Source organism: Streptosporangium roseum DSM 43021 (assembly GCF_000024865.1).
In the GTDB taxonomy this organism is placed as follows: Bacteria; Actinomycetota; Actinomycetes; order Streptosporangiales; family Streptosporangiaceae; genus Streptosporangium; species Streptosporangium roseum.
The window spans coordinates 1,534,799-1,592,469 of sequence record NC_013595.1 but is presented as its reverse complement, the minus strand read 5'-3'; the positions used below and the strand labels follow the sequence as shown (position 1 = coordinate 1,592,469).

Sequence of the window (57,671 nt, the reverse complement as noted above, 5' to 3'; positions counted from 1 at the left end):
GATCCAGCGGGCCGGCCGGGGCATCCGGCTCACCGAGACGGGCCGCCTGCTGGCGGAGCGGGCCACCGAGATCGTCGGCCGCATCGACTCCGCGTCCGCCGAGCTCTCCGCCCACGTGGGCCTGCGCGCGGGCCGCGCCAGGCTGGCCGCCTTCCCCTCGGCCCTGGGCACGTTCGTGCCGGAGGCCGCCGCCCTGCTCGCCAGGGACCACCCCGGCCTGGAGCTGCGCCTGACCGAGACCGAGCCACCCGAGGCCCTGCGGATGCTCCGCGCGGGCTACGTGGACGTGGCGGTCATCTTCCGCTACGACGACACCGCCCCGGAGGACGACGGCATCCGGCTGGTCCACCTGCTGGACGACCCCAGTTTCCTGGTCACCTCCGGCCGGACCGGAGACCTGTTCTCGCACCGCGACAGCCGCTGGATCGGCGGCTGCGACCGGTGCCGCAGCCACCTGCTCGACCTGTGCGCCAAGGCGGGCTTCGAGCCGGAGATCGCCTTCACGACCGACGACATCGTCGCCGTCCAGGCCCTGGTGGCGGCCGGGATCGGGGTGACGGCCCTGCCCGCCCTCGCGCTGCAGGCGCACCGCCACCCGAAGGTCAACGCGATCGAGCTGCCCGGCTCGACCCGGCACGTCTACGCCGCCACCTACGGCGAGCCACCCGTCCCTCCGGCGACCACCGCCCTGCTGACCGCCCTGGTCTCCGCGATCCGCCCGTAACAGGCCGCCCGTGAAGGAGCTGCCCGCGGCAGGCCGCTCGCGACAGGCCGCCCGTGGAAGAGCCGCCCTCGGAAGATCACCCGTACCCGCCCTCCCATGGCAGGCCGCTCGTGGCCGTTCCACCCGTACCTGACCCGCCCGTGGCAGGCCACCCGTCGCAGACCGCTCGTGGCCGTTCCACCCGTGGCAGGGGCGCGCGGGCGGGACCGGCACTGGCTACGCTCAAACGGTGCCTACACCGATCATCACTGCCCGCGACATCGAGGTGGATCTCGGCGGCAACCCTGTTCTGCGAGACGTCGGCCTGACGGCCGTACCCGGCGAGATCGTCGCCGTGATCGGCGCGAACGGCGCGGGGAAGTCGACGCTGCTGCGCTGCCTGGCCGGGCTGCAGTCCCCTCTCTCGGGAGAGCTCGACGTGCTGGGGGGCCCGCCGAGGGACGACGCCGCCTTCTGGCGTGACGTCGTCCTCGTGGGAGACGAACCGGCGTGGTACCCGGGACTGACGGTCCGCGAGCACCTGGAGCTGATGCGCGCCGTCCACACGCCGCCCCGCCTGGAGGTCGACGCGGCGCTGGAACTGTTCGATCTGGAGCGGCGGGCGGACGCCTCGCCGCTGACCCTCTCCACCGGCCAGCGGCAGCGGCTCTCGCTGGCGAACGCCCTGCTCCGGCCGAGCCGGCTGCTCCTGCTCGACGAGCCCGAACGCGGGCTCGACTCCACCTTCCGGCAGCACCTGGCGACGATCCTGAGGGAGTACGCGACCGCCGGCGGCACAGTGATCATGGCCACCCACGACCTCCGGCTCGCCGAGGCCACCCTGGCCCGCCAGGTCGTGCTGACGGACGGGCATGCGGCGGACGGGCCCTCCGGGAACGAGCCCCCGGCGGACGGGCACCCGAGGAGCGGACACTCAGGAGACGGGCACCTGGAGAACGAGCACCCCCGGAACGGGCATCCGGGGAACGGGCATCCGCGAGACGGGCAGCCGGGGGGCAGGGCGTGAGCGGCGTCTCGGAGGTCCGCGCGTTCATCCGGTCGCGCCGCCGTACCCGCGCGAGCTGGCTGGACCGCTACACCGCCCTGTTCGGGCTGGCGATAGGGGCAGCGGTGCTGGCCCAGCCTGCCTCCTCCGCGCTGGCGGCCGTCGCCCGGCAGGCCGATCCGTCGCGGATGGGGGCCGGAGTGGCTCTCGTCGCCCTGGTCTACGCGGGCCTGCTCGCCGTCGCCCGCGCGGTGGGCCCGGTCGCGGTGCCGGCCTCCGACGCCGCCTGGCTGGTGCTGTCCCCGCTCGACCGCCGCGGCGTGCTGGGACGGACCGCGAGGCTTCTCCTCGTGATCTCCGTGCTGGCCGGGACCGCGCTCGGGGTGGGCCTGCTCGCCGTGCTGGGCGCGCCCGACCAGCTGGCGGTGCGGCTGGTCGCCGCCGTGGTCCTGGGCGTGTCGGCGGCGGCCGGCGGCATGGCGCTGGCCGTGCTCTCGCAGTCGTCGCAGACCTGGAACTCATGGCTGCAGGTGGCTCTCGTCGCGATCACGGTGCTCGCGGGGGTCGCGGCGCTGTCGGCGTCGGGGCCCGCGCGCCGGATCCTCCCCTCCGTCGCGTCCGCGCCCGTGACGCTCGGCGCGGCCCTGGCGGGTGTGGCCGCGGTGGCGGCCGCCCTGCTCGTACGGCGGGCGTGGTCGTCCCTGGCCCGGATCCCGGCGCGGAGCCTGCTGGCCGCCTCCACCCGCGCCGGTCACGTGGCCGGCGCGGCCGTCGGCATGGACCCCGGCGCCCTGACCTGGATCGCCGAGGACAACCACTGGCGAGGGCGTGCCCTGCGCTCGCGGCCGTGGCCGCCGCTGCCCGCCCCGCTGGCCCTGGCCTGGCAGGACTGGCGCCGCCTGGGCCGGCGCCCTGGACGGCCGGCCGTCCTGCTCGGAGCCGCCGCGCTCCCCTCGCTGGCCGCCCAGGCCTCCGGGGGCGTCACCGCGATCACGGTGGGCGCCCTGCTCGCCGGCGCGCTGGCCGCCGCGGTGGCGGGCACCTCGGGTGCGCGCCGCGACAGGGACAATCCGAGTCTCGCGCGCCTGCTCGGCGTCGACGCCCGCGCCGCCCTCGCCGCGCGGGCGCTGCTGCCGGCGCTGCTGAGCGCCGTCTGGCTCTCCCTGGCCCTGACCGGTCTGGTCCTGGCCGGCACGCTCGCGGAGGGCCCGTGGTGGCTCTTCGGGCCGCCGGCCGCTCCCGTCCTGGCCGCCGCGGGCCTGCGGATGGCGCGGCGGAGCCCCGTCGACCACGCGATGCCGATCATCGAGACGCCGGCCGGAGCGGTGCCCACCGGCCCGGTGCTGTGGGGGTTGACCGGCGTCGACCTGGCGGTGCTGGGCTGCCTTCCGCTGGCGCTGGCGCTGGCCGCCCAGCCGTCCGCGCTCGGCGGCTTCCTGGCCGCCCAGGCACTGGCCGGAGTCGTGGTCCTCTCGTCGTACCTGCTCCGCGCGGCGAAGGGCCGCTGAGGAGGCCCGCGGAAAAGCCCGGGCGATCAGAGAGCGGGCGAGTCTAAGATCCTGATATGCCCGATCTGACAACGCTCGCCCTCTTCGCTGCCGCGCCCCTGGCCCTGCTGCTCGTGCCGGGTCCCGCGGTGCTCTACATCGTGACCCGCAGCGTCGCCCAGGGCCGCGGCGCGGGGATGGTGTCGGTGCTGGGCATCCACCTCGGCTCCGTGGTCCATGTGGCCGCCGCCGCCCTCGGTGTCAGCGCCCTGCTGGCCGCCTCGGCGACCGCGTTCGCCGTGGTCAAGTATCTGGGCGCGGCCTACCTGGTCTGGCTGGGCATCCGGAAGCTGATGTCCCGCCCGGACGACGCCGAGGCGGCCGGGCCGCCGGTCGCGAGCCGGTCCCGGATGTTCTGGGAGGGCTTCGTGGTCAACGTGCTCAACCCGAAGACCGCGATCTTCTTCCTGGCCTTCCTGCCCCAGTTCACCGACCCCTCCCGGGGTCCGATCGCCCCGCAGATCCTGCTGCTCGGCGTGATCTGGATCACGCTCGGCATGGCCAGTGACGGTGCCTTCGCCCTGCTCGCCTCGGCCATGGCGGGCCGCCTGCGCCGCTCCGCCCGCGCCCGCCGCCGCCTGGACGTCACCAGCGGCGTGGTCTACATCGGCCTGGGCGCCGTGGCCGCGTTCACCGGTGAGAACGCCGCGGCCGCCAGAGCCTAGGCCCCCGTCTCCCCGGGGAGACTCCGCCCGGATCTCCATCGCGGGAGGTCCGCCGGGCGCGAGTCTCGCCTGCTCGCCGGGGGACCTCCCCAGCCCCGGTCCGGACACCCCCGCGGCGTCAGGGGAACCGGTAGACGGTCGTGGAGGCGAACTCCTCGCCGGGGCGCAGCACCGTGGACGGGAAGTGCTCCCGGTTGGGCGAGTCGGGGAAGTGCTGGGTCTCCAGGCAGAGCCCGGCGTGCCTGCCGTACGCGGTGGCGACGCCGTCCAGGAGGTTGCCCGAGTAGAACTGGACGCCCGGCTCGGTGGTGGAGACCTCCATGACGCGGCCGCCGGCCGGTTCGACGACCTCGATGCCGCCGCGCAGGACGTAGCAGTGGTCGTAGCCGCCGCCCAGCCGCGGGTCCGCGATCCGCGCGCCGATCTCGTGGGGCGTCGTGAAGTCGAACGGGGTGCCCGCCACCGGGGCGAGCTCCCCGGTCGGGATCTGCGAGGAGTCCACCGGCAGGTAGCGGTCGGCGTCGATGCGGACAACGTGCTTGAGGACGTCGCCGCTCCCGGCGAGGTTGAAGTAGGAGTGGTTGGTCAGGTTGAGCACGGTCGGCGCGTCGGTGGTCGCGCGGTAGTCCAGCCGGAGCGCGTCCTCGGTCAGCGTGTAGGTGAGCGAGACGGTCAGGGTGCCCGGGTAGCCCTCCTCCCCGTCGGCGCTGACGTACTCCAGCGTCACCGCCGTGCCGGAGACCTCCGCCACCCGCCACACGCGACTGGAGAACCCGCCCGGCCCGCCGTGCAGGCTGTTGGGCCCGTTGTTCACCGGCAGCCTGTGGGTGACGCCGTCGAGGGTGAACCGCCCGCCCGCGATGCGGTTGCCGTACCTGCCGACGACCGCGCCGAAGTAGCGGCTGCGCGTCAGGTAGTCCTCCAGGGTGTCGCAGCCGAGCACCACGTTGACCCCGGAGACCTCCAGGGACTGCAGGATCGCGCCGTAGCCGAGCACCGAGGCGCGCATCCGCCCGGCGGCCAGCACGTGCCGCTCGACCTTCTCCCCCGACGGGGTGGTTCCGAAGTTCACGATCGCGCCTCTCCGGTGGATTCCCGGACGACCAGGCCGGTCTCCAGGGTGATCAGGGTGGGGGTGGCGCCGTCGTCGACGGACTGCAGCAGCAGGTCCACGGCCATCCGGCCGGCGGCGGCCGTGGGCATGGCCACGGTGGTCAGCTTCGGCCGGTTCAGCCGGCCGGACACGATGTCGTCGACGCCGACCACGCTGATGTCGCCGGGGACCCGCACGCCACGCTCGTAGAGCCCCTCGATGAGCCCGATCGCGACCAGGTCGTTGTAGGCGAGCACGCCGGTGGCGCCGGAGGCGATCACCTCGGCGGCGACGGCGAGGCCGCCCTGCTCGGTGGGGGCGTTGGGGCCGAGGATGACCAGGTCGACGCCGTCCATCGCGGCGGCGGCCTCGCGCATCTCCCCGCTGGTCCACGAGCCGCCCGGCCCGGAGAGCAGGGCGATCCTGCGGTGGCCCAGCCGGGTCAGGTGCTCGATCGCGAGCCGGGCGCCCTGGCCGACGTCCATCAGTATGGTCGGCATGCCCTTCACCCGCCGGTTCACCACGACGAACGGCACGTCGGCGCGGAGCCGTTCGATGGCCCGGTTGGACAGCCGCGGGCTGCACAGCAGCACGCCGTCGACCTGCTTGGTGAGGGTCTGGATCAGCTCCTCCTCCACCTGCGGGTCCTCGTCGGTGTCGGCCACGAAGACGTGGTAGTCGCGCGCCCTGGCGTGCGCCTGGGCGGCCTTGATGAGCGGCGGGAAGAAGGGGTTGGAGATGTCGGCGACGATCAGGCCGAGATTGTGGGTCCGGCCCGTGGTGAGCGCGCGGGCGGCGCGGTTGGGGCGGTAGCCGAGGTTCTCGGCGACGGCGAGGACACGGGTGCGCGTCTCGGCGTTCACCAGATGAGGCGCCGAGAAGGTGCGGGACACGGTGGAGACATGGACTCCCGATGCCTGCGCCACGTCTCTGATCGTCGCTGCCACTGTGCTCCTTTGTCGCGCTCTGCTGCACATTAGTGCAAACGGTTGCATCCCTGTCAACGCCGCATGATCCAGCCGTCCGGAGCACCGTAGGACCGGTTGCGGTGCCGTGCAGCCTGTCAACGCCGACAAATCCGCTGATAAGCGGGGGTTTACCAAATTGAGCCCTTGACGTTGCATTCCGATGTCCGCAATGTTTCATGCAACCGGTTGCAGCCTCTGGCGCCGAAAGTCCCTCACGCCGAATCGGAAGGAGTTGCCGGCCATGGCAATCACTACGGCGGATCCCCGGATACGCCGCCGACCAGGCCGCGCGGCCCGAACGCCCTACCTGCTGATCGCCCCCGCCGTGACCGGGATGCTCGGCTTCCTCGTCTACCCGATGGCCAGCGTCGTCTACTACAGCCTGCAGCACTACAACGTCACCAAGCCCTGGGACAACGGCTTCGCCGGGCTGGACAACTTCCGCAGGCTGCTGCTGGAGGACCCGCTGTTCTGGCAGAGCCTCGGTTTCAGCCTCAAGTGGGTCGGCGTCGAGGTGGTCCTGCAGCTGCTGTTCGGCCTGGCCCTGGCCCTGATCGTGAACGAGAGCTTCGTCGGCCGCGGGCTGTCACGGGCGCTGGTGTTCTCTCCCTGGGCGGTGTCCGGGGTGCTGACCACCGGCATCTGGGTGCTGCTGTACAACCCGACGACCGGCGTCTCGCGCTACCTCGCCGACCTGGGGATCATGCAGTACGGCGCCGCCCCGCTGGCCAACCCCGACACCGTCTTCTGGGCGGCCGTGCTCGCCGAGCTCTGGCGCGGGGTGCCGTTCTTCGCCATCCTGCTCCTGGCCGACCTGCAGAGCATCCCCGGCGAGCTCTACGAGGCGGCCTCGGTGGACGGCGCCTCGCGCCGGCGGCGGTTCTTCCACATCACCCTCCCCCACCTCAAGGACGCGATCATCCTGTCCACGCTGCTGCGCTGCGTGTGGGAGTTCAACAACGTCGACCTGCTCTACACCCTGACCGGCGGCGGACCGGCCCACGCGACGACCACGCTGCCGCTGTACGTGGCGGGCAAGGCCGTGCAGTCCCACGACTTCGGGTACGGCTCGGCGCTGACGACCGCCGCCTTCCTGATCCTCACCTTCTTCTCCATCGCCTATCTGCGGCTGAGCAAGTTCGGAGCGAAGACATGACAGTCCAGACGGTCCATCGGCCGCGGCTGGCCGCGTCCGCACCGGAGCCCCGGCTCAGAGGTGGCGAGAGGAACAAGGTCAGCCGCTGGCAGATCTGGGTCCCGCTCGGGCTCTACCTGCTGTTCACGCTCGTCCCCTTCTACTGGATGCTGGTGTTCGCGTTCCGGCCCCGGGGTTCGAGCTCGCTGCTGCCCTGGCCGATCACGTTCGACAACTTCGCGACGGTCTGGAACGAGCTCGGCTTCGCGATGTTCTTCAAGAACAGCCTGATGGTCGGCGCCGCCTCCCTGATCATGACCACGGTCATCGCGCTGGCCGGCGGCTACGCCCTGGCCCGCTACGAGTTCCGCGGCAAGCGGCTGTTCATGCTCGGCATGCTCTGCACCCAGTTCATCCCCGGCGCCATGATGCTGATCCCGCTGTTCGAGATCTTCCGGACCCTCGGCCTGGTCAACTCGCTGTGGAGTCTGGTGATCGCCGAGACGGTCTTCCAGCTCCCGCTCTCCCTCATCCTGATCAGCGGCTTCATCAAGAACGTGCCGGTGGAGCTGGAGCAGGCCGCCTGGGTGGACGGCTGCGGCCGGCTGCGCGCCTTCTTCGCCGTGGTGCTGCCGCTGCTGCGCCCGGCGCTGGTCGCGGTCGGCTCGTTCGCCTTCATCCACAGCTGGAACAACTTCCTGTTCGCGCTGATGTTCGTCAACGAGCAGGAGAAGTTCACGGTGCCCGTCGGCCTCGCCTACACGCTGGGCGAGTTCAGCGTCGACTTCGGCGCGCTGGCCGCGGGCGGCGTCGTCGCCGCCGTGCCCGTCGTGCTGGTCTTCGCCGTCATCCAGCGCTACCTGGTGCAGGGCATGTCGGCCGGAGCGGTGAAGGGGTGAGCCCGCGATGACACGCACTCTGGTCACCGGGAGCGCCGGGCGGTTCGGCCGCAGCGTGGTCACCGCGCTGGCCGAGGCCGGGCACGAGGTGATCGGCGTGGACACCGCGCCGGGCACCCCCTCCGTGGCCGCCGCCGTGCTTCCCGCCGACCTGACCGACCTGGGCGAGGCCTTCGGGGTGATGTCGCGGTTCCGCCCCGACGCCGTGGTGCACCTGGCCGCGATCGCCACCCCGTTCAGCCGGACCGACTCCTTCACCTTCCGGGTCAACACCCAGCTCGCGTTCAACGTGTGCGAGACGGCCACCGGGGTCGGGGTCGAGCGGATCGTGATCGCCAGCAGCCCGACGGTCATCGGGTACGGCACCGCGGGCTGGACCCCCTCCTACCTGCCGATCGACGAGGATCACCCGGTCGCCCCCTGGAACGCCTACAGCCTGTCCAAGCTGGTCGCCGAGCAGGTGATGGGCACGTTCGCGCGCGGCTCGAAGGCGATGCTGGCGGCGGTGCGGCCGTGCTTCGTCGTCGCGCCCGAGGAATGGGCCGGCGCGCCCACCCAGTCCGGGCACACGATCGCCGAGCGGCTGGACCGGCCGGAGATCGCCGGGGTGTCGCTGTTCAACTACATCGACGCCCGCGACGCCTCCGAGCTGGTGCTGACCCTGCTGGACAAGCTGCCCGAACTGCCCAACGGCGAGGTGTTCTTCGCGAGCGCGGCCGACGCGCTGGCCCGCGAACCCCTGGCCGGGCTTCTCCCCCGGATCAACCCCGCCACCGCGGGACTCGCCGCCGGACTGACCGGCTCGGCCCCCGCTTTCTCCTCCGCCAAAGCCGGCCGGCTGCTCGGCTGGCAGGCCAAGCGGAGCTGGCGCACAGAGATTGGAGCCTGAGTAGATGGATCTCAGCGGAGTGCTGTTCTTCCCGGTCACCCCGTTCGACGCCGGCGGCGCCCTGGCCGGGGACGTGCTGGCGGAGCACCTGCGGCGCGGGCTGGAGCACCGGCCGGGGGGCGTCTTCGTGGCCTGCGGCACCGGCGAGTTCTCCGCGCTGTCGGAGGCCGAGCACGCACGGGCGGTGCGGATAGCGACCGAGACGGTGGGCGGCCGGGTACCGGTCCTGGCGGGAGCCGGCGGCCCGATCGGCGCCGCGCTCGCCCAGGCCCGCGCGGCCGGGGACGCCGGCGCCGACGGCCTGCTGCTCATGCCGCCCTATCTGGCGAGCGGTCCGCGCGAGGGCTACGCGGCCTACGTCGCGGCGGTCTCCGAGGTGCTGCCGACGATCGTCTACCAGCGCGGCCCGGTCGTGCTGGACCCCGAGCAGGCCGTCGAGCTGGCCCGGCTCCCCGGCGTGGTGGGGATCAAGGACGGCGTCGGCGACATCGACCGGATGCAGCGGACCGTGCTGGCCGTACGGGAGGAGCGGCCGGACTTCCTGTTCTTCAACGGGCTGCCGACGGCCGAGCTGACCATGCCCGCCTACCGCGGCATCGGCGTGGAGCTCTACTCCAGCGCGGTGTTCTGCTTCGCCCCGGAGATCGCCACCGCCTACCTGAACGGCGACGAACGGCTGATCAAGGAGTTCTACGCCCCGCTGGTACGGCTGCGCGACAAGGTGCCCGGCTACGCGGTGTCCCTGGTCAAGGCCGGGGTGCGGCATCGCGGGCTGGACGTGGGCGGGGTCCGCCCGCCGCTGGTCGAGCCCTCCGCCGAGCATCTGGACGAGCTCGTGCGACTGATCAAGTCGGGTCTGGCCCTGGTGGGTGCCCAATGATCGCCGAGCGGTCCGGGAGCCGCGGACGAGAAGCGGCGGGCGACCGATGATCACAGAACTGAGGACGACGCTGCGGACCGTGCCGCTGCCCCGGCCGTGGGGAGCCGGCGTGCCCGCCAACCACGTGATCACCGTCGAGCTGACGCTGGCGGACGGACGGACCGGGACCGGGTTCTCGTGGACCCCGCAGATCGGGGCCCGAGCCGTACAGGCGCTGCTGGACAACGAGATCCGCGAGGCCGTCATCGGCCTCGAACCGCACCCGGAGGTCGTCTGGGACCGGCTCTGGCGGCACCTGCGGGAGGCGGGCGGCGGCGGGCTGACCACGATCGCGCTGGCCGGGGTGGACCTGGCGCTGTGGGACCTGCGCTGCGGCGACGCCGGTCTGGTCGAGACCCTCGGGCGGCGGCGCGACAGCGTCCCGGTGTACGGCAGCGGCGTGAACCTGCACTACTCGCCGGAGGAGCTGGTCGCGCAGGCCGGGCGGTGGCGCGCGGCGGGGTATCCGGCGGTGAAGGTCAAGGTGGGCCGCGACTCGCTGAGGGAGGACGTGGCGCGGGTCGCCGCGGTGCGCGAGGTGATCGGGCCCGACACCCTGCTCATGGTCGACGCCAACCAGCGCTGGGACCTGCCGAGGGCCCGGCGGGCGATCGCGGCGCTGGCGGAGTACGACCTGCACTGGGTCGAGGAACCGTTGCCCGCCGACGACGTGACCGGGCAGGCCCGGCTCCGCGCCGGCGTCGACGTTCCGATCGCCGTCGGGGAAAGCGCTTACTCCGTCTACGAGTTCCGGGACCTGCTGGTCGCCGGGGCCTGCGACGTCCTGCAGCCGAACGTGGTGCGGGTCGGCGGGATCACCCCGCTGCTCAGGATCGCCGAGCTGGCCAGGACGTTCGACGTGCCGGTCTACCCGCACCTGCTGCCGGAGATCTCCGGCCAGCTCGCGCTGGCCCTGCCGCTGCCGTGCATGGCCGAGGAGGTCGAGGACGCCTCCTTCGCCGCCCTCGGCCTGATCGCGGAGCCGTACCCCGTTTTGGTCGAGAAGGGCGAGCTGCGGGCCGGCGGCCACCGCGGCCTGGGACTGCGCTGGAGGGTGACGTGACGGGGCGGATCCCGGCGGGGAGCGGCGCCGGAACCGCGAGGGGAGGCGGCACGGCGCCGGTCCGGGTGGTGCTGGCCGGGGCGCACGGGCACGGCTGGTGGCACCTGTCGAACCTGCGCCGGCTCCACTCGGCGGGCACGGTCGAGTTCGCCGGAGTGTGCGACCTGCGGCCGGTCGAGGGGCTCCCGGAGGGCGTGGAGTTCTCCGGTGACCTGGCCGAGCTGATCGGACGGACCGGCGCCGAGGTGACGATCCTCTGCACGCCGATCCAGACCCACGCCGACCTGGCGGTCAGGGCGCTGCGCGCCGGATCGCACCTGCTGCTGGAGAAACCGCCCGCCGCCACGTTCGCCGGCTACGAGCGGATCGCCGCGGTCGCCGGGGAGACCGGGCTGGCCTGCCAGGTGGGGTTCCAGAGCCTCGGCTCGGAGGCGGTCCCGGCGGTCCGGAAGATGATCGCGGACGGGGTGGTCGGGCGGGTCACCGGGATCGGCGCGGCGGGCGCATGGGAGCGCTCCTACCCCTACTACTCGCGGGTGCCGTGGGCCGGGAGGCGCCGGCTGGACGGCGTGCCCGTGGTGGACGGCGCGCTCACCAACCCGCTGGCGCACGCGGTGGCGACCGCGCTCGCCGTCTCCGGGGCCGGGATCGACGGGATCGAGGTCGAGCTCTACCGGGCCAACGCGATCGAGGCGGACGACACCTCCTGCGTGCGGCTGCGCATGGACGACGGGACCGCGGTGACGGTGGCGGTCTCCCTGTGCGCGGACCGGCGGCACGAGCCGTACCTGATCGTGCACGGCGAGACCGGCCGGATCAGGCTGACCTACACCGAGGACCGCGTCGAGATCGGCGGGACCTCCGTGACGCATCCCCGGACCGACCTGCTGGAGAACCTGGTCGCGCACGTCCGCGACGGGGCGGACCTGCTGGTCCCGCTGGAGCGGACCGCCGGGTTCATGCGGGTCCTGGAGGCCGTACGGCTGGCGCCCGACCCCCTGCCGATCCCCGAGCGGTTCCAGGAGGTCGGCGAGGAACGCCGGGTCCTGCCCGGGATCGCCCGGGTCACGGCGGAGAGCGCGGAGCGCCTGGCGCTCTACTCGGAGCTCGGACTGCCCTGGGCCCTCGCGGCCGGGACGGCCGGGAACCCCACCCCGGCGGAACGGCGCACCGCGGTGACCGTGACGGCGGAGCGGGAGGCCCCGGCGGGACCGCCGGACCTCTCCGGGGCCGGGACTGTGGCGCTCGACGTCTCGGGGGTGCGGGTGGCCGAGTACGTCGTGCGGGCCGAGGTGCCGGTGACGTCGTCGCCGCGACCGTACCTGCATCCGGTGCGGACACTGGGCGGGACGGCCGTGACGGAGGTCGCCCCCGCCGACCACGTGCACCACCTGGGGGTGAGCGTGGCGGTCTCCGACGTGGGCGGGGCCAACTTCTGGGGCGGGCGCACCTACGTCCGCGACCGGGGACCGGCCTGGCTGGGAGACCACGGGACGCAGCGGCACCTCGGTTTCTCCCGGCGGGATCCCGCCGGGTTCGGGGAGTCGCTGGCCTGGGTGGGGCCGGACGGCACCGAGCTCGCCCGTGAGACGCGCGAGGTCCGCGCCACGGGGATGGACGGGTGCTGGGCGCTCGACTTCTCCTTCACGCTGACGAACCTCACCGGCGATCCGCTGCCGGTGCGGAGCTCGGCCACCAAGGGACGTGCCGGGGCGGGCTACGGCGGGTTCTTCTGGCGGGCCCCCGGCTCCGCCCGGGACCGCCGGGTCTTCACCGAGGACGCCGAAGGCGAGGACGCCGTCCACGGATCGCGGGCCCCCTGGCTCGCCATGTCGTCGGCCGAGTGGACCCTGGTCTTCGTCCAGCGGGCGGACCCCTGGTTCGTCCGGGTCGTGGACTACCCGGGCGCGGGCCCCGCGCTCGCCTGGGACACGCCGCTGCTCGTCGAGGACACCCTCACCCGCAGGGTCGTCACCGTCGTCGCGGACGGACCGCTGAGCCGTTCCGCCGCCGCGGCGCTCGCCTCGGAGGTCTCGCCGTGACGCACAGGCCGTGGACCGCCGACAACGGGGACGGGACCTACCGCGACCCGGTGCTGAACGCCGACTGGTCCGACCCCGACGTCATCCGGTGGGCGCTCAAGGACGGGAGGCTCCGGCTGGAGTGCCGTCCCGGCCCGGAGGATCCACGGCTGCGCGCGGACGTGCTGACCCAGCGTCTACCTGCGGAGTCGTTCACGGCGAGCACGACGCTGACGCTCACCGGCGGCCGCGCCGGGCTCGCCGTACTGGGAGACACCTACGCGTGGGTGGGTCTCGAACACGCGCCCGGCGGGCCGCGGCTGGTCTGCCGGGCGGACGGAGAGGATCTCATGCCGCCGGTCCCGGTGCCCGAGGCGACGGCGCGGCTGAGCGTCGTGGTCGGGCCCGGCGCGGTCTGCCGGTTCCACACCGACCGGGGAGAGGCCGGGGCCCCCTTCCAGACGACGGCGGGCCCCTGGGTGGGCGCGGTGCTCGCCCTCTTCGCCGGCGGCGAGGCGGGGCACGCGGAGTTCGGCGGTTTCACGGTCACAGCGATGTCGGGGGACATGACACAGAGAGGTAGGAGCAATGACAGCACGCTCTAAGCACCTGGCGGTCCTGGCCACGGCGCTCATGCTCGGCACCGGACTCGCCGCGTGCGGGTCGGACGACGCGGGTTCCCCCGGCGGCAAGACCACGATCACCTTCTGGGACGACAACGGCGGCCCCGCCCGCACCCCGGTGTGGCAGCACATCATCGCCGAGTTCCAGAAGGCGAACCCGACGATCACCGTCAAGTACGTCGGCATCCCGATCGCCCAGGCGCAGCAGAAGTACGACACCGCCATCGCCGGCGGCGGCCTGCCCGACGTGGGCGGTGTCTCCACCGCGATGCTGTCCAGCCTGGTGGCGCAGAAGGCGCTGGAGCCGCTGGACGGCCGGATCTCCGGCGGGGCGCTGAACGGCAGGCTGAACGACCAGGTCGTCACGTCCGTCAAGGCCACCGTGCCCGACGGCAAGACCTACATGGTGCCGATGTCCACCAACATGGGCGTGTTCTGGTACCGGACGGACTGGTTCGGGGAGGCCGGGCTGGAGCCGCCCCGGAACTGGGGCGACTTCTTCACCGCGACCGAGAAGCTGACCGACACCGCCAAGAACCGCTACGGCTTCACCATCCGCGGCGGCGCGGGCTCGATCGCGCAGATGCTGGAGGTGGTGTACGGCCAGTCCGGCATCACCGAGATCTTCGACGCCGACGGCAAGGCGACGGTCAACGACCCGAAGAACGTCGCGGCCCTGGAGAAACTGGCCGGGCTCTACAAGAAGGTCACCCCCGAGGCGGACGTCAGCAACGACTACGTGAAGATGGTCGCCCAGTTCGACGGCGGCAACATCGCGATCATGCAGCACAACCTGGGCTCGTTCAACGACCACGTCAAGACGCTGGGCAAGGACAAGGTGGCGGCCATGGCCGTGCCGAAGTCCGACGGCGGCGTCCAGGCGATCCTGTCCAACCCGGTCTCGGGGATCGGGCTGTTCGCGAGCGGCGAGAAGAAGGACGCCGCCTACAAGTTCGCCGAGTTCGCCGCGTCCAAGGCGATGAACAGCCACTGGGCGGAGAAGACCGGCGTGCTCCCGGCCAACACCGAGGTGAACGGCGAGGCCTGGATCCAGGGGCTGCCGCACATCGCCGAGGCGGTCAAGGTGCTCAACGACCCGGCGACCAAGGTCGTGCAGATGCCGTACTACCTGCCGGAGTTCAACGCGATCACCAAGACCGACATGGAGCCGGAGTTCCAGAAGGTCCTGCAGGGCACGCTGCCCGCCAAGGACTTCCTGGACGCGTTCGCGGCCAAGCTGACCGAGGCGCAGGCCTCCTACAAGCAGCGCAACGGCGGCTGAGCCGCACCCCCGGCGTTGGCGCCCCGTCTCCTGACCACGGGGCGCCCGCCCATGCCGTCCGGAAGGCTCTCGGGGGCCGTACGGAGCCTCCCCTCCCCACCTGACCCGCGGAGGAATCCCCATGAAACGAGCCGTCGCGCTCACCGCCGTCCTGTCCCTGGCGGTCCTCGCCGCCCCACCCGCCTCGGCCACGCCGGCCCCCCGCCTCGCGCCGCCCGCCTCGTACCCCGGTCCCGACCTCGGCCGCCGGACCCTCCCCGCGAACGACGGCTGGGCGGCCGAAGGCCCCGGCACCACCGGCGGCGCGGCCGCTCCGGCCGCCAACGTGCACACCGTGTCCACCCGGACCGGGCTGGCCGCCGCGCTCGCCGCTCCCTCGCCGAAGATCATCTATATCCGGGGGACCGTCGGCACCGACCGCACCTGCGCCGACTACACGACCGGCGGCTACACCCTGGACGCCTACCTGGCCGCCTACGACCCCGCGGTGTGGGGCAGGGACACCGAGCCCGCCGGCCCGCTGGAGGACGCGAGAGCCGCGTCGGCCGCGCGGCAGACCGCGAACATCAAGCTCAAGGTCGGCTCGGACACCACCATCGTCGGCCTGGGCAAGGACGCGACCATCCGCGGCGTCAACCTGCACGTGGACAAGGCCGACAACGTCATCATCCGGAACCTCACCTTCGAGGACACCGCCGACTGCTTCCCGCAGTGGGACCCGACCGACGGCGCCGAGGGCAACTGGAACTCCCTCTACGACAACATCTCGGTGACCGGCTCCACGCACGTGTGGGCCGACCACAACACCTTCACCGACGGCGACAACCCCGACTCGGGCCAGCCCCTGTACTTCGGCAGGCCGTACCAGGTCCACGACGGGCAGCTCGACATCACCGGCGGCTCCAACCACGTCACGGCCTCGTGGAACCGGTTCGCCGGCCACGACAAGACGATGCTGATCGGCTCGACCAACAACCCGGCGGCCGACTCGGGCAAGCTCAAGGTCACCGTCCACCACAACCACTTCGACAACGCGCTGCAGCGGCTCCCCCGCGTCCGCTTCGGCCAGGTGCACGTCTACAACAACTACTACGAGGTGCCGGACGCCTCGGCCTTCGTCTACGCGCTCGGCGTGGGCGTGCAGTCGCAGATCTTCGCCGAGAACAACTTCTTCCGCCTCGGCCGGGCGGTGGATCCGGCGACCCTGATCTACAACTGGGGCGGCACGTCCCTGACCACCCGGGGAAACGTGCTGCGGGTCGGCGGCAAGGTCACCCCGATCGACCTCGTCGCCGCCCACAACGCGGTCAATGACCCCGACCTCGGCGCGGACGCCGGGTGGACCCCCACCCTGCACACCGGGGTCGATCCCGCGGAGTCGGTGCGCCTGTCGGTGTCGCGGCACGCGGGAGCCGGTCACGCGCGCTAGCCGTACCCGGACCGCACACTCTGGAGCCGGGCCCGCAGACCTGACCGCACGCCCGGAAAACGGGCCGCACGCCTTGGGGCCTGACCGCACACTCTGGAGTCGGGCCCGCAGGCCTGACCGCACGCTCTGGAGTCGGGCCCGCAGGCCTGACCGCACGCTCTGGAGAACGGACCGGCCGATGGGCGGCCGGCCCGGGGGCGGCCAGGCCTCGCGGGCCCGATGGGGTCAGGCCTCGCAGGCCCGGCGGGGTCAGGCCTCGCAGGCCCGGCGGGCCCGGCGGGGTCAGGGGCGGCGGGCCCGGTCGGCGTTCATGGTCCCGCCGACGATCCGCAGCGCGTCGGCCAGGTCGCGGCCCGAGGGGGCCTGGCCGGGGTCGACCAGCCACTGCGCCAGCACGCCACTCAGCATCGCCTGGTAGAGCGAGCCGACGACCCGTGCCCTCTCGTCGCCCGTCGCCCCCGCTCCGGCCTCCCCCGAGGCCGTCTCCCCCGGGGGCGCCTCCCCCAGCGGGACGCCGATGCTCTGGAACATCTCGGCGAGTCCGAGACGGGCGGCGTCCATCGAGGCGGCGAGCTGCTCGCGGATCTCCGGCAGGCGGTCGATCTGGGCGATGAGCTCGAACTGGGTGGCCCAGACCGGCCGATGGGCGGCGAAGGACGCGATCACCTGGTCCCAGGTGGCCTCGAAGCGCTCGGCGGGCGTCGCCCCGGGGTCGGTGCCGGCGGTCAGAGCCCTTTCGATCTCGTCGCCCCACTCCTGCATCGCCTGGAAGAGCGCCGTGTTCATCAGCGCCTCCTTGGACTTGAAGTGGTAGCCGATGGCCGCCAGGCTGACGCCGGAGGCGGCGGCGATGTCGCGCGCGGTCGTGCGGGTGTATCCCTTCTCGTACAGGCAGCGCTTGGCTCCGGCCAGGAGGTCCTCACGATTTCCCATGTCCGCGAGCCTAGCCGAGCCCGAGACGATCGTCTTACGCGTTTGTCCTAGTCGGAGCCGGCGGGGAGGGGTGCCGCCGGCCGCGTCCGGAGGGAGAATCCGGCGACGACGACCTTGCGGATCACTATGGTGAGCGTCGCCACGGCGATCGCCGTCCACGTCTGCGCGAGGGAGAGGCGGAGGAGCCCCGCCGCGACGAGGAAGTCCAGCAACACCGCCATCGCGCCCCCGGGGCCGCCGCCGCGCAGCAGGGCGGCGAGCGCCGCGACCAGTCCCATGACGACGGCCAGGGCGGCGGCCGCCCGGATGACCTCATCCACCGCCGGCACCGGGCACGGGACGCGGAGCGGCCTCGGCCGCCGTACGCCCCTCCCGCTCGATCTCCCTGCTCAGGAAGAAGTTCAGGGCGGTCCTGATGGCGGCGATCGCCGCGAGTTGCCCGATCTGCGTGAAGCTCGGCGAGATGGCCGTGCGCAGCACGTCACTCGCAAGCTGGAACTCCAGCCCCAGCGCGAGGAACCGCCCCAGGAACAGCCGTACGGCGATGAACCCGTCGGCCCCGCTCCGGCGCGCGGCGACCAGGAGGAAGCGCACGAAGGCCGCGACCGCGCCGACGAAGATGACGGTCGCGCCGGCCGCCTCCACGAGGCGGACGAGCAGGTCGACGACCTCCCGGAGCGTCTCCTCGGGCAGAAGATCAAGCATGTGCTGCTGTTACCCGGTGGCCGTGGGCCTAAGCGGGAGCGCCGACGGGAGCGCCGGGGCTGCCGGCCGGGGAGAGGCGGGCGCCTCCGTCGACCGGCCACGCGGGACGGGTGCACCCCGGCCGGAGCGGGGCCGGAGGCAAGGGACCGGCCCGCCCGTGCCACCTCAGCCGGGAAAATCAGGAAATATCACCGGACCACTAGAGTCCATGGCCATGGACTGGACACCACAGGTCGAGACGCTCTGCGCGCAACTGACCGAGCACTACGTTTTCCCCGAGGTCGGGGTGGAGGTCGCGGAGATCCTGCGGAAGCGGCTGGCCGCGGGCGCCTACAGCGGGATCTCGGGAGACAAGGCGTTCGCCGCGGCGGTGACCGAGGATCTCCAGTCGGTCAACGGCGACAAGCATCTGCGGCTGATCCACAGCGTCGACGAGGTGCCGGTCGACGACCCGTTGGACGCCGCCCTCTACGCGGCGGAGATCTCGCTGTCCGGTTACGGCTTCGCCCGCGTGGAACGCCTGCCCGGGAACATCGGATACATCGACACGACGATGTTCTGCTGGCCCGAAATGGCCGGTGACCGGGCGGTGGCGGCGATGACGCTGGTCGCCGACACCGACGCGCTCGTGTTCGACGTGCGCCGCAACCGGGGCGGCTCGCCCGGCATGGTGGCGCTGATCTGCAGCTACTTCTTCGGTTTCGACGAGCCCACCCACCTCAACTCCATCTACTGGCGCGAGACCGGCCACACCAACCAGGCCTGGACCCTGCCCTACGTCCCCGGCCCGCGCTTCGGCCCCAGCAAGCCGATCTACGTCCTGACCAGTTCGCTGACGTTCTCCGGAGCCGAGGAACTCGCCTACGACCTGCAGACCCGCGACCGCGCCACGATCGTCGGCGAGCGCACCAGAGGCGGCGCCAATCCCGGAGGCCGCTACTACGTCGGCCCGCACCTGAAGTCGGCCGTCCCCTCGGGCCGCGCCGTCAACCCGGTCAGGGGCGACAACTGGGAGGGCGTCGGCGTGGCGCCGGACATCGAGGCGACGGCCGAGGAGGCGTTCGGCCGGGCCTACGGCCTGGCACTGCGGCACGTCCTCACGCTGGGCGAGGACGGCGCCCGCCGCGCGGTGGCCGCCGAGGCCCGCGAGGCCCTCGCCGCCCTTTAGCGTTCCAGCGGCGTCTCCGGCGCCGAAGCACTCCTCGGCGCCGGAGACACCAAGATCACTTCCGAACTCACGGACATGATCGACTATTGGCCGCCCCCCTGCCTCCCGGCTGGGCCTGGGCATTTCCGGAAGATCACATACTTAGGCTAGCCTTACCTTGCTGAGTAGGGCGGACGGTCAGACGCGACTTGGCGACCCCCGGCAACCGAAGCCGCCCGCCACCTGATGCGCCCGGAAGCGGCCATCGGGCTCTGAGAGGAGAGCACGTGGAACAATCCCGGTGGAACGACGATCTCGACATCGAGGTCCAGCTGACCAGGGTCAACGAGGAGCTGCGGTCCGTACGGCTCGACCTGGCCAAGGTCGAGGGTCAGGCCGAGGCGGCCAGGGGGCTGGTGACCGTACGGGTCGGGGCCGACTGCCGGATCCGCGACCTCAAGCTCGACCCCCGCGTGATGCGGCTGCCGTCGGCGGAGCTCGCCGAGGCGATCAAGGAGGCCGCCAACACCGCCGTCGACCAGGTGGCGGGCCGGGCGAGAGAGATCACCGCCGTGCTGACCGGCGAGGCGTCCGAGGGTTACACGCGGTGACCGCGAGCCAGGGGTTCGCGGTCACACCGACCAACCTGACGCGGGCGTCGAACGGAGTGGACGCCCTGATCGGCCGGGTGGACGAGGTCGGGAAACTCGCCGGCGAGGCCACCCGGCAGCTCTCCGGTTTCCATCCGTGGGGGCTGCTCGGCGAGATCCATCTACGCGGTTCGTGCACCTCGCTGATGGAGGAGTTCTCCGGCCATCTGCGCGCCATGCGCGCGGGGTTCGAGGGCGCGGGCGAGCGTCTGGCGAAGACCGGCGTCACCTACGCCGCCGCCAATCCGGTTGACGAGACGCTCCTGGAGATGCTGGCCGCGGCGGCCGCGCGCAAGGAGATCAAGCCGGAGCCCATCAGGGAGCTGAACCCGGCCTCGCGCTTCTATCGCGACCACCGGATACTCAACGGCCTGATCACCTTCGCGCCCTACCCGTTCGGCCTGTTCGGCACCACCGTCATGGACGGCCTGCGCCTGTACGGCGACATCGCCAGCGACGACAAGTTCAACATCGGCTCGGACCTGGCGGTGTTCACCCAGGACGTGATCGCCACCTACTTCAGCGTCCGCAGCGCCCCGACGCTGATGAGATCCGACCCGCTCGGCTATCTGGTGTCCACCGGCTGCCGGTTCCTGATCAACGCCCTCTACTGGGTGAAGTGGGCGGCCGACTGGGTGACCGGCGACCCGATCGCGACCGGGCAGGCCGCCTACAACTACGACAGCATGGCGACCAGCGTGCGCGGCCTGGCGGAGGACCTGGAGCAGGCGCTGGCGTCGGCCTACAGGGACGGCGACTGGCAGGGCGAGGCGAGCGAGGTGGCGCGGGAGCGGCTGGCGGTCTTCGGCCGGGGCATCGCCGAGACCGGCGACATGGCCAACCGGGTCGCCGCGATGCTGCAACTGGCGACCGCGATCATCGGCGCGGTCGAGGGGATCGTCAGGGGCATCATCGGCGACCTGATCGTCTGGGCGATCAGGACGTGGTTCAGTGCCTCCATGCTGGCCCCCGCGACGGCCGGGCAGTCGGTCGTGGCCGCGGCCGAGGGGATCAGCGTGGCCTCGGCCGCGTCGGCGGGCCGGGTCCGCGCGGTGCTCGACCAGGCGGTGTCGTTCATGCGGCGGCTGTCCGCGCTGATGCGGCGGGCGCTGGCGGCGCTGGCGCACGGCAGGAACCGGGCGTTCACCTGGCTGCGCGGCACCCCGTGGGGTCACAGGAACCTGGAGTTCACCTTCGGCTCTCGCTACTACGACCAGATCGTCAGGGCCGACGCCGGGGCGGCGATGGGGGCCAGGCTGACCAGGCGGGACTACGCGGCCAGCTTCAGGCAGCAGACCAAACAGCTCTCGATGACGAACCTGGTCAACGCGTTCGGCTTCTGGGGGTACCGCACCGACAAACGAGGCGTGCCGTACCCGGACGGGCGGCAGAAGCTCGCCATCCAGCGCTACGTGATCAAGGACAGGAACGGTGAGACGAACAGCCTGACCGCCTACCCGGCGCCGCTGGCGTACACCGCGATCTACGCGCTGCCGTTCGCCCGCGCCTGGCAGTACCGCGGGCGCGCGGGCGAGGAGGTGTCCGCCGCCCAGATCGACGCCGACCTCTCCCTCTGACCCTCCGGCGCTCTGTTCCTCATCGGAAGCGCGGATCCCCGCCCGGGTCAAGAGGGCTCAAGCCAGGACACGTCACCGCGTGGCTCTCGGTCCGGGACGCCGCCGTCGCGGGACTACCGGTCCAGGACGCCGTCGACGCGGCGCGGGATGCCCAGCGGGTTGTCCTCGCGCAGTTCGGGCGGGAGCAGCTCGGCGGGCCAGTCCTGGTAGGCGGTGGGGACCAGCCAGCGGCGGATCGCGGCGGCGCCGACCGAGGTGTGGGCGGCTGCCGTACTGGCGGGCCAGGGGCCGCCGTGGTGCATCGCCCAGCGGACGGCGACCCCGGTCGGCCAGCCGTTCCAGATCAGCCGCCCCGCCTTCCTGAGCAGCACGTCGGCGACCTCCCGCGCCTCCTGCGGGTCCGTGGCGTGGACCGTCGCGGTGAGCGAGCCCTCCAGGCGGTCCAGTACGGCGGGCAGCTCCGCCGGGTCGGCGTAGGTCACCACGACCGCGGCCGGGCCGAAGCACTCCTCGGCGAGGGCGGGAAGATCGTCGGCGAACGTCGCGAGGTCGGTGGTGAACACCTGGGGCGTCACCCCGAACGCGCCCTCGCCGGCCTGCCCCTCGGCCAGCGGGGTGAGCTTGCCGAGCCGGGCCACCCCGTGCAGGAATCCGTCCCGGATCCGCTCGGTCAGCATCGCGCCGCCCGTGGTCGCGGCGACCGCCTCGGCGAGGGAGGCCAGCAGCCCGGCGTCGTCGGGCACGAACAGCAGCCCGGGGTTGGTGCAGAACTGGCCGGTGCCGAGGGTCAGCGAGGCGGCGAATCCCTGGGCGAGTCCCTCGCGACGGGCCGAGGGCAGCACGACCACGGGGTTGACGCTGCCCAGCTCGCCGTAGAACGGGATGGGGTCGGGACGCTCGCCGATCAGGGCCTGGATGGCCTTGCCGCCGGGGATCGACCCGGTGAACCCGACGGCCGCCACGGCCGGATGCCCGGCCAGCCGCCTGCCCGCGTCGATCCCCCGGACCAGGCCGAGGAGCGCGGGGTCGGGCAGGGCGCTCCGAATGACCTTCTGGGACAGCTCCGACGTGCGGGGGTGCCCGTCGTGGGCCTTCACCACCACCGGGCACCCCGCGGCCAGGGCGGAGGCGGTGTCGCCGCCCGCCACCGAGAAGGCGAACGGGAAGTTGCTCGCCGCGAAGACGCCGACGACACCGGGCAGCGGGTGGTTCATCCGGCGCAGGTCGGGGGCCGGCGGCTCGGCGGTCGCATGGTCGATCACCGCGTCGACGTGGCTGCCGTCCCGCAGCACCCGGGCGAAGAGCCGGAACTGCCCGGCGGCCCTGCCGACCTCGCCGCGCAGCCGTACCTCGCCGAGCGCCGTCTCGGCGTCGGCCGTCCGCCACAGGTCCTCGGCGTTCCGCTCCAGCGCCGCGGCGACCGCGTCGAGCACGGCGGCCCGCTCGGCGGAACGCCATGCCGGGCCGGCGGCGTGCGCGGCCAGGACGACGGCGTCCACCTCCCCGTCCGATGTGGGGGCGACGGGGTCGCCGACGGACTCGCCGGTCCGGGGGTCATATGAATGGAGCAACGGAAAAGCCTTTCGTCACCGGAGGCGGCCACGCCGGGACACGCGGGGCCACCCCTAACGGTAAGCGCTTTCCCCAGCAGAGGCCAACCCTCTCGGGGCGAGGTGGGCGTCGGCGAGCACTGTCCGAGCCCTGCTGCCAGGGGCCGGCCCGCTCGGGGGCGGGGTCAGCCCTGGGCGGCCTGGGCGGTCTCCCTCGCCCAGCGGTAGTCGGCCTTGCCCGCCGGAGAACGGACCATCTCGTCGACGAAGGCGAAGACCCGGGGCACCTTGTAGCCGGAGAGCCTCTCCCGGCAGTACGCGTCGAGCTCCTCCGCCGACGGCCCCGCGTCGGGACGGAGCTCCACCACGGCGGCGACCCGGCTGCCCCAGCGCTCGTCGGGGATGCCGGTGACGACGGCGTCGAAGACCGCCGGATGCCCTTTGAGCACCGCCTCCACCTCCTCGGGGAAGACCTTCTCCCCGCCGGTGTTGATGCAGACCGAGCCCCGGCCGAAGATCGTGATGGTGCCGTCCTCCTCGACCTTGGCCATGTCGCCGGTGAGCAGCCAGCGCACGCCCGCCCGGTCGGTCACGAAGGTCCGTCCGGTCTTGGCCTCGTCCTTGTAGTAGCCGAAGGCGATCCGGCCGCTCTTGGCGACCGTGCCCAGCTCGCCCCCACCGGGCTTGACCGGCTCCAGGGCCTCGTTCAGCACGACCAGGGCGGAGGCGGGGTTGGACTGGAACCGCTGACCCGACTCGGGCGAGGAGCCGGGGACCGCCGAGGCGGTGTAGCCGGACTCGCTGGAGCCGAAGCTGTCTATGATCATCCGGCCGGGGAGCAGCTCCTGGAGGCGGTCGCGGACGGAACCGGTCAGGATGGCGCCGGTGGAGCTGATCACGACCAGCGACGACAGGTCGTAGGAGCCCGCGGCGATCTCGTCGGCCAGCGGGCGGGCCATCGCGTCGCCGGTGAGGTTGACCGTGAGGACCTTCTCCCGCTCGATCGCGCGGAGCACCTCGGCGGCGTCGAACTTGCGGACGTAGACCATGGTGCCGCCCATCCACCAGGCGATGAAGGTGGCCATCTGGGCCGCGCCGTGCATCAGCGGCGCCGCCGCCATCATGGTCAGCGGCCCGGAGGCCGTGGCCGCCTCGATCACCTCCTCCGGCGTGGCGCGCGGGTCCCCGTAGGGGTTGCCGCCGCCGAAGGCGAAGAACAGGTCCTCGGCCCGCCACATCACTCCCTTGGGCATCCCGGTGGTGCCGCCGGTGTAGATGATGTAGACGTCGCCGCCCGACCGCTCGGGGAACCCCCGCGTATCCGGCCCGCCGGCCAGCGCCTCCCGGTACGGCACCGCCCCCTCGACCCGGGACGGGCCGCCCACGGCGATCAGGTGCCTGAGCTCGGGAGCCTGCGGGGCCACGGCCGCCACCCGCTCGTCGAACTCCACGTCGAACAGCAGTGCCACGATGTCGGAGTCCCGGTAGAGGTAGAGCAGCTCCGTCTCGACGTAGCGGTAGTTCACGTTGACCGGCACGGCCCGGATCTTGAGGGTGGCCAGCAGTCCCACGACGTACTCGACACCGTTGTAGAGGTGGATCCCGACGTGCTGCCCGGCCCGCACGCCCGCGCCCGTCAGGTGGTGCGCGAGCCGGTTGGCCTCCGCGTCCAGCTCGGCGTAGGTCAGCCGGTCGCCGCCGCAGACGACGGCGGCGCGGTCCCCGATCGCGTCCGCGAGCCCCTCGAACAGATCTGCGTGGTTGAACTCCATCGGGCCCTCCTGGGGGGAGATCAGGGTCTGTCGCTGCCGACCATCCACATCGCGAAGAACTGGGCGCCTCCGCCGTAGGCGTGCCCCAGGGCCCGCCTGGCCCCGTCGACCTGGTGCTCCCCCGCCATCCCCCTGACCTGGAGCGCCGCCTCGGCGAACCGGATCAGCCCGGACGCGCCGATCGGGTTGCTCGACAGCACCCCGCCGGAGGCGTTCCACGGGATGTCGCCGTCCAGGGCCGTGGCCCCGGACTCGGTGAGCTTCCACCCCTCCCCCTCGGCGGCGAAGCCGAGGTTCTCCAGCCACATCGGCTCGTACCAGGAGAAGGGCACGTACACCTCGGCCACGTCGATCTCCCGGCGCGGGTCGGTGATCCCGGCCTGCCGGTACACGTCGGCCGCGCAGTCCTTGCCGCCCTGCGGGTTCACGGTGTCCCGTCCGGCGCGGAAGATCGGCTCGGAGCGCATCGCCGTACCCAGGACCCAGGCGGGGGTGCTGTCGGTGATCTTGTCCCTGGCGGACAGGACCATCGCGCACGCGCCGTCGGAGGACGGGCAGGTGTCCAGGTAGCGGATCGGCTCCCAGAGCATCGGGGTCGACTCGACCATCTTCAGGTCGATCCCGGGGATCCTCAGGTGGGCGTAGGGGTTCTTCAGGGCGTTGCGCCGGTCCTTGACCGCCACCAGGTGGCCGATGTGCTCGGGAGCGCCGGACCTGCGGATGTACTCGCGGATGTGGGGGGCGAAGTAACCGCCCGCGCCGACCACCAGCGAGGCGCTGAACGGCGGGTGCGTGGACAGCGCCCAGGTCGCGTTGGACTCCGACTGCTTCTCGAAGGCCACCACCAGCACCCGGTCGTGCACGCCGCCCTGGATCAGCGAGGCCCCGACCAGCGCCGTGGACCCGCCGACCGAACCGGCGGTGTGCACGCGCATCATCGGCTTGCCCGCCGCGCCGAGGGCGTCGGCCAGGTATGCCTCCGGCATCATCACGCCCTCGAACAGGTCGGGCGCCTTGCCGATGACGACGGCGTCGATGTCCTTCCAGGTCAGGCCCGCGTCCTGAAGCGCGCGCAGCGCCGCCTCGCGGACCAGCCCGGCGATGGAGACGTCCCGCCGCTTGGTCGTGTAATGGGTCTGGCCGACCCCGATGACCGCGCAGGGATTACCCATGATGATCAGGCCTCCATCACGGTGACGAGGTTGTGCTGCAGGCAGGGGCCGCTGGAGGCGTGCCCGACGGTACGGCTCGCGGCGCCGTCCAGGATGCGCTGGGCGGCCTCGCCGACGCGGATGAGGCCGGTGGCCATGACCGGGTTGGCCGCGAGCGGCCCGCCGCTGGGGTTGACGACCGTGGTCTCGGGGAGCTCCAGAGCCTGGCGGAGGATCGGCTCCTCGTGGCTGAACTGGGCGTGGAGCTCGGCCACGTCGACGTGACCCTTGCCGACCCCCGCCGCTCGTGCGGCTTCGGCGGCGGAGGCCGACCGGGCGAGATCTCTCATGCCCAGGTAATGGGGTTCTATGCGATGGGCGATGCCCGTGATCCAGGCCGGATGCTCGCACAGCTCCCTGGCGAGGTCCCCGGCCGCCAGCACCACCGCGGCGGCGCCGTCGGTGACCGGGGCGATGTCGTACGGCCGCAGCGGCTCGACCTCGAAGGCGTCCCCTTCGGGGTCGGGCAGGTCGAGGGCGTGGGGGTTGGCCCGGCCGTCGGCGCGGCTGCGCCGTACGATCTCGTCCAGCCGGGCGCGGTCGACCTTGGCGGCCGAGGCCTGCAGCGCGGCGTAGGAGACCTGGTCGAGGCCGAGCGGGGCCAGGTAGTAGGGGTCGAGCTGGAGCGTCATGATCTCCCGCAGGTCGCCCTGGGAGGTCTTGCCGAACCCGTAGACCAGGGCCGAGTCGACGTCGCCGTGCTGGAGCCTGACCCACGCCTCGTACAGCGCCCAGGCGGCGTCCATCTCCACGTGGCTCTCGGAGATCGGCGGCCAGGCGCCGAGCGCGTCGAGCGCCGAGACGAAGGAGAACGGCGCGCCCGCCAGGTAGTCGCACGAGCCCGAGCAGGTGAAGCCGAACTTGCGCAGCCCCGTCTTCTCCCTGACCTCGTCCAGCGGGGGGAGGATCAGCTCGGACTCGCTCTGTCCCTGGTCGGTCGCGCTGTGCCGGGTCTGCGCGAACGCGACGACCGCTATCTCACGCATCTACAGCTCCGCGTCCGGCTCGCCGGTGGGGGCGAACCACTTGATGTTGGTCATGGACGCCGTCCGCTCCTCCTCGGGAACCCACACGGCCCGCACGCGCATGCCCTGCCGTACCTCGTGGGCCGGGATCCCGGCGACCAGGGTGATCATCGGAACGTCCGAACCGTCGAGCAGGACGTAGGCCGAGACGAACGGCACCTCGGGGGCGCGCGGGTCAGGCAGGTTGTTGATCGCGAAGGTGGTGATCGTGCCGGTGTCCGGCACCTCGACCTCCTCGGTGATCGCGACGCCGCACTCGGGGCAGGAGAGCCGGTAGGGCACGTAGACCTTGTGGCAGGAACCGCACCGGCAGCCGATGAGAACGCCGGCGGCGACCCCCTCCAGGAAGCGGGCGAGTGCCAGGCCGGGCTTCAGGACGTATTCGGTGCGGACCGGGGACACGATCTTCGTGACCTCCGGGACGAAGCTCTCGATGTCGGTGATCTGCCCGGTGCGCTCGGCCCGCCAGCGGGGACGGACCCGCAGGCCGGGGCGCATGGCCTTGACGTCGCCGGCGTCCACCGCGTGGACGAGCGAGGTGTCGGCCCCGTCCAGCCGGATCAGCGCCCAGGCGAACGGCCGGTCCAGCGGGTGGCCCGGGCGGGGGGCGTGCACCCACGACCAGCTCTCGACCGTCCCGGCCGGGCCCACCTCGACGAAGTCCCCGGTGACGGCGTCGCCGGTGTCGGGGTCGTACTCCAGCGGGGGGACCAGCGTCCGGCCGCCGGCCGTGCGGACCCCGACGAGGCGCCCGTCCCGCAGCTCGGTGAGGAACCGCCCGATCACCGGCCCCGTCGTGCGGGTGTAGCCGCCGGGGAACTCCAGCACGTGCCGCGCTTCGAGCGTCATCGGCGCTCCCCCCGCCGCGCCGGCGCGCGGCCCTCTTGGTCGGTGGACGTCTCAGATCGCACGGTCTCGCCCTTCCCAGTACGGGTCGCGCAGCTTGCGTTTGAGGAGCTTGCCGTTGGGCTCGCGCGGCATCTCCTCGATGAAGTCGATGGACCTGGGCCACTTCATCTTCGACAGGCGGCCCCTGAGCGACTCGATGAGCTCGGCGGCCAGCTCGGGCGAGGGGGCGACGCCGGGCGCGGGCTCGACCACCGCCTTGATCTGCTCGCCCCACTCCTCGTCGGGGATGCCGAACACCGCCACGTCGGCGATCTTCGGGTGGACCATCAGCTCGTTCTCGATCTCAGCCGGGTAGATGTTGGCCCCACCCGAGATGATCATGTCGGCCTTGCGGTCGCAGAGGAAGAGGAAGCCCTCCTCGTCGAGGTAGCCGATGTCGCCGACGGTGAAATGGTCCTTCAGCCGGTTGGCCTCGGTCTTGGCCTGGTCGCCCTTGTACTCGAAGCGGACGCCCATCATCTTCATGTAGATCGTGCCGGGGGTCCCCGCGGGGACCGGCTCCAGGTTCTCGTCCACGATGAGCAGCTCGCTGATCGGCCAGGCCGTGCCCACGGTGCCGGGGTGCTTCTTCCAGCCCTCAGGGGTGGCGATCGTGCCGCCGCCCTCGGTCGCGGCGTAGTACTCGTAGATGCAGTCGCCCCACCACTCGAACATCGCCCACTTGACCGGGACCGGGCAGGGCGCCGCGGCGTGGATCATCCATTTGAGCGAGGACAGGTCGTACCTGCCCCGCACCTCCTCGGGGAGCGCGAGCAGGCGCTTGAAGTGGGTGGGGACCATGTGCGAGTTGCTGACGCGGTACCGCTCGCAGAGCCGGAGCGTCTCCTCGGCGTCCCATCGGTCCATGTAGACGAGCGTGTGGCCCATGTGCAGGGCCGTGCCGCCGAACTGGGTGACCGCCGTGTGGTAGTTCGGCGAGGTGACCAGGTGGGCGTTCCCCTCACCCGGGGTGATGCCGAACAGCGTGAGCAGGAACGTCATCAGCTCGGCCGCGTCGTCCGGGTCCAGGCCGTTGAGCGGCCGGCGCACCCCCTTGGGCTTGCCGGTGGTGCCCGAGGTGTAGTGCATGGTGGCGCCCGCCGTACGGTCGGCGGGGGCGGTGGCGGGCCTGCCGTCGGTCAGCTCCGAGGCGGGCCGTACCCCCTCCGCGGACCCGAGCCGCCGGAACTCCTCAAGGCGCCCGAACGCGAAGACGCGGTCGCGGGCGATGCCCGACTCCGTGACGCCGCGCAGGCCCTCCTCCGCGTATCGCTCGTCGACGAAGAATGCCTGAGCCTCGCTGTCGGCGACGATGTAGCCGATCTCGGGGCCGGTGAGGTGCCAGTTGACGGGCGTGTAGTACCACCCCGCCTGGAGCGCGGCCAGATAGAGCACCAGCCCGTCGGAGCCGTTCGGCACCAGGCCGCAGAGGCCGTCGCCGGCCTTGAGCCCCAGCTCCCGCAGGCCGTGCACGAGGCGGTTGGCACGGGCGAGCAGGTCACCGGCGCGATGTTCGGTGCCGTCCGGATCCACGGCGGCGATCCACTCCGGATCGGCCTGCGCAAGTCTCCAGAAGCCGAGCGTGCCCATCGGAAATCCTCTCTTGTCGAAAGGCCCCGATCGCCGAAGTGAATCACGTTCTCGATATCGCGAAAAGACTCTGGCGGTGCGGGAGGGATGGAACAAGAATCTGTTCTCGTACGCAGGGGCAGACTAACCTGGTCGAGACGTACCGAGCAAGCGCTTGATTTAGCCGGCGGACCGCGACGCGGCCCCGGCCCCTCCCTTGCTCCACCACCTTGAATCAGCGGAGCCGATCGGACAAGACGACTCCCCCTCCGGCGCGACGCACGGCGACCTGGCGACACGGGGCGCGGCGACCTGGCGACACGGGGCGCGGCCGATCTAGGATCGCCTAACAAGCGCTTGCTAAAGCAACGGAGGTCGTCCGTGGAACTTCTGCCGATCAGCACGCCGCACTGCCGCGTCGAGCGCGACGGCCACATCGTCGTCGTGACCATGGACCGGCCCGAGGCGAAGAACGCGCTCTCCACCGACATGCTGGTCGGGCTGGCCGACGCCTGGGCCTACGTCTCGGACGAGCCCGAGGTCCGCGTCGCCGTGCTGACCGGCGCGGACGGGACCTTCTGCGCGGGCGCCGACCTGAAGGCCATGGGCAGCCCGTCGGCCGACCCCCGGGTCCGGAAGCGCGCCTCGGAGATCCCCGACTTCCACTGGAAGGGACTGCTCCGCGACTCCGCCGCGCTGCCCGCCAAGCCGATCGTCTGCGCGGTCGAGGGCTACGCCGTGGCCGGCGGCACCGAGCTGCTCGTCGGCACCGACCTGCGGGTCGTCGCCGAGTCGGCCACCCTCGGCCTGTTCGAGGCCCGCCGCGCCCTGTTCCCGATGGGCGGCTCCGCGATACGGCTCCCCCGCCAGATCCCCTACGCCTTCGCCATGGACATCCTCCTGACCGGCCGGTCCGTCACCGCCCGGGAGGCGCTGGAGATGGGCCTGGTCAACCGGGTCGTCCCGGACGGCCAGGCCCTGACCGCCGCCCTGGAGATCGCCGCCCAGATCGCCGAGTGCGGGCCGCTCGCCGTACAGGCCATCCTGCGCACCTACCGCGAGACCGTCGGCCTGCCCGAGGCGGAGGCGCTGAAGGTCTCCGACGGCATCGGCTGGCCGGTGATCGGCTCCGAGGACGCCAAGGAGGGCTCCCGCGCCTTCAGGGAGAAGCGCCCGGCCGTCTACCGGGGCGCGTGAGGCACGGCGCCGCTGCGGTGCTCGAACAACTCCGGAACGCGAGGGCCGGCGAGGGCGGTCCCGGCGATCCGTTCCGCGATGGCGGCGTACATCCGCAGCGGGTCGGGCGACGGCGCGGCGACCGTCACGGCGGGCAGGGGGCAACTGGTGGGGGAGGGCCTGGGAGCGCCGTTGCGCCATACGCAAGGCGACGTAGCACCTATGCCGAGCACGGCTCCATTACCCACTGTCGGTGGCATCCAGTAAGAGCAGAAAGCCATCGGGCCTGGAACGCCCGGAGATGTTGAGACCGTTCGCCGACACGGCCTCGATAAAGCGACCTTGCTGCTACCGATAGCGTTTGACCTGCCCAAGTCGTCGGCTTTACGGAGAGGGCGTAACCGAGCCTGCGCGACGTCACGGCAGGGAGGAGAGAGAATCAGCTGTTACGGAGCATCTTTTCGCCGCCGAGCGCGAGAAGCAGGAACATGTCGAACTGATGCAGATTCGCCTTGTCCATGCGTCGAATCGCGTCAATTCCCGCTCTGGCAGTGTTGACGTGGCCAAGTGCTCCGGAGCGAGTCGCATCGAATGCGGGATCATAGTCAGCCCCGTGCCGCGCCTCCTGAAGCTCGCTGAACGCGCTGGCCAAAACTTCGAGATCCAGAGGCACCGCCCCTGTGGCGGAGTCGACCAAAAGAAGTCTCACCACAGCCGGAGGCGTGCGGCCGGACGCGGCGTCCTCCACCCAACGGGCCGCCTTCTTGAAGTTACCGTGGGCGTACCACCGGCCGATGGCCTGCTGATGCCCCACCGGGCCGGTTCGAGCCGCACGCCGGGAACCGTGTTGTACAAGCTCATAGAAGAGCGCGTAGTACGCGGTAGACGTCGCGCGCCTGAGGTAAGCGGTGCGAGGACGGCCACGGCCTGCCGTACGGCCGGCGAGTGTGTCGGCGAGGTGGAGGTGGTCTTCCGCCTTGAAGTCTCGCCTCACTGCCCGCCCTGCTGATCTTCGCGTAAAGCGCGATCAATGGCGGTCGTGCTGTCGTATTCCGCCATATCGTCCGCGCGCTCCCGGTCCTGGAATTCCTGCTCGGTGAAGAGCGTCACATACACATACTCATCCAGATTCTTTTCGGCCGCGAGCCGGTTCACCTGCCGACGAAACGAATGGGTCAGATCGGCCGGCCAGCCTCCCTCACCCACCCCCTCAACAACGAGCAGGGCCCTGAGCGCCGGCTCCCCGTCCGCGTCGATATAGGGCTCGACCGACGCCTTCCTGATCGACAACGCGTCAGGGGTTTCCAACCCTTGTATCGCTCGCTCCAGCTCTTTCAACATCTCATCCTGGCGGTTGATGCTCATGGTGCCCATCCTCGCACCCCTAGACATGATCAGCGCGGAGGCTCCGGGTGCTCATGGTGCCAGTCCTGCGTGATCAACCGCTGATGTTTCCGCAGAAGGCTCACCAGATGCCTCGTCGGGTGACGAGTGCGTGAATGCGCTGACCGTTGGGATCGCCCCGGAGACCGGGAGAGCCTCTCCGAGGAGAACCGGGACCCGCCGATGATGACGACGGGCTGGGTCGGTGCGCGTTCCTACCGCTTGAACCAGCGGGTCGTCTCGGGACGTAACAGCAAGAGGAGCACGAAGACCGCCAACGCGAAACCGACCACGATGACGCTGGTCAGACCGGATAGGACGAACGTGCCGTAAGCAGCGAGGACACCGCTTCCACGGCGATCGGCCCTGCACTGGTCGGAGAGATACGCGTCAGCTACGGTGATCGGCCCTGAACGGTCCCGCACGGATTGCTTCAGCGTCAGCGGGATCCATGGGCGGCCCGAGAGCGAGCGGCTACGGCCCGCACGCCGTACGGCGAGACAGTCTGGCGCGGAGGTGGGTGGGTGTTCCGGCCGGCTTGTAAAAAAGCGCAACCACCGCGCCCGCCAGGCCGGAGGCCTGAAAAACGAGACGGTAACTGCGACGGCCGGCCGGAACACCCACCCACCGCAGCGCGAACGGCGAAACCCAGAACACCCACCCCGGAAACACCTCAGGAACAGCGGAACCCCCAGCACAGCCGCGCCGATGCCCTATTCCTGAGTAAGACGCCCCAGGCGTTCGGTGGCCTCGATGTACTGCTCGACCATCGTGAAGACGACGTCCTTGGCCGGCCTCACCTGGTTCATCGTCCCGATGATCTGGCCGGCCGGGAAGGTGGCCAGCTCGGCGGCGTCGGACCGGCCGATCCTCCGCAGCGCGTCGGAGACCAGCATGAACTGCAGCGGCATCGGAAGCGTCCCGGGCGAGTCGGCGGCCTCCCAGGCGTCGGTCCACTCGTTCTTGAGCAGCCGGGCGGGCTTGCCCGTCCACGAGCGCGAGCGCACGGTGTCGCGGGAGGTGGCCTCCAGGATGCGCCGCCTGGCCATCTCGGGGGTGTCGGCCTCCTCCACGGTCAGCCAGATGGACCCGGTCCACACGCCCTCGGCCCCGAGCGCCATGCCCGCCGCCATCTGGCGCCCGTCGCCGATGCCGCCGGCGGCCAGCACCGGCACGTCCACCGCGTCCACGACCTGCGGGATGAGCACCATCGTGGAGATCTCACCGGTGTGCCCACCCGCCTCGGTGCCCTGGGCGACGACGATGTCCACGCCGACCTCGACCTGCTTGACGGCGTGCCTCGGGGTGGACGCCAGCGCCGCCACCTTCACCCCCCTGGCGTGGGCCAGCTCGACCACGTCGGCGGGCGGCGGGCCGAGGGCGTTGGCCAGCAGCGCGATCGGGTGCCTCAGCGCCACCTCGACCTGTGGCCGGGCGGTGGCGTCGGTCCAGCCGAGCAGGACCTTGCCGGCGTCGGAGCCGGACAGCTCCGCGACGCCGTGCGCGGCCAGCAGGTCGTCGACGAATTTGCGGTGGCCGTCGGGGATCATCCCCTGGAGCCGTCCCACCAGGTCCTCGGCGGAGTCGACGCCCATGTCGGCGCCCTCGTAGGAGGCGGGCATGACCACGTCGACACCGTACGGCCTGCCGTCGACGTGGTCGTCGATCCACTTGAGCTCCATTTCGAGCTCTTCCGGGGTGAAGTAGAGGGCGCCGAGGACGCCCATCCCGCCGGCGCGGCTGACCGCGGCGACGACATCCCGGCAGTGGCTGAACGCGAAGATCGGAAGCTCGATCCCGAGCATGTCCGTGACACGTGTCCGCATGCGCCCACGGTACGGCCCGCGCCCAGCAAACTGCAACGCGTTCTAGTCTAGAACATTTCGTCGGTGCCGCCGGGCCCGGTCAGGACCTGCCGCCGCCCCGGGTCACGACGAACCCGGCGACCAGCAGGAGGGCGCCGACCAGCAGCAGGACGAGCGGGATCGTCACCTTGAGCATGGTGATCTGGCTCTTTCCCTCGGTGGCGTTCTCCACCAGCTCGTTGACCGTCTCCGGGGTCATCTTGGCAGTCGCCGCGAAGGCGATGATGCTGTGGGCGCCGTCCTGGGTCTTCAGGACGTCGTGGCGCTGCTGCTCCTGCTTGACCGGCGAGCCGGTCGTGGGCTCGATCCAGTACGTGTTCTTGCCTTCGTAGAACCGGTCCACCTGGACGTCGCCCGTCGTGTCCGCAACCCCCATGATCGAGGCGGGGGCGGTCCGGGTCTCGGTCTTCGTCGAAGGCGCTATCTGCTCGAACTTGTAGGCGGTCAGGCCGTTGACGTTCTCCTCGCCGACGAACTTCGCGTCGAACGCCATGCCGGCGGTGGCGTTGAAGACCTTGTAGGTCGTCTTCTCGACGTCGAAGGGGAACTTGTAGATCTGCCCCTCAAGCTTGCTGGGCTTCTTGTCGATGTTCACCGCGCAGCAGTTGACGCCCTCGCCGGTGTACTTGTTGAAGGCGCTGCGCCGCTCGTTCAGCGCGATCATGGGGTTCTCGTTGGTCACGTCGTTCACCGAGGTGACCTCGTCCCACACGACCCGGTCGCCCTGGGCCTGGGACACGTCTCCGCGCGTGGTGACGGTGATGCCGAGGTCTCCGGTCATCACCTTGAGATCCCTGGCGCTGAAGTACTGGGCCCCCTCCGCTGTCAGTTTGGAGATCCCGTACTGCGCGGCCGGAGCCGCGATCAGGCTGCCACCGATCTGGAACCGCACGAGCGGCGCCAGCACGATGAGAAACGCCCCGACGGCTAACAGGACTACTCCGACGACCCGGCGCATCGATCCTCCCAGGACCCTCTATGCAGGAAATCAAGGGGCGATATGTACTGAATCAACTAGCTACTGGCCGGTATGTTAGTGCGGCCAGTGACGTGCGTCACCGAGGGATGCGCAAACGTGACCGAAACAAGTTCTACCTCAACGGCGTCTCCTGCGGTCGACGGCCACCAGGACGCGCTCGACGGCATGCGCGCCGTCGCCGCCTTCGTCGTCCTGCTGTACCACGTGGCCATGGAGTCGGGCGAGGCGCTCAAGGAGGGCTTCGGCGGAGCGCTGCTGTCCCGGGGGGACGTCGGCGTTCCGATCTTTTTCATCCTGTCCGGAATGCTGCTCTACCGCCCCTTCGCCGCGGCCACGATGTCCGGCGCGCCCGCGCCGCGCACCCGCACCTACCTCCGCAAGCGTGGCCTGCGGATTCTCCCCGCCTACTGGCTGGTCGTCGTGGTCGCCGTCCTCGTCTGGTCACGCGATCACGTGACGGACGCGGCCACCTGGCTCTACCTGCTCCTGCTGGGCCAGAACTACAATCCCGACCCCTGGTGGTTCGGGCTCGGCCCCAAGGGACTCGCCCAGATGTGGAGCCTGTCGGTGGAGGCGAGCTTCTATCTCACGCTCCCCCTCATGGCCCTAGCCCTGGACCGGTACGCGCGCGGGGCGGGGCCGGATCCCGTCGCGCGGGCCCGCCGGCTGCTCGCCGGGCTGGCGGCGCCGGCCTCGATCTCCTACATCTGGACCGTGTTCTCGTTCGTCCCCGTCTACCAGCCGCACCTGAACATCTGGCTCCCCCGCTCGCTGATCTACTTCGCCGGCGGGATGGCGCTGGCCGTGCTGACGCTCTGGGCACGCGCCGAGCCGGAGGGACCCGCCGCGCGGGCGGCCCGCACGATCACGGCCTCCTGGGGGTCGTGCTGGCTGGTGGCCGCCCTCACCTTCGCCTTCGCCGCCTCACCGGTGACCGGGGTGCGCTTCCTGGGGCTGGAGACTCTCTGGACCGGCCTGTTCGAACTGGTCCTGTACTCGATCGTGGCGCTGTGCCTGGTGGCGCCGGTCGCGCTGCCGGCCGGCCGGGAGACGTCGCTGCGCTCCTTCCTCGGCAGCCGGATCATGCGTTACCTCGGCAGGATCTCCTACGGCGTCTTCCTGTGGCAGTTCGTCGTGCTGTTCCTCTGGTACGAGACGACCGGCCAGCGGCCCTGGAGCGGCAACTTCCCGATCAACCTGGTGGCCGTGACCCTCCTAACGGTCGCGCTGGCCGACCTGACCTACCGGTTCGTCGAGGAACCGGCCCGCCGGCTCGGCTCGCGCCGTCGCCCGGTCACCCGCGCAGTAGAGCGACCTTCGGCAGTGAGGATCTCCGACCGATGACCAGCACCTCGTCAGGGAAGCCGGCGGAGCTTCCCGGCCCGTTCCGCGCGGACCTGCGCCGCTCGATACGCCTGTTCAGCGCCTTCCGCAAGGAGCAGACCGACCCTGACTTCTTCTACGGGCTGCTGGCCGCCGACACGGTCGCCCAGTTGGGCGCCTACACCCCGCTCGACGGCAGGCTCGTCCTGGACGTGGGCGGCGGCCCGGGATACTTCGCCGACGCCCTGCGCCGGGCGGGGGCGCGGCCGGTGTGCGTCGACTGCGACGCGGGCGAGATGAGCATGCGGGACGGTTCTCCCCCGCGGGGCGCGGTGCTGGGCAGCGCCCTGGACCTCCCCCTCCGCGACGGCTCGGTCGACGTCTGCTTCTCCTCCAACGTGCTGGAGCACGTGCCCGACCCGTGGCGGATGACCGGCGAGATGGCCCGGGTCACCCGGCCGGGCGGCCTGATCTACCTGTCGTTCACCAACTGGCTCTCCCCCTGGGGCGGTCACGAGACCTCCCCCTGGCACTACCTGGGCGGCCACCGGGCGGCGCGGCGCTACCGGCGGCTGCACGGCAGGCAGCCCAAGAACGTCTACGGCGAGAGCATGTACGCCGTCTCGGTGGGCGACGCGCTGCGCTGGGCCAGGACGTGCTCAGCGGTCGACGTCGTCGACGCCCTGCCCCGCTACCACCCGGGCTGGGCCGGCGCCGTGATCAGGATCCCCGGCCTCCGGGAGATCGTCACCTGGAACCTCCTGCTCGTCCTGCGCCGCCGCTGAGCGCCGGCGCCGGCCCGGCAGGGCACTCGCCGCCAGCATGACCGCCCCGAGCCCGGCCAGAACCGCCGGGGCGGTCGTCTCGACCGCCCGCGCCCAGGCCGCGAAGTCCCCGGCGACGGCGGCGAACAGCTCGACGTCCTGCTCCGCCGTACGGAACGTCGCGTCGAGGACGACCAGCCGCTCCTGGTCGTCGGCGGTGCGCAGGGTCTGGCGGATGTGCTCCTCGACCCGGATCGGCAGCCCGCTGCGGGGCTCGACCCAGTAGACGCGGGAGGTCTCCGCGAACCTGGCGACCCGCACGGCGCTCCCGGGAAGCCCGAGGATCCGCCCCGGGAGCGGATCCGCCACGTCCTCCATCCTGACCGGCGCCGTGTCCTGCTCGTAGCGGTGGACGCGCAGCCCGCGCACCGTCTGCTCGCCGGTGTAGCGCATCCGGGTCTCCCGCAGCGTGACGGGGTCGAAGAAGGGATAGGCGACCGGCCGGGCGTCGATCGGCCACCGGAAGGCGAGGCCCGCCTGCCGGACCCCGCGGCGGGCGCCGACGTACTCCTCGCAGCAGCTCCTGCTGACGCCGGTGCGCCGGTCGAAGCCGACCTTCCGTTCCTGGTAGTCGATCCGCGCCCCGGAGCGGTCGTTGGTGGTGGTCAACTCCGTCCAGACCGCGGTGTCGCCGTCCCCGGCGAAGGGGTCGGCCTGCAGGATGGCGGTCCGGTAGACCGGCTCGCCCACCCGGAGCCGGAGGGTGGCCCAGTCGAAGTAGGTGGCCCCGGCCGCGCTCAGGTGGACCGTCGCGGGGTACGGCTCGCGCGGGTGGAGCGCGCTGTGCGGGTAGACGTACAGGCGGAGCAGCGCCGCCAGGATCAGCGCGAACGAGCCGGCGGCGACCAGCGTGACCTGCCTGCCGTGCGGGGTCCTCATGGCGATGGGACGGCCTTTCCGACCTTGACGTCACCCATGCACACCTTGGCGTCGGAGGCGATGCCGATGATCTCGATCTGCCGTGTCCCCTCCGGGAGCGGCAGGTAGAGCTGGCTGAGCCCCGGGGGCAGCGCGATCCTGTGCTTGTCCGCCCCGGCGAGCACTCCGACCTCGGTCCGGCCCGAGGTCCAGGTGCCCAGCCGGGCCAGCTCGCCGGCTCCGGGAAGGGGCACCGTGATCCGCCCCTGCTCGCGCGGCCAGCAGCCGCCGGGCGGATCCTGCTTGGCGCCGTCGACGTCCACCGGCCGGAGCCGGCCCTCCCCGTCGAACACCAGCCCGTCCGTCGCCGGCGGCGGCGTGCGCATCAGCCGCCGCCGCTCCTCGTCCGCCAGCGGTGACAGCAACCGCGAGGTGCGGCCGTACTCGCCGTAGCCGGAAGAGAGCATGAAGCCGGGCACGGCGGAATCGAAGATCACTCTGTGCCGGTCCACGGTGGACAGCGCCTCGCGTGCGGCGGCGAGGTAGGCGGACTTGTCGGGGGCGCCGAGATGCCCGAGGAAGGCGTTCAGGGAGACGAGCGAGGCCACCGTGAACCCGCCGACGACCACGCCGCCCGCCGCGTACACGACCTCCGCCCTGGGCAGCGGCCGCCGGTAGGGGGCGGTCTCGCCGAGGAGCGGCAGCGTGAGGAGCCCGGCCACCATGGCCGCGACCGGCAGGGCGTCGGCGATGTAGCGGGTGTCCATGCCGAGGAAGCCGCCCACCAGGTAGACGCGCCCGTACAGCGGCGGCGGCACGTCCGCCAGCAGCACCCAGCCCAGCAGGATCGCCCAGGCCGCCAGGGCGCGGCGCCGGTGGCGCAGCGTCACCCAGAAGAGCCCCGCCACGACCAGCGCCGACAGCGCGACCAGCCCCCAGGGGGGCGCGGCGAGCGCCCGGTCCGGCCCGGCGAACCAGGTCCACGGGCCGCCCAGCGCCGTGGTCAGGAGCGTACGGCCGAACAGGTTCCCCACGAAGCCCAGCCCGTCGGAGAGCGTGGGGAGCCCGCCGATCTCCGGGGTGCCGGCGGAGCGCACCAGGTAGAACCCGGCGAACGCGGCGAGGGTGGCCCCGTGCGCGAGCCACACCCGCCCGTGACCGCGCAGTCCCCCGAAGTAGGCCCAGGTGAGCGCGGCGAGCAGCAGGGGGATGACGGCGGCCTTGACGAAGAAGAGCATGCCCAGGACCGTCCAGCCGAGCGCGGCGGCGGCATGGCGGCCCCCACCCGTGCGCAGATGGCGCACATGCGCGGTGACGGCCATCGGCAGTGCGATCTGCAGCGGCACGGTGTTCAGCGCGGCCGCCCACCAGGTGAGCACGGGCACGGAGGCGGGCGCGAGCGCCCACAGCGCCAGCGGCGCGAGGATCAGCGGGCGCCGGCCGAAGAGCGTGACCAGCATGGTGTAGACGGCGAGCCCGGCGAGCGTGTGCGCGGCCACGACGATCGCCGCCACCACCGTCCAGTCGTACGGCGCCAGCCGCGTCACGACCCAGTCGACGGCGAACCCCCCGGGCATGAACTGCCCGAGGTAGAGCTCCGTCAGCCGTACGGGGTCGAACCCGGACTCCACCGACCTGGCCGCGTAGGCGAAGTCGTCCTCCTTGAAGAAGGCCTGGGCGACGATCACCGCCTTGAGCGCCGCCTGGACCAGCAGCATGGCGAGCGCGGCGAGCAGGGTCGCGCCGCCGTACCGCGACACCGCCCCCTTGCCCGGACGCGCCCGTTCCGGTGTCTCGATCAGGTCCATGAATACTCCGGGGTCGATCCGGAATCGGATGCGGTCGCGGCTCGCGGAGGTGTGAGCTCCTTCAGGTCGGGCCGGGGTGCCGCCGCGGGCAAGCCCGAGGCCAGCAGGCCGAGCGCCGCGAGCGTGGCCGACTGGCCGACCTGCTCCGGAAGGCCGGCGGCCAGCGCGAGACCGGCGGCGGCGGCGAGCACCGCGGGCGCCCAGGGGGACCGGATGACGGTGACGGTCCCCTTGACGCCTCCCTCCGCGATGTATCTGGCCCTGGCCACCCGCTCGGCCCAGACCATGAGGAGCAAGGCCGGCAGGACCACGGCGACGCCGGTCAGGCCGTCGGCCCAGAATCCGAGCACCGGCGCGACCAGCAGGGCCGAACGCGGAGCGGCCGGACGGGCGGGGGCCCAGCGGATCCGGCGCCGCGCCGGCCAGAGCGCCAGGGCCGCCACGGCCAGGGCGAGACCCGCGCCGGCCAGCAGCGCGGTGCGATAGGCGTCGTCCGGGGTGTAGTGCATGGTCACCGTGCCGGAGAGGCGGGCGGGCAGCAGCCACGCCTGCCGCCAACCGTCGAGACGGACCGGGATGAGCTCCCGCCCTCCGGCGGTGGCCCGCCAGCCGTCGTTGAAGTTCTCGTTCACCACGAGGTAGGAGACCTCGGAGGTGGCGACCCGGACCTGCCGGGTGCCTGCCTCCCAGCGGGCGACGTCGACCGGCGCCATGGTGACCGGCGCCGCTCCGGCCCGGTCGCCGTTGATCACCACCGACCGCACGCGGAACGGGTCCTCGTGCCCGGCGGTGACGCGGGCGCCGCCCGGCCCCACCGCGACGGGCTCGCAGGCGCGGTAGGAGACCTCCCGGCCGTTGAGCACGTCACCGAGCGTGCCCTCGACGATCTCGGTGGGCACGCCGTTGCCGCCGACGGTCAGCGCGGGCCCGGACCCGCAGGGCAGCTTGAGCGGGAAGGTGTCCAGGTCGGCGACGGCGGGGACGCCGGGGATGGAGACCTCGACGAGTTCGAGCGGCCGCGAGACCGTCGTCTCGAATTCGAGCTTGAGGCTCCTGGCCCGGACCTCGGCGATCCGCAGCCAGCCGTCGGAGCCCGGCCAGCCGGACCTGACGGCGCCGGAGCCGGTCCTGACGGTCACACGGACCGGCGGCAGGCCGAGGTAGGAGTCGGGGAAGCGGAGCTTGATCCGGGAGATCGCCCTCTCCCGTCCCAGGTCGACGGTGAGCGCCGGTCTCCGGTCGAGGGGATCGGCGTACCAGATCGTGCGGTCGTCGCCGTCGAAGGCGGCGCGGCCGAGGACGGCCGGATGGTCGACGGCCGTGGACGAGGCGCTCACCTTGGGATAGGACTCGGGCAGCGTCACCAGCCGCTCGGCCGTCGCCGGGTCGGTGAGCAGGGCCCGGCCGCTGATCTCCCATTCGCCGGTCTCCGGAGTCGCCACCTTGCGGTCGAAGCCGTACCCGTCCTCTCCCTGGACCTCCAGGCGATCGTCGCAGGCCCAGGCGAAGGATCCGCGCGCGCAGGGCGAGAGGTCCGCGGTGCCGGTCAGCACCGTGGTCACGGCGCGGCCGTCTCCGACGCCCGGCACCGAGATGGTACGGCCGGGCCGTACCCCCGGCACCGTAATTTCGGACAGTCCCACGCGGCCGCCGAGCGGCCCCGCCTGCACGCCGCCGACCTTCGTGACCCGGATCCGGATCCGGGAGGTGGGCCCCTCCGGCACCGGGAGTCGCTGCGTGTCGGCCGAGGTGACCGCCGAGGTCACCGTGCCGGAGTCGGTCTCCACCGCGACCTCGGTGACCGGCGGGCCGATGGCGGAGCGCTCGAACCGCGCGGTGACGTGCGGCAGCGTGAGCGGCCCGGTGAAGCGCATCTCCCACCACTCGCCGACGGGGCCCCGCCAGCCGTCGGAGCGCCAGCTCGTCCGGGCGTCCCCGTCGACCGCCGCGAACGGCTGGCGTCCCGGGTCGCGGGTCCCCGGCAGCGCGCCGGCCGAACTCTCCGCGGACGAGGCGCTCAGCCCGGCGATGCCGGTGTATTCGGCCGTCGAGGTGTACCGGTCCCACGCGGGGTCGGTCAGGTCGGCCGCCGCCGCCGCTCTGCGGGGGTTCTCCGACTCCGTGAGGGTGGCCGAGGCCGAGCGCCGCAGGTCGCTGAAGACGTTCTCCCGGCGGCGGAGCGTGTCGGTGACGATCGTGTCCCCGGCCGGTATCTCGTAGGCCGCCGCGTCGTCACCGACCACCACCGGCCGGTCGTCGTCCAGCAGCCCCTGCTCGGCGAGGGTCAGCACGGCCTCCGGCGCACCGGTGACCCTCGTCGTGCGGCCGGCGGGCAGCGTCCCGGCCCGCATGGGCGTCCCGCCGACCCGGTAGACCTCCAGGGCGTCGTACGGCTGGTCGAGCCAGGTCGCCGCGATGGTGCTCTGCTCCTGGCCGACCTGGGGGCCGAAACCGCGCACCCTGGACAGGCCCGGCGTCTCCTCCAGCGCCTCGTGGACCCTGGAGGGCCAGGCGTCGCCGATCGTGGCCCGGTCGAGGTCGTTGCGGACCAGGACGTAGCCGATCCCCATGCGGCGCAGCGTCGAGCCGAGCCCGAGCGACCCCTTGCCCGCGCCGAACCGCTCGTCCAGGGCCTGCATGAGCCGGGCGATGCCCGGCGAGCCCCACGGGACGTTCGTGTGCGCCGCCCAGCGGACGCCGTCGAGCAGCGGCTGCAGCGGCTCGTCGATGGGCCGGCCCCAGTCGTACTCGCCGCGCCGTGACCCCGGCACGACCAGCACCATCTGATCCGTCGCGTTGGCGTTGAGCCAGCCCACGGCCTCACGCCAGTAGGTGGGCACCTGCCAGAACGAGCCCGCGGTGGTCACCCCCGACAGCGCGACCGGGGCGAAGCTGAGCCCGGCGAGGACGGCGACGCCGGCGCGCAACGGCAGCCGGGCCCGTACGGGGGCGGCGACGAGGGCGGCGAGTCCCAGCGCGACGGGCAGGCGGATCAGCGCGTCGAACTTGTGCAGGTTGCGGAAGGCGGCGAGCGGGCCGTCGAGCGCCTCCCTGGTCAGCGCGGCCATCGGGCCGGCGTGGCCGGCCGAGACCACCGCCACGCCGACCAGCAGGGTGAGCAGCAGGAAGAACCGCTCCGGGGTGCCCCGGCGCGCCAGCCCGGCCAGCCCGAGCGCGGCCACCAGCGAGGTCACCACGATCAGCCATGGCCGGGTCGCCTGGGCGAAGGCCGCCTCCACCCAGGGCCTGCCGTCGGTCTGCAGGAAGCTGAGCCAGCTCGACGTCCCCCGGACGACGTTGGTGAGCGAGGTCACCTGGCTGGTCGCGGCGGCCGTCTCGATGAAGGGCAGGAACGAGAAGATGTGGCTGCCCATGACGAGCAGCGGGGCCAGCCACCAGAAGGCGGCCATCCCGACCAGCGGGAGCCACCAGGCGATCAGCCTGCGCTTGAGGGGACCGGCCCGCCTGGTGAGCAGGTAGAGGAGCGGGACGACCAGGACGGCCAGCTCGGCCGCCGCGTTCACCCCGCCGCACAGCAGCAGCGCGGCGGCCGAGCACGCGGCGGCGCGGCGCGGGGTGGTGTCCCCGCGGGCGCCCCTGATCAGGGGCAGCAGGATCCAGGGGAGGATCGCGCTGGGCAGGAACTCCGAGGAGTTGACCCCGATCAGCGCCTGGGCGTGGGGGGCGAGCGCGTAGGCCAGCCCGGCGAGTATGCCCGCCCTCGGCGAGCCGATGCCCAGCTCCCGGGCCACGCGGACGACGCCGAGGAAGGCCGCGATCAGGACGGATGCCATCCACAGCCGCTGCACGTTCCACGCGGGCATGTCCAGGCCGAGCCAGAGGCTGTAGAAGGGGCCCATCGGGAACAGGTAGCCGTGGGCCTGGTTCTGCAGGTGACCGAAGAACGTCCCGTCCCACAGGTGCGCCGCCCTGGCCAGGAAGCCGACGGGGTTGAGCGCCATGTCGAGCTTGGTCTCGGCGATGATCCTGTCGGGCGCGGTGTTGAACGCGATCGCGCCCAGGAGCATGCAGCCCGCCAGCTGCTGGATCCAACGCCGGAGCCGGGAGGACTCAGCCCTCGCGGGGTGATCCGCTCGGGAACGGTTCCGTGCGTCAAAGGTCAACGGGCGCTCAGGGAGGTTCCGGTCTCGTTGCGTGCGAGACCTGGGTCGACGCAGAGCAGGGGAGTCTGCCTTGACGCGTCAGAGTACCCGCTCTGTGCCAGTTCCGCACGGATCACCTCGGCCATCGCGGCACCGGTCCGCCCCCAGGTGAACTCGTCCGCCCAGGCCCTGCAGGCCCGCTGGATCTCCGCCCGCCGTACCGGGTCGGCCAGCTCGCAGAGCGCCCGGTCGACCGCGCCGGCGAGGGCCTCGCCGTCGCGGACCAGCCAGCCGGTCACGCCGTCGCGGACGGAGTCGCGCAGCCCGGCGACGTCGTAGGCGACCGTGGGCACGCCGAAGGCGGCGGCCTCGATGACGGTGAGGCCCCAGCCCTCGAACTCCGAGGCGGTCACGTTCAGCAGGGCCGAGCCGAGCACGGCGTTCTTCTCCTGCTCGGTGAGGAACCCGTGCAGGTGGACGCGGTCGGCGACCCCCAGCTCGGCCGCCCTGGCCGCGAGGGCTCCGGACTCCGGGCCGCGGCCCACGACGTGCACGTGCAGGCCGGGACGGCTCTCGCCCAGCTCGGCCGCCAGGCCGACGACGCGTCCGACCCGCTTGTGACCGACGAGCCTGCCCAGGTAGACCAGGGAGGGGTCGCCGGGCAGGGGGTGCGGCGCGACCGGACGGGCGGCGGGGCTGCCGTTGGGCACGACCTCGATCGGGGCGAGCCAGCGCAGCCGCGCGCGCAGGTCCTCCCTGGACGACTCCGAGACCGTGACCGTGGTGCGGCGGCGGTAGAGCAGCCGCGCCACCGGCCCCTCGACGAAGCAGCCGATCCTGGCGAGCCAGGCGGGGAAGAAGGCGTGGAACTGCCGGTCGTGCACGTGGTGCACCAGGCAGATCACCGCGGTACGGCGGCGCACCACGAGGGGGGAGAAGAAGGGGATGCCGTTCATCGAGTCGATGACCACGTCGAAGCGGCGGCGGCGCAGCAGGAGCCAGAGCGGCACGAGCAGGTAGACGAGGTAGCGGTTGCCCATCCTGCGCAGCTCGACGCCGTCCCACCGCTCGGCCCTGGCCTGGCCGGGCTCGCGGCTGGTCACGAAGTGGACCGAGGCGCCCTGGGCGATGAGGTAGCGGCTGACCTGCCAGGCGTACTCCTCGGCGCCGCCCGCCACCGACTGCTGCGGCTCGCGGAAGTTCAGCACCGCCGCCCGGACCCCGCGCAGCGGCGCCTCGGGGTCCCGCGTGGCCTCCAGGTCCAGGCGGGGCCGGTGCTGGGTCAGCGGACGCGGTCCGGCGCTCGCGCTCCCACCGGAAAAGGCCACGGTGTCGGCCACGGTGTCTCCTCGGTCCTCTACGGCGACGCGCGCCCGAATCGGGGCATGGCGGAGCCACACCCCGTTCTGATGACTGTGCTCAGCCCCGGTGGGCTGGGGAAACGCTCAGCCCCGGTGGGCTGAGGGGAACAGCGTCCGAGGGGCCGTCACGCGCCCCCTCGGATCACCTGTCGCCGTAGTTGTACAGCGGCCGGTTGGGCGGCTCCGGTGCGGGCGAGGCCACGTTGACCACTGCCACAGAGGCACCGACCGCCAGGATCGCCCCGATGGCCAGGGCTGCGATCACTCGTAACACTGAGCTCTCCCTCCAGAATCCGGACAGTGTGCCGAGAGTAGAACGTGATTCATCTCATAAGCCATAGGCTTAGTGAAACCGTGACAAAGAAAGTTACCGCCGGGTACTTCCGGGAGCTGCGGATACATCCGGCTCACAAGGGCGGATCAAGGCGGAGCAGGCGGATCTCACGCCCCTGGAAGACGGTCACCGCATCGTGGAACGTGTTATCGCCCGCCGGTGCCAGGACGTAGCGGATCCCCAACCCCGCCAGCGCCGCCGCCCGCCCGCCCGGTCCGGCGCGCAGTGCCGCCTCCGCCGCGGCGGAGGCCGGGTCCTCCGCCGCGACCCGGAGCCGGCCACCGCCGGGCAGGCCCACCAGCAGCGCGTCGTTCCACAGCACCCGGCGCCGGAACATCTTGGTCGCGGGATCGAGGACCACCCGGCGGCCGTTCCACTCGAACGCCCGGTGCGCCCCCCACGGCAGCGACAGCAGCGCCCCCGGCACCGGGTCGGCGTTCACGATCGCCTGGACGCGGCGCCACTCGTCCGGGTAGTCGACCGCCGACAGCCTGCCGAACGCGCCCAGCGCGAAGGTGGGCAGGACCAGGACCGGGACGGCCACCGCCACCGCGACGACGGCGCGCGAGTGCCACCGCGCGACGACGGAGGCCAGGCCCACCGCCTGGAGCAGAACGAACGGGGCAAGGTAGAGCTGCCCGTCGCGCAGCGGCCCGAAGCCGGGCCACCAGGCGATCAGCCCGCCCAGCGCGCCGGGCGCGAAGGCCCCCACCAGCGCGACCGCCAGCCCGCCCCCCGCCGCCACCGCCACCCCGGCCCGGTACGGCGCCGCCCCCGGCCCCGCTCCGTCCGGCGGCACGTCTTCCACACCGGCCCGGTGGAGCGGCTCCTCCCCCTGCCCTGCTCCACGAGACGGCTCCTCCCCCGGCGCGGCCCGGGGAGCGCGTAACCGGGCGAACCCCCAGACGGCGACCGCCGCGAGCGCCAGCCGTACGATCGCCGACCACCAGGACCCCTGCCCCGGCACGACGGCGTTGGCGTTCCAGATCCCGCCGAGCGACAGCAGGCTCCCGACCGTGCCGAGCGGCCCGTCGGCCCGCGCGGCGAACGCCTCGACCCCGGCGGGATCGGTCATGGCCCGGCTGAGCAGGGCGGGCACCAGCCACGGCAGGCTCAGCACCCCCAGCGCCAGCGCGGCCTCCGCCACCCGCCGCGCCCTCACCCCCCAGGCGAGGACCGTCCGATCCCGGGGCGCGCGGACGGGGGCCGCACGGCCGGGAGGCCCTCCCGTGTCCGGTGCGCCGGGAGGCCGGGCGGGGACCGGAGCGGTCGCGGCCGTCGCGAGCACCGCCAGCGCGGAGACCAGCATCGCCTGGAACCCGCCCACCGCCGCCGGGAGCAGCGCGACGGCCAGGCGCAGCCGGCCGCCGAGCACCACGGCGCGTACCGCCCAGGGCAGCCCGGCGACTCCCAGCAGCAGCGCCCACTGGCCGAGCAGGAGCCGCTGGGCGAGGTAGGCGTTCCAGGCGTAGAAGGCCGCGGCCGCCAGCCGGGGGCCCAGGCGCCGTGAGGGCACCAGGGCGGCCGCGCCCGACGCGGCCAGCACGAAGATCCCGATCAGGATGGCCTTCTGGACCAGCTGGTCGGGCGCGATCCGTGAGAGCAGGGCGACCACCAGGTCGCTGGGCACCGCCCGGGGGAACCCCTCCCCGGGCAGGGTCAGCGGCGGGTCGGGCACGAACACCATGTCGTATCTGAGCACGAAGCCCGGCCCCAGCGCGGGTCCGAGGGCGAGCAGCGCGAGCAGCAGCCCGAGCAGGGCGGGCGCGGACCGCTCCGCCGTCCCGACCCATCCGCTGCGCATGATGACCGACTCCAGGGGGTGGCTCCGGATATCCATGAGTGCGTCCGGAGCCACCGCCTCAGACGGCTACTTTCCCGGCTCGGGGTCGCGGGGCAGGCCGAGCATGCGCTCAGCGATGATGTTGAGCTGCACCTCGGTGGTGCCACCGTAGATCGTCATGGCGCGGGTGGCGAGCACGGCGCGGTTCCAGTAGCCCGCGTCACCGAGCTTCATGTCGGCGGCGACCACGGCGGAGGCGCCGAGCAGCCCGACCGCGCACTCCGAGACGTGCTGGGCGTGCGAGGTGGACAGGAGCTTGCGGACCGAGGCGTCGGCGCCCGGCTCGGCACCGGTGAGCTGCTTGAGCGTCACCCGCAGGCCGAGGGCGTTGATCGAGTGGCCTTCGCAGACCACCCGGGCCAGCTCCTGGCGCTCGGCGGGGGTCAGCTCGCGGCCGAGCCGCCCGGCCAGCCCGACCAGGTCGGGGACCGACGAGCCGGTGCCGCCGGAGCCCGAGGAGAGCGAGACCCGCTCGTTGGACAGGGTGTTGCGGGCGACCTTCCAGCCCTGGCCGACCTCCCCGACGACCAGCTCGTCCGGGACGAACACGTCGTCGAGGAAGACCTCGTTGAACAGGTTCTCGCCGGTCATCTCGGTCAGCGGCCGGACCGTGACGCCCGGGGCCTTCATGTCGACCAGGAAGTAGGTGATGCCGTCGTGCTTGGAACCCGCGGAGGAGTTGCGGGCGATGCAGATGCCCCACTCGGCGACATGGGCGACCGAGGTCCAGATCTTCTGGCCGTTGAGCTTCCAGCCCCCCTCGACCTTCTCGGCCTTCATCTGCAGCGAGGCGAGGTCGGAGCCGGCGCCCGGCTCGGAGAAGAGCTGGCACCAGATCATCTCGCCGCTCAGGGTGGCGGGCAGGAAGCGCTCCTGCTGCTCGGCCGTGCCGTACGCGGCGATGGACGGGACCACCCAGGCACCGATGATCATCTGGGGCAGCTTGACGCGGGCCGCCTTGAGCTCCTGGAAGATGAGCACCTGCTCCAGCGGCCTGGCGTCGCGGCCCCAAGGCCTGGCCAGGTGCGGCATCACGTAGCCGGCCCCGGCCAGCGCCCGCTTCTGCTCCTTGCCCTCCAGCTTGGCGAACTCGGCGACCTCCGCCCGGATCTCCTCGCGCAGCGCGGCGTCGTCCGGGAGGTCGATCTCCATCTCCCGGCTCACGCCGTTCAGCGCCAGCGAGGCGACCGTCTCGGCCCATTCGGCGGAGGAACCGAGCAGCGCGCGCAGGGTCAGCGCGCGGCGGTAGTAGAGGTGGGCGTCGTGCTCGTAGGTGTAGCCGATGCCACCGAAGATCTGCACGGCGTCCTTGGCGCACTGCACGGCGGCGTCGGGGGCGACCACGCCCGCGATCGCGGCGGCGTAGGCCGCCTCGTCTCCGGTGCCCGCGGCGCGGGTCGCGTCCCACACGGTGGCGCGGGCCTGCTCCAGCGCGACGAGCATCCGGGCGGCCTTGTGCTTGACGCCCTGGAACTGGCCGATCGGGCGGCCGAACTGCACGCGCACCTTGGCGTAGTCCGACGCGGCGCTCACGCACCACGACGCGACGCCCGCGGCCTCGGCGCCGAGGAGGATCGCGGCCAGGTTGAGGACCTCCGGCCCCTCCAGCCCGTCCAGCACCCGGCCGGCCGGCACGGCCACCGCGTCCAGCTCCACCTTGGCCACGCCGCGGGTCAGGTCCAGCGACCTGACCGGGGTGACGGTCGCCTCGGAGGCGTCCAGCGCGACCCATTCCTCCCCCCGGTCGGTGCTCACCGGGAGCACCAGGACGCCGGCGAGCGTGCCGCCCAGGACCAGCTCGGCGACGCCACCGACGGTCAGCGTGCCGTCCTCCCCCCGGGTGCCGGTGATCGAACCGGTCAGCGCGACCGCACCGGTCAGCGTGCCGTCGGCGAGGCCGGGCAGGAGTTCGGCGTGCGCCTTGCCGTCGGAGGCCAGGACGGCGGCGCTGGCGAACACGGTCGGGACGTAGGGACCGGGGGCCGCCCGCTCGCCGAGTGCCTCGACGGCGACGGCGGTCTCCAGCAGGCCGTAGCCGCTGCCGCCGTGCTCCTCCGGCAGGTGCAGGCCGAGCAGTCCCTGCTCGGCCAGGCCGGACCAGAAGGCGGGACGCCCCTCGTTCTCGGCCGCGATCGCGGCGCGCACGACCTCGGACGGGATGTTCCGCTCCGCCCAACCGGTCACCGACTCGCGGAGCGCCTCGTGCTCCTCGCTCAACCCGATCGCCATGACAGCCTCCAGACACGGTTCAGTGGCAGAACCATATTCTAGAAGGTACTTCCATCACAACGCGCGGGCACTCGCCACCAGAGGTGCGATGTCGGCCCAGAGCTGCTTGCGCGTGTCCGGCACGGTCACGAAGAGCATGGCGGGCTTCCTGCGGCCCACGTCCAGCAGCGAGAGCGCCGCCTGGGAGGTGCGCCGCTCCCCCTTCACCCGGTAGGTCACCTGGTAGCCGAAGATCCAGCCCTTGCCCGCGACCGGCTCCTGCGAGGCGGTCCAGACGACCTTGCTGCCCGCCGGATAGTGGTGGCGGATCGTCCACCTGACCGCGTTCAGCGCCACCCTGCGGAAGTCGGCACCGGTCTTCAGGGCGTTGACCGGCGCCGCGCCGGGGAGCGGGCCGGAGGCGACCATCGTGCGCGGCAGCCGCGCGGCGCCCACCTGGTGGCCGACGGAGAACGACGCGATGGCCCTGACCGTCCACGGCGCGCCCAGCTTGACGTAGGTGATCGCGGCCTTGGTGTCGGTCACCGTGCCCAGCACCGGGCTCGGCGTGCCCGGCAGCGGCTGCAGGGCCTTCACCCTGGGCACGCCCGGCAGCGTGATGGTGGGCACGGCCCGCGGAAGCATCGGCTCGGTGGCGGCGTCCGCCTGCGGCATCGGCACCGGATCGTCGGGCTCGTCGGCGGAGAACAGCACGAAGGCCGCGACGATCGCGGCGGCGCTGACGACGGCGGCGACGACGCTGACGGCCGCCCGGAACCGGTTGCCCCCGGGCCGCGCCGGCGGGCCTGGCCGCGCGGGCGGTCTGGCCGGGCCGTCGTCACCGTGCGTGCCCGGATTACCGAACGCGCCGGGATTACCGAACGTGCTGGGCGGGTAGACCGGAGCGGAGCCGGGGAACGCTCCATCGGTCTCGCGCCGGGAGACCAGCACGGGCTCCTCACCGTCCCCGATGGGGAAGCGCCGGGGCACCCGGGTGCCGACCGTCGTGCCGTCTTCGTCGCGGATGACGGGCATGGGCGCCGTGAGCGCCTCGTAGGACGGGACGTATCTCTCGCGAGAGCGCCCGGAGGAGTTTCCACCAACGTCCGCCATAGGCGTCACATTACGTCACCTGCCGTGATCGATATACCGCCTCACAACTACACTTAAGCCACGAGGTCACCATTTTCCCTGGTGATGACAGCCCCCTTCCATAAACAGAATGTCGCTCTGTATGGTCGCGCCTATGAGGGGCTTCTACGAGATCGCCGCGGCCGATCCCGGACGCGTCGCCGTCGTCGCCGGCACCGCCACGACGTACGGCGAGCTTCACGACCGGGTCAACCAGGTCTCCCACGGCCTCGTCGCCCGCGGCACCCGCCCCGGCGACACCGTGGTGACGGTCCTGCCCAACGGGACCGACGCGATCACGATGATGCTCGCGACCTACCAGATCGGCGCCTATCACGTCCCGGTGAACTGGCACTACACCGCCGACGAGGTCGGCTACATCATCACCGACTGCGCGGCGCGCGTGGTGATCGGCTCCGAGCGCCACGCGCGGGCCGTGCCGGCCGGTTTCACGGAGGTCGGCGAGCTCGCCGAGGGGCGGCCCGTCACCCCGCCCGGCGAGCGCCGGGCCGGATCGATGATGCTCTACACCTCCGGCACCACCGGCAGGCCCAAGGGCGTCCGGAGACGGCTGATCGAGCTCAGCCCGGAGGATCTCTACCCGATCCTGATGCGCAAGAGCTGGCGGCACTTCGCCCTGCCGTTCGACGGCGTGCACCTGCTGCTCTCCCAGCTCTACCACTCCGCCCCGTACGGCCAGGCGATGATGGCGCTGCAGTTCGGCCACACGCTGGTGGTGACCGAGCGGTTCGACGCCGAGGAGACGCTGGAGCTGATCGAGCGGCAGCGGGTGACCAACGCGTTCATGGTGCCGACCATGTTCCACCGGCTGCTGTCGCTGCCTGCCGAGGTCAGGGAAAAACATGATTTGTCATCATTGACTCACCTCTATCACGGCGCCGCCCCCTGCCCGCCCGCCACCAAGCAGGCGATGATCGACTGGCTCGGTCCGGTGCTGTGGGAGTACTACGGCTCGACCGAGGCCGCCGTGGCCACCATGGTCTCCTCGGCGGAGTGGCTGGAGCGGCCGGGCACGGTCGGCCGGGCGGTCGACGGCATGGAGTTCAGGATCGTCGCCGACGACGGCGCGGAGCTCCCGCCCGGCGAGCCGGGCATGGTCTACATCGGCGGCATCAACCGGTTCGAGTACCACCATGACCCGTCCAAGACCGCCTCCGCGATGCGCGGGCGCCTGTACACCCCGGGCGACATCGGCTATCTGGACGCGGAGGGCTACCTGTTCCTGTGCGACCGCCGTACCGACCTGATCATCTCCGGCGGGGTGAACATCTATCCGGCCGAGATCGAGGCGGCCCTGCTGGAGCACCCCGCGGTGGCGGACGTGGCCGTGATCGGCGTGCCGGACCCGGAATGGGGGCAACGGGTCGTCGCCCTGGTCCAGCCGGCCCCTGGCACCGAGCCCGGCCCCGAGCTCACCGCCGGCCTGCTGGCCCACTGCGAGCCCAGGCTGGCACGGCTCAAGCACCCACGGGTGATCGAGTATCGCGACCGGCTGCCGCGCACCCCCACCGGCAAGCTGAGCCGCAGCGACCTCCGGGAGACGTATCTTCCGCTCTGAGCTGGGAAGACATATCCCATGGGGGGATCGAGTCCACGTCTCGCACTGTTCGCCGCCGTCGCCATAGCACTCGCCGGCTGCGGCCAGACCGCGCGATCACAGCTGTCCGGCACGGCCACCGACTCACCCGGCGCCTCGGCGGAGGCGTCACCGCGGGCATCGGAGGGCCCGCTGGCCCTGGAGGGCAGATACGAGCGGGTCATCGCCGGCGTGCTGCCCTCCATCGTGCAGATCACCACGAGGAACGGCCTCGGGTCGGGCGTCGTCTACGACAGCTCCGGGCACATCGTCACCAACGCCCACGTGGTCGGCCGGGCCAACCGGTTCGAGGTGACTCTCGCCACCGGCGGCGCCCCCCGGGCGGCCAAGCTCGTCGAGGCCTTCGCCCTCGGCGACCTGGCCGTGATCAAGGTGGACGATCCCACAGGGCTCAAACCGGCCGTCTTCGGCGACTCCGGCAAGCTGCGGGTCGGCCAGATCGTGCTGGCCATGGGCAACCCGCTGGGCCTGTCCGGCAGCGTCACCGACGGCATCGTCTCCGCGCTGGGCCGTACGGTCAGCGAGCCCACGAACGGCGAATCCCCCGGCGCGACGATCACCGGCGCCGTCCAGACCTCGGCCGCGATCAACCCCGGCAACAGCGGCGGCGCGCTGGTCAACCTCTCCGGCGAGGTCATCGGCATCCCGACCCTGACCGCCGTCAACCCCGAGCTCGGCGGGGGACAGGCCCCGGGCATCGGCTTCGCGATCCCGTCCAACACCGCCACCGACATCACCCGGCAGATCATCAAGGACGGCAAGGTCACCAACACCCGCCGGGCCGCCCTCGGCGTCACCGTGCAGACCGTGATCGGCGCCGAAGGCCAGCCCTCGGGCGTCGGCGTCGTGCGTGTGACCCCGGGCGGCAGCGCCGACCGGGCGGGCATCAGGCCGGGCGACGTGATCGTCTCGATCAACGGCACGCCCACCCCGACGTCACAGGCCCTGTCTGAGGTCCTCGCCACCCTCAACCCCGGCGACCAGGCCAAGGTCGAGCTCCTGCGCCCCGACGGCTCCACCTCCACCCTCAGCGTGCCCCTGGGCGAGCTTTCCGGCGGCTGACCGGCCCGGACGACGGCACGCCCCCTCGCCCGGCCACCCGGCGACCCTTCCCACGGTCACTTGGCGGTGAAGACGATCTCGACGCGGCGGTTCCTGGCCCGGTTCTCCTCGACCGGCCTGCCGTCCACGACGTTGGGCACCTTCGGCTGCCGTTCACCGAGGCCGGTGGCCTCGAAGGTCACGCTCTGCCCGCTCAGCAGGGCCCGCAGGCCCTCCTGCACGGCCTGCGCCCGCCGCAGGGACAGCCGGTCGTTGTAGGCGTCGGTCCCCTGGTCGTCGGTGTGTCCCACGATCTTGACCACGCCTCCTGCCGACTCCGTCTTGACCCTGCCGGCGACCCCCCGCAACCGAGCCGCCGCCTTGGCGGTGAGAACGGCCCTGTCCAGGGCGAACAGCACGTCGCTGGTGAGCGCCAGGGTGACCGTCTCGCCCTGCTTCGTCTCGCTCTCGCTGCCGTCCAGGGAGTCGACCTCCGCCAGAAGGTCGTCGACCGGCAGGAGGAGGTCCTCCACCGGCGCCGTGGCGTCGGCCGGAGGTTCCGGCGACGCCCACACCGCCGGCGCGGCCCCGGCGACGAGGCCGCCGGCGAGCAGCGAGGCGACCAGGACACGCCATACGGACTCAGGAGATCGGGACATCGGTGAACACCCCGAGGATCGGGAACTCAACGTTGATCTTCTGTACGTCCGGCGGCGGCGCGGCGTAGGTCGCGTACAGCGGGAGGACCTCCCCGGGCTCGGTACTGACGTCGTACTCCGAGCACACGCACTTGGCGGTGCCCTTCTCGCCCGTGCGGGCGACCCGGTAGCGCTTGGCGTTGGCCGGGTCCACGAGGCTCACCCCGGCCACCGTCAGGCCGAGATAGGCGGCCGTGTCCCCCATGTTGCTGCCCATATTCCATTTGGTGTCACCGGTGTTGGTGACGGTCCAGCTCAGCGTGACCAGCCGTCCCTGCCTGCGGAGACCGGTGACGTCCACCTTCAGGTCCGCGCCGCCCGCCTTGACGTCGCGGGTGGCGATCACCTCTCCCTGCTGGGACGGCGCGCTGGCCGCCGGGTCGGGCGGCGCCTGCTTCTCGGGCGGGGCCTGCTCCTTCTCCGCCGGAGCACCGGACGCGGCCGTCTGGGCCGCCTGCCCGGACTGGCGTTCCTGCCCGCCACCGCCCAGTTGCTGGCCGTTGAGCACACCGCAGGCCGTCAGGGTCACCACCAGACCGGGTACGGCCACGGCGAGCGCGATCTTCCTTCGCATCCTGTGCTACCTCTACTTGTCGGGGTTCGGGCCGGAGTTACTTGTCGGGGTTCGGGCCGGAGTCGAATGTACGGAGGCGACCTTCAGAATCCGTATAGTCCGCTATAACCACAGGCCACGGCGGCGGCGCGCCTCCCGTGCGAGCTCCTCCGCCTCGGCCAGACCTCGCCGGTCGCCGAGAGCGTCGAACTCTGTCACAGCGGCGGCGATCCCGGCAAATGCCCCATCGATCTCATCGAGGTCAAGATGCGCGGCCGCCAGGACCAGCGACGCGCGGGCGATCCCCCGGCGGTCGCCGTACTCCTTGAAGATCGCCAGAGCCTCCTCCGCCGTCGCCCGCGCCGCCTCCGGCACGCCGTCGGCGTGCGCCACGCGGGCCAGCAACAGCAGGCCGGAGGCCTCGGGCAGCCGGTCACCCAGCCGCCGGTCGATACGGAGGCCGCGCTCGGCGCAGTCACGCGCGGCGGGCACGCGCCGCCGCTCCAGGTGGACCAGGGCCAGCTCGCGCAGGGCCGCCGCCTCCCCCCGGGGATCGCCCAGGTCCCGGTAGGCGTCGAGACTGACAGTCAACAGGTCCTCGGCCCGCCGGAGCGAGCCCAGCCCGCGCAGCGCGTCCGCCCTGCCCCGCGCGTCACCGGCCGACTCGAACTCGGCCAGGCACTCGGCCAGGCACCGCTCCGCCTCCGCGGAACGCCCCTGGGCGAGAAGGACCAGGCCGAGCCGGTACCGCGCGCGCGCCTCCTCCGACCTGTCGGCCAGGTCCCGGAAATGGGACAGCGCCGCCTGGAGGGCCCGCGCGGCGTCGTCCAGGCGGCCCTCGATCCGGTACAGGTCGGCCAGCGCCCTCAGCAGCAGCGCCTCGCCATGCCGGTGGCCCGCCAGCCGCGCGGCCTCCAGCCCGATCCGGTTCGTCGCATGCCAGTCCTCGTGGTGGGCCCGCAGCTCGAAGAACGGCGTCAGGTAGAAGGCCAGCCGCCAGGCCGCCTCGGCCAGCCCCGCGCGGTGGAAGTCCGCGACGGCGGCGACCAGGAATCCCCGTTCGGCCCCGAGCCACCGGGCCGACTCGCGCAGATGCGTCGTCTCCATGGCCAGGCTCTGCTCCGCCGTACGGGCGAGGGTCCGGCCGGTGCCGGGTTCGGCCGGGAGCAGCAGGACGCGGGCCCGCCGTACCCGTTCCAGGACCTCACGCGCGACCACGGCGAGCACCCGCGCCGCCGTGCCCTCCTCCTCGACGAGGCGTTCGGCGGCGTAGAGCCGGGTGAGATCGTGCCAGCCGTACCGTTCCTGGCCCGCGTCGTCCAGCCCGCGCGCCTGGAGCAGGCCGGCTCCGGCCAGCTCCTCCAGAGCCCGGTCCACCCGGAGGCCGCCGAACGCCGCGGCGGCGGCCCACGGCGCGACGTCCGGCCCCGACAGCGCTCCGAGGCGTCGCAGCAGCCGCTGCTCCTCCTCCGCCAGACCGCGATAGCCGAGGCCGAGGCTGCTCCGCACGGCCAGGTCCCCGGCGGTCAGCTCGTCCAGCCGCCCGCGCTCGTCGCCCAGCCGTACGGCCAGATGCTCCAGGGTCCAGCCGGGCCGCCGGGCCAGCCGGGAACCCGCGATCCGCAGCGCCAGCGGAAGGCCGCCGCACAGCTCGGCGATCCGCCGGGCGGCCTGCGGCTCGGCCCGCACGCGCGGCTCCCCCGCCACCCTGGCCAGCATCGCCACCGATCCGGCGGTGTCGAGCACGCCGAGCTCGAAGGCGCGGGAGGCCTCCAGCCCGTACAGCGGGGACCTGCTGGTCACCAGCGTCAGGCAGCCCGGCCCCGTCGGCAGCAGCGGCCTGACCTGCGACTCGCCGACGGCGTCGTCCAGCACCACCAGCAGCCGCCGGGAGGCCACCATGCTCCGGTAGAGGCGCACCCTGTCGTCGAGGCCGGTGGGGACGGCCCCCTCGGGACAGCCGAGAGAGCGCAGCAGGTCCTCCAGCACCGCGCCCGCGCCGGCCGGGCGGTTCCCCGCGCGGAGCGCGGCGTAGAGGCGGCCGTCGGGGAACTCCGCGCCCAGCAGCGTGGCGGCGTGGACCGCCACGGCGGACTTCCCCGAACCGGCGGGACCGTGCAGCACCAGATGGACCGGAGCGCCACCGGCCGCGGGCGCCTGCCGGACGATCCAGCCCAGCACCTCCTCGCGGCCGGTGAAGTCGGCGATGTCGGGCGGAGTCTCCTGCGGAACGGCGCCGCGCTCCCGTACCTGCCCGGCCAGCACCTTGTCGTGGGCCGCCCGCAGCTCGGGGCCGGGCTCCAGGCCCAGCTCCTCCACCAGCACGCGGCGGGCGTCCTGGTAGGCCGCGAGCGCCTCCGACCGCCTCCCCGCCTGGTACAACGCCAGGATGAGCTGCCCCCAGGCGCGCTCCCTGAGCGGGTAGGCGGCGACGAGCGCGCGGAGCTCGCCGACGACCTCGCCGTGACGCCCGAGCGCCAGGTCGAGATCGATCCGCTCCTCGGTCGCGCCGAGACGCAGCTCCTCAAGGCGTACGGCCTGCGTCCGCCGGAGCTCGCCGGAGTCGACATCGGCCAGCGCCGGTCCGCGCCACAGCGCCAGGGCGGCGCGCAGCTCGTCGGCGGCCTCGGCCGTCCTTCCGGCGTCACGGGCCCGGCGTGCCCGCTCCACCATGCGGTCGAAGCGGTGCGCGTCCACCTGGTCGGGAGTGATCGCGATCAGGTAGCCGCCGGGGACCGTGCGGATGGTCTCGGCGCCGACCAGGCGGCGCAGCGCGCTCACGTAGACCCGCAGCACCGGCTCGGCCGAGACCGGCGGATCCTCGCCCCACACCACGGCGGTCAGCCGGTCGAGCGTCACGACCTGTCCCGCGCGCATCAGCAGGGCGGCCAGGATCGCACGGTGCTTGGCCGGGCCGGGTGCCGTGATCCGGTCGCCGTCAAGGATCTGGATCGGCCCCAGCACGCCGAACCGCACGGGACTACCCTCCCGCCGGGCGCACGTCGAACGAGCCGAACCTGACCCGCATCGCCGCCTCGCCGTCCGGTGCCGCGTGCACCCCGGTCTGCCCGGGGCCGTAGGGGCCGGCGTCGACGGCCTCGCCGGCGAGGGTCTCGTTGACCCACATGCGCAGCAGGAGCCTCGACCCGTCGGGACGGCATTCGGCGACGATCCGGTTGTCCGCCGCCTGCCTGACCTCTGCCTTCCTGGCCGGGCCGTACAGGACCGCGCCCTTCTGCCCGGCCTGCCGCTTGGTGATCGAGACCGTCCCGGAGCCGCTGACCGCGAACTCGTAG

At 72.4% G+C, this 57,671-nt stretch carries 48 protein-coding genes and 1 pseudogene (2 of these 49 running past the window's edge); 21 read left to right on the top strand and 28 right to left on the bottom strand.

Annotated elements, in window-relative coordinates; all coding sequences use genetic code 11:
- From SROS_RS07245 to SROS_RS07230, 4 genes are all read left to right on the top strand, one after another.
- A protein-coding gene (locus SROS_RS07245; RefSeq protein WP_012888245.1) for a LysR family transcriptional regulator crosses the window boundary here: on the top strand, nucleotides 1-724 show its 3' portion. 143 nt of this gene lie to the left of the window's left edge; 724 of the gene's 867 nt are visible here — the last part of the coding sequence; its start codon lies off the left edge, out of view; it ends in the stop codon at nucleotides 722-724.
- 229 nt (nucleotides 725-953) lie between these two features.
- Complete coding sequence (gene ccmA, locus SROS_RS07240) at nucleotides 954-1,730, top strand: heme ABC exporter ATP-binding protein CcmA (protein ID WP_012888244.1); 777 nt, start codon at nucleotides 954-956, stop codon at nucleotides 1,728-1,730.
- A complete protein-coding gene (locus tag SROS_RS07235) occupies nucleotides 1,727-3,217 on the top strand; it encodes a DUF6297 family protein (RefSeq protein WP_012888243.1) in 1,491 nt (496 codons plus the stop codon). Before ccmA ends, SROS_RS07235 begins: the two co-directional genes overlap by 4 nt.
- Nucleotides 3,218-3,273: 56 nt before the next feature.
- A complete protein-coding gene (locus tag SROS_RS07230) occupies nucleotides 3,274-3,921 on the top strand; it encodes a LysE family translocator (protein ID WP_012888242.1) in 648 nt (215 codons plus the stop codon).
- Between the two features lie 118 nt (nucleotides 3,922-4,039).
- On the opposite strand, the gene SROS_RS07225 is transcribed toward SROS_RS07230, so the two are convergent.
- Together SROS_RS07225 and SROS_RS07220 are read right to left on the bottom strand one after the other, a co-directional pair.
- Entirely contained in the window at nucleotides 4,040-4,993 is a 954-nt protein-coding gene (locus tag SROS_RS07225) for an aldose epimerase family protein (protein WP_012888241.1), read from the bottom strand.
- Nucleotides 4,990-5,961, bottom strand: a complete 972-nt coding sequence (locus SROS_RS07220) for a LacI family DNA-binding transcriptional regulator (protein WP_012888240.1) — start codon at nucleotides 5,959-5,961, stop codon at nucleotides 4,990-4,992. The genes SROS_RS07225 and SROS_RS07220 overlap by 4 nt, the downstream gene beginning before the upstream one ends.
- Nucleotides 5,962-6,223: 262 nt before the next feature.
- On the opposite strand from SROS_RS07220, the gene SROS_RS07215 reads away from it, so the two are divergent.
- The 9 genes from SROS_RS07215 to SROS_RS07175 all read left to right on the top strand — a co-directional run bounded on the left by SROS_RS07215 (nucleotide 6,224) and on the right by SROS_RS07175 (nucleotide 16,242).
- Complete coding sequence (locus SROS_RS07215) at nucleotides 6,224-7,138, top strand: carbohydrate ABC transporter permease (protein ID WP_012888239.1); 915 nt, start codon at nucleotides 6,224-6,226, stop codon at nucleotides 7,136-7,138.
- A complete protein-coding gene (locus tag SROS_RS07210; protein ID WP_012888238.1) occupies nucleotides 7,135-8,016 on the top strand; it encodes a carbohydrate ABC transporter permease in 882 nt (293 codons plus the stop codon). The genes SROS_RS07215 and SROS_RS07210 overlap by 4 nt, the downstream gene beginning before the upstream one ends.
- 7 nt (nucleotides 8,017-8,023) lie before the next feature.
- Nucleotides 8,024-8,905, top strand: coding sequence for an NAD-dependent epimerase/dehydratase family protein (locus tag SROS_RS07205; RefSeq protein ID WP_012888237.1), 882 nt, complete (start codon nucleotides 8,024-8,026; stop codon nucleotides 8,903-8,905).
- 4 nt (nucleotides 8,906-8,909) lie between these two features.
- A complete protein-coding gene (locus SROS_RS07200; RefSeq protein WP_012888236.1) occupies nucleotides 8,910-9,785 on the top strand; it encodes a 5-dehydro-4-deoxyglucarate dehydratase in 876 nt (291 codons plus the stop codon).
- A 46-nt stretch (nucleotides 9,786-9,831) separates the two neighbouring features.
- Nucleotides 9,832-10,887, top strand: a complete 1,056-nt coding sequence (locus SROS_RS07195) for a mandelate racemase/muconate lactonizing enzyme family protein (RefSeq protein WP_012888235.1) — start codon at nucleotides 9,832-9,834, stop codon at nucleotides 10,885-10,887.
- A complete protein-coding gene (locus SROS_RS54175) occupies nucleotides 10,884-12,929 on the top strand; it encodes a DUF6807 family protein (protein ID WP_012888234.1) in 2,046 nt (681 codons plus the stop codon). The genes SROS_RS07195 and SROS_RS54175 overlap by 4 nt, the downstream gene beginning before the upstream one ends.
- Nucleotides 12,926-13,513 carry a beta-xylosidase family glycoside hydrolase gene (locus SROS_RS07185; RefSeq protein ID WP_012888233.1) on the top strand — a complete coding sequence of 196 codons (588 nt, stop codon included), beginning with the start codon at nucleotides 12,926-12,928 and terminating at the stop codon, nucleotides 13,511-13,513. The genes SROS_RS54175 and SROS_RS07185 overlap by 4 nt, the downstream gene beginning before the upstream one ends.
- Nucleotides 13,497-14,813: an ABC transporter substrate-binding protein gene (locus SROS_RS07180; protein ID WP_012888232.1), complete on the top strand. Its 1,317-nt coding sequence runs from the start codon at nucleotides 13,497-13,499 to the stop codon at nucleotides 14,811-14,813. The genes SROS_RS07185 and SROS_RS07180 overlap by 17 nt, the downstream gene beginning before the upstream one ends.
- Before the next feature lie 121 nt (nucleotides 14,814-14,934).
- Nucleotides 14,935-16,242, top strand: a complete 1,308-nt coding sequence (locus SROS_RS07175) for a pectate lyase family protein (protein ID WP_012888231.1) — start codon at nucleotides 14,935-14,937, stop codon at nucleotides 16,240-16,242.
- Between the two features lie 282 nt (nucleotides 16,243-16,524).
- Here the strand turns inward: SROS_RS07175 and SROS_RS07170 are convergent, their stop codons facing one another.
- The 3 genes from SROS_RS07170 to SROS_RS07160 are packed head-to-tail and all read right to left on the bottom strand — an operon-like array spanning nucleotide 16,525 to nucleotide 17,880.
- Complete coding sequence (locus SROS_RS07170; protein ID WP_012888230.1) at nucleotides 16,525-17,175, bottom strand: TetR/AcrR family transcriptional regulator; 651 nt, start codon at nucleotides 17,173-17,175, stop codon at nucleotides 16,525-16,527.
- Between the two features lie 47 nt (nucleotides 17,176-17,222).
- On the bottom strand, nucleotides 17,223-17,495 hold the full coding sequence (locus tag SROS_RS07165; protein ID WP_012888229.1) for a hypothetical protein: 273 nt from the start codon (nucleotides 17,493-17,495) through the stop codon (nucleotides 17,223-17,225).
- Nucleotides 17,488-17,880 (bottom strand): DUF1622 domain-containing protein, encoded by a 393-nt coding sequence (locus SROS_RS07160; RefSeq protein ID WP_012888228.1) that lies wholly within the window; start codon nucleotides 17,878-17,880, stop codon nucleotides 17,488-17,490. Before SROS_RS07160 ends, SROS_RS07165 begins: the two co-directional genes overlap by 8 nt.
- A 214-nt stretch (nucleotides 17,881-18,094) precedes the next feature.
- On the opposite strand from SROS_RS07160, the gene SROS_RS07155 reads away from it, so the two are divergent.
- The 3 genes from SROS_RS07155 to SROS_RS07145 all read left to right on the top strand — a co-directional run bounded on the left by SROS_RS07155 (nucleotide 18,095) and on the right by SROS_RS07145 (nucleotide 21,254).
- Entirely contained in the window at nucleotides 18,095-19,048 is a 954-nt protein-coding gene (locus SROS_RS07155) for a S41 family peptidase (protein ID WP_012888227.1), read from the top strand.
- Between the two features lie 266 nt (nucleotides 19,049-19,314).
- Nucleotides 19,315-19,638: a YbaB/EbfC family nucleoid-associated protein gene (locus tag SROS_RS07150; RefSeq protein WP_012888226.1), complete on the top strand. Its 324-nt coding sequence runs from the start codon at nucleotides 19,315-19,317 to the stop codon at nucleotides 19,636-19,638.
- Nucleotides 19,635-21,254: a hypothetical protein gene (locus SROS_RS07145; RefSeq protein ID WP_012888225.1), complete on the top strand. Its 1,620-nt coding sequence runs from the start codon at nucleotides 19,635-19,637 to the stop codon at nucleotides 21,252-21,254. Before SROS_RS07150 ends, SROS_RS07145 begins: the two co-directional genes overlap by 4 nt.
- 113 nt (nucleotides 21,255-21,367) lie before the next feature.
- Here the strand turns inward: SROS_RS07145 and SROS_RS07140 are convergent, their stop codons facing one another.
- From SROS_RS07140 to SROS_RS07115, 6 genes are all read right to left on the bottom strand, one after another.
- Complete coding sequence (locus SROS_RS07140) at nucleotides 21,368-22,825, bottom strand: aldehyde dehydrogenase (NADP(+)) (RefSeq protein WP_012888224.1); 1,458 nt, start codon at nucleotides 22,823-22,825, stop codon at nucleotides 21,368-21,370.
- 164 nt (nucleotides 22,826-22,989) lie between these two features.
- Nucleotides 22,990-24,576, bottom strand: a complete 1,587-nt coding sequence (locus SROS_RS07135; RefSeq protein WP_012888223.1) for an acyl-CoA synthetase — start codon at nucleotides 24,574-24,576, stop codon at nucleotides 22,990-22,992.
- A 20-nt stretch (nucleotides 24,577-24,596) separates the two neighbouring features.
- Nucleotides 24,597-25,748, bottom strand: coding sequence for a thiolase domain-containing protein (locus tag SROS_RS07130; RefSeq protein ID WP_012888222.1), 1,152 nt, complete (start codon nucleotides 25,746-25,748; stop codon nucleotides 24,597-24,599).
- Between the two features lie 5 nt (nucleotides 25,749-25,753).
- Nucleotides 25,754-26,773 carry a thiolase domain-containing protein gene (locus SROS_RS07125; protein WP_012888221.1) on the bottom strand — a complete coding sequence of 340 codons (1,020 nt, stop codon included), beginning with the start codon at nucleotides 26,771-26,773 and terminating at the stop codon, nucleotides 25,754-25,756.
- Nucleotides 26,774-27,661 (bottom strand): Zn-ribbon domain-containing OB-fold protein, encoded by an 888-nt coding sequence (locus SROS_RS07120; protein ID WP_012888220.1) that lies wholly within the window; start codon nucleotides 27,659-27,661, stop codon nucleotides 26,774-26,776.
- A gap of 51 nt (nucleotides 27,662-27,712) precedes the next feature.
- A complete protein-coding gene (locus SROS_RS07115; protein ID WP_012888219.1) occupies nucleotides 27,713-29,290 on the bottom strand; it encodes an acyl-CoA synthetase in 1,578 nt (525 codons plus the stop codon).
- Between the two features lie 360 nt (nucleotides 29,291-29,650).
- Here SROS_RS07115 and SROS_RS07110 point away from each other — a divergent pair, with 360 nt between their 5' ends.
- Nucleotides 29,651-30,466, top strand: coding sequence for a crotonase/enoyl-CoA hydratase family protein (locus SROS_RS07110; RefSeq protein ID WP_012888218.1), 816 nt, complete (start codon nucleotides 29,651-29,653; stop codon nucleotides 30,464-30,466).
- Here the strand turns inward: SROS_RS07110 and SROS_RS50785 are convergent.
- From SROS_RS50785 to pgfA (SROS_RS07085), 5 genes are all read right to left on the bottom strand, one after another.
- Nucleotides 30,451-30,594, bottom strand: coding sequence for a hypothetical protein (locus SROS_RS50785; protein WP_169369266.1), 144 nt, complete (start codon nucleotides 30,592-30,594; stop codon nucleotides 30,451-30,453). The two genes, SROS_RS07110 and SROS_RS50785, sit on opposite strands and share 16 nt — an antisense overlap.
- A gap of 290 nt (nucleotides 30,595-30,884) precedes the next feature.
- Nucleotides 30,885-31,259 (bottom strand): hypothetical protein, encoded by a 375-nt coding sequence (locus SROS_RS07105; protein WP_148268975.1) that lies wholly within the window; start codon nucleotides 31,257-31,259, stop codon nucleotides 30,885-30,887.
- Nucleotides 31,260-31,435: 176 nt separating this feature from the next.
- The gene (locus SROS_RS07100) at nucleotides 31,436-31,810 is read right to left on the bottom strand and encodes a hypothetical protein (RefSeq protein WP_012888217.1); all 375 of its coding nucleotides are present in this window, start codon (nucleotides 31,808-31,810) and stop codon (nucleotides 31,436-31,438) included.
- Between the two features lie 731 nt (nucleotides 31,811-32,541).
- A complete protein-coding gene (locus SROS_RS07090; protein ID WP_012888215.1) occupies nucleotides 32,542-33,654 on the bottom strand; it encodes an NAD(P)H-dependent flavin oxidoreductase in 1,113 nt (370 codons plus the stop codon).
- 79 nt (nucleotides 33,655-33,733) lie between these two features.
- Nucleotides 33,734-34,651, bottom strand: coding sequence for a cell envelope lipid trafficking protein PgfA (gene pgfA, locus SROS_RS07085; protein ID WP_012888214.1), 918 nt, complete (start codon nucleotides 34,649-34,651; stop codon nucleotides 33,734-33,736).
- A gap of 117 nt (nucleotides 34,652-34,768) precedes the next feature.
- On the opposite strand from pgfA (SROS_RS07085), the gene SROS_RS07080 reads away from it, so the two are divergent.
- Entirely contained in the window at nucleotides 34,769-36,016 is a 1,248-nt protein-coding gene (locus SROS_RS07080; RefSeq protein ID WP_012888213.1) for an acyltransferase family protein, read from the top strand.
- Nucleotides 36,013-36,780: a class I SAM-dependent methyltransferase gene (locus tag SROS_RS07075; protein ID WP_012888212.1), complete on the top strand. Its 768-nt coding sequence runs from the start codon at nucleotides 36,013-36,015 to the stop codon at nucleotides 36,778-36,780. Before SROS_RS07080 ends, SROS_RS07075 begins: the two co-directional genes overlap by 4 nt.
- 33 nt (nucleotides 36,781-36,813) lie before the next feature.
- Here SROS_RS07075 and pgfA (SROS_RS52720) read toward each other — a convergent pair.
- From pgfA (SROS_RS52720) to SROS_RS07045, 8 genes and pseudogenes are all read right to left on the bottom strand, one after another.
- Nucleotides 36,814-37,698, bottom strand: a pseudogene (gene pgfA, locus SROS_RS52720) (cell envelope lipid trafficking protein PgfA); the annotation flags it as partial.
- Nucleotides 37,695-39,485 (bottom strand): hypothetical protein, encoded by a 1,791-nt coding sequence (locus tag SROS_RS45755; RefSeq protein ID WP_012888210.1) that lies wholly within the window; start codon nucleotides 39,483-39,485, stop codon nucleotides 37,695-37,697. The pseudogene pgfA (SROS_RS52720) and the gene SROS_RS45755, both read right to left, overlap by 4 nt.
- On the bottom strand, nucleotides 39,476-43,513 hold the full coding sequence (locus SROS_RS07065; RefSeq protein WP_012888209.1) for an alpha-(1->3)-arabinofuranosyltransferase: 4,038 nt from the start codon (nucleotides 43,511-43,513) through the stop codon (nucleotides 39,476-39,478). Before SROS_RS07065 ends, SROS_RS45755 begins: the two co-directional genes overlap by 10 nt.
- Nucleotides 43,514-43,605: 92 nt before the next feature.
- Entirely contained in the window at nucleotides 43,606-44,928 is a 1,323-nt protein-coding gene (locus SROS_RS07060) for a glycosyltransferase family 4 protein (RefSeq protein ID WP_012888208.1), read from the bottom strand.
- A 163-nt stretch (nucleotides 44,929-45,091) separates the two neighbouring features.
- Nucleotides 45,092-45,223, bottom strand: a complete 132-nt coding sequence (locus SROS_RS53785; protein WP_269323798.1) for a hypothetical protein — start codon at nucleotides 45,221-45,223, stop codon at nucleotides 45,092-45,094.
- 133 nt (nucleotides 45,224-45,356) lie between these two features.
- On the bottom strand, nucleotides 45,357-47,123 hold the full coding sequence (locus SROS_RS07055; RefSeq protein ID WP_012888207.1) for a hypothetical protein: 1,767 nt from the start codon (nucleotides 47,121-47,123) through the stop codon (nucleotides 45,357-45,359).
- A 30-nt stretch (nucleotides 47,124-47,153) separates the two neighbouring features.
- On the bottom strand, nucleotides 47,154-49,355 hold the full coding sequence (locus SROS_RS07050; protein ID WP_012888206.1) for an acyl-CoA dehydrogenase family protein: 2,202 nt from the start codon (nucleotides 49,353-49,355) through the stop codon (nucleotides 47,154-47,156).
- Between the two features lie 54 nt (nucleotides 49,356-49,409).
- The gene (locus tag SROS_RS07045) at nucleotides 49,410-50,447 is read right to left on the bottom strand and encodes a hypothetical protein (protein WP_012888205.1); all 1,038 of its coding nucleotides are present in this window, start codon (nucleotides 50,445-50,447) and stop codon (nucleotides 49,410-49,412) included.
- A 133-nt stretch (nucleotides 50,448-50,580) separates the two neighbouring features.
- On the opposite strand from SROS_RS07045, the gene SROS_RS07040 reads away from it, so the two are divergent.
- Together SROS_RS07040 and SROS_RS07035 are read left to right on the top strand one after the other, a co-directional pair.
- Nucleotides 50,581-52,044, top strand: coding sequence for an AMP-binding protein (locus tag SROS_RS07040; RefSeq protein WP_012888204.1), 1,464 nt, complete (start codon nucleotides 50,581-50,583; stop codon nucleotides 52,042-52,044).
- An 18-nt stretch (nucleotides 52,045-52,062) separates the two neighbouring features.
- Nucleotides 52,063-53,145, top strand: coding sequence for a S1C family serine protease (locus SROS_RS07035; RefSeq protein ID WP_012888203.1), 1,083 nt, complete (start codon nucleotides 52,063-52,065; stop codon nucleotides 53,143-53,145).
- 56 nt (nucleotides 53,146-53,201) lie between these two features.
- Here SROS_RS07035 and SROS_RS07030 read toward each other — a convergent pair whose 3' ends face one another.
- The 4 genes from SROS_RS07030 to SROS_RS45750 all read right to left on the bottom strand — a co-directional run.
- Nucleotides 53,202-53,783 (bottom strand): OmpA family protein, encoded by a 582-nt coding sequence (locus tag SROS_RS07030; protein WP_012888202.1) that lies wholly within the window; start codon nucleotides 53,781-53,783, stop codon nucleotides 53,202-53,204.
- On the bottom strand, nucleotides 53,767-54,396 hold the full coding sequence (locus SROS_RS07025; RefSeq protein WP_012888201.1) for a hypothetical protein: 630 nt from the start codon (nucleotides 54,394-54,396) through the stop codon (nucleotides 53,767-53,769). Before SROS_RS07025 ends, SROS_RS07030 begins: the two co-directional genes overlap by 17 nt.
- Nucleotides 54,397-54,498: 102 nt before the next feature.
- Nucleotides 54,499-57,351 carry an AfsR/SARP family transcriptional regulator gene (locus tag SROS_RS07020; protein WP_012888200.1) on the bottom strand — a complete coding sequence of 951 codons (2,853 nt, stop codon included), beginning with the start codon at nucleotides 57,349-57,351 and terminating at the stop codon, nucleotides 54,499-54,501.
- A gap of 4 nt (nucleotides 57,352-57,355) precedes the next feature.
- Nucleotides 57,356-57,671 carry the final stretch of a serine/threonine-protein kinase gene (locus SROS_RS45750; RefSeq protein ID WP_012888199.1) on the bottom strand. 1,520 nt of this gene lie beyond the right edge of the window, so only the last 316 of its 1,836 coding nucleotides appear in the window; its start codon lies beyond the right edge, outside the window — the gene reads right to left on this strand; its stop codon occupies nucleotides 57,356-57,358.

Bases quoted from the DNA above. Each gene is read 5' to 3' on its own strand.
- SROS_RS07065 (WP_012888209.1), bottom strand. From the start codon at position 43,513: ATGCTCCTGGGCGCGATCGCGTTCAACACCGCGCCCGACAGGATCATC.
- SROS_RS07205 (WP_012888237.1), top strand. From the start codon at position 8,024: ATGACACGCACTCTGGTCACCGGGAGCGCCGGGCGGTTCGGCCGCAGC.
- SROS_RS07180 (WP_012888232.1), top strand. From the start codon at position 13,497: ATGACAGCACGCTCTAAGCACCTGGCGGTCCTGGCCACGGCGCTCATG.
- SROS_RS07030 (WP_012888202.1), bottom strand. From the start codon at position 53,783: ATGTCCCGATCTCCTGAGTCCGTATGGCGTGTCCTGGTCGCCTCGCTG.
- SROS_RS07175 (WP_012888231.1), top strand. From the start codon at position 14,935: ATGAAACGAGCCGTCGCGCTCACCGCCGTCCTGTCCCTGGCGGTCCTC.
- SROS_RS07025 (WP_012888201.1), bottom strand. From the start codon at position 54,396: ATGCGAAGGAAGATCGCGCTCGCCGTGGCCGTACCCGGTCTGGTGGTG.
- SROS_RS07055 (WP_012888207.1), bottom strand. From the start codon at position 47,123: ATGGATATCCGGAGCCACCCCCTGGAGTCGGTCATCATGCGCAGCGGA.
- SROS_RS07170 (WP_012888230.1), bottom strand. From the start codon at position 17,175: ATGGGAAATCGTGAGGACCTCCTGGCCGGAGCCAAGCGCTGCCTGTAC.
- SROS_RS07135 (WP_012888223.1), bottom strand. From the start codon at position 24,576: ATGGAGTTCAACCACGCAGATCTGTTCGAGGGGCTCGCGGACGCGATC.
- SROS_RS07045 (WP_012888205.1), bottom strand. From the start codon at position 50,447: ATGGCGGACGTTGGTGGAAACTCCTCCGGGCGCTCTCGCGAGAGATAC.
- SROS_RS07035 (WP_012888203.1), top strand. From the start codon at position 52,063: ATGGGGGGATCGAGTCCACGTCTCGCACTGTTCGCCGCCGTCGCCATA.
- SROS_RS07160 (WP_012888228.1), bottom strand. From the start codon at position 17,880: ATGCTTGATCTTCTGCCCGAGGAGACGCTCCGGGAGGTCGTCGACCTG.
- SROS_RS07130 (WP_012888222.1), bottom strand. From the start codon at position 25,748: ATGGGTAATCCCTGCGCGGTCATCGGGGTCGGCCAGACCCATTACACG.
- SROS_RS07215 (WP_012888239.1), top strand. From the start codon at position 6,224: ATGGCAATCACTACGGCGGATCCCCGGATACGCCGCCGACCAGGCCGC.
- pgfA (WP_012888214.1), bottom strand. From the start codon at position 34,651: ATGCGCCGGGTCGTCGGAGTAGTCCTGTTAGCCGTCGGGGCGTTTCTC.
- SROS_RS07120 (WP_012888220.1), bottom strand. From the start codon at position 27,661: ATGACGCTCGAAGCGCGGCACGTGCTGGAGTTCCCCGGCGGCTACACC.
- SROS_RS07230 (WP_012888242.1), top strand. From the start codon at position 3,274: ATGCCCGATCTGACAACGCTCGCCCTCTTCGCTGCCGCGCCCCTGGCC.
- SROS_RS07200 (WP_012888236.1), top strand. From the start codon at position 8,910: ATGGATCTCAGCGGAGTGCTGTTCTTCCCGGTCACCCCGTTCGACGCC.
- SROS_RS07040 (WP_012888204.1), top strand. From the start codon at position 50,581: ATGAGGGGCTTCTACGAGATCGCCGCGGCCGATCCCGGACGCGTCGCC.
- SROS_RS07090 (WP_012888215.1), bottom strand. From the start codon at position 33,654: ATGCGGACACGTGTCACGGACATGCTCGGGATCGAGCTTCCGATCTTC.
- SROS_RS07115 (WP_012888219.1), bottom strand. From the start codon at position 29,290: ATGGGCACGCTCGGCTTCTGGAGACTTGCGCAGGCCGATCCGGAGTGG.
- SROS_RS07075 (WP_012888212.1), top strand. From the start codon at position 36,013: ATGACCAGCACCTCGTCAGGGAAGCCGGCGGAGCTTCCCGGCCCGTTC.
- SROS_RS07210 (WP_012888238.1), top strand. From the start codon at position 7,135: ATGACAGTCCAGACGGTCCATCGGCCGCGGCTGGCCGCGTCCGCACCG.
- SROS_RS07155 (WP_012888227.1), top strand. From the start codon at position 18,095: ATGGACTGGACACCACAGGTCGAGACGCTCTGCGCGCAACTGACCGAG.
- SROS_RS07100 (WP_012888217.1), bottom strand. From the start codon at position 31,810: ATGAGCATCAACCGCCAGGATGAGATGTTGAAAGAGCTGGAGCGAGCG.
- SROS_RS07050 (WP_012888206.1), bottom strand. From the start codon at position 49,355: ATGGCGATCGGGTTGAGCGAGGAGCACGAGGCGCTCCGCGAGTCGGTG.
- SROS_RS07125 (WP_012888221.1), bottom strand. From the start codon at position 26,773: ATGCGTGAGATAGCGGTCGTCGCGTTCGCGCAGACCCGGCACAGCGCG.
- SROS_RS07195 (WP_012888235.1), top strand. From the start codon at position 9,832: ATGATCACAGAACTGAGGACGACGCTGCGGACCGTGCCGCTGCCCCGG.
- SROS_RS45755 (WP_012888210.1), bottom strand. From the start codon at position 39,485: ATGGACCTGATCGAGACACCGGAACGGGCGCGTCCGGGCAAGGGGGCG.